The following is a 41408-nucleotide window of genomic DNA, read 5'->3' as shown; positions in this document are numbered from 1 at the left end:
CGTCAGCGACGTCTTGCCATGATCCACGTGACCGATCGTGCCGATGTTGCAGTGCGGCTTCGAGCGGTTGAACTTCTCTTTGGCCATCGTTCTCTCTCAGTCGGTCAAGCGCCCCGCACGGGCCGCGAAAAAAGCCGCCGTGGGATAGGGGGTTTCTCCTACTTCTGCAAGAGCCACCCGCGATAGGCCTCGGCGAACTTGCGCACGAGGCCGGCCCCCGGATCGTTGCCGGACGACGCCTCCATCGCCGAGGCGACCGGGCTCGACAGCCCGCCCAGCAAGGGAATGGCGACATTAAGGTCCGGAGAATCAAGCAGCGTCACGCCGTGCTGGTCCACTAGCAGCACCCGCCCGGACAGGGTTGCGACCTGGTCGGTGAAGATGCGCCGCGCCACCGAGGGCACGTCGAAGCGTCGGAGGTCCACCACGATTTTCACCGGCTTCTGCCCGGTGAGAATGGATGCCGTCGCGGACGGCATCTCCTGCTGGAACAGGCTCGACGCACGCGCGAGCGCGAAGCTGGCCATGGCCGGCTCCTCGCGGATGGGGCGTGTCTTGATCCGGTTGATCGTGTCCTGGTCGAGAGCGTGGGCGGCCAGATAGGCTTCCTCCTCCGCCGGCCATGAGCCGAACGCCTGCGCGCCTTTCACCTCGACGCCGGCAAGGCGGAACTGGCCGAGGTCGGCCAGCGAAATGGAGGGCGCGGGCAGCGACGCGCACGCGGCGAGGATGACGAGCAGGATCGGCCAGATCAGGAATTGCAGGCGCACGGACTTCCCCCGGAGGTAGGCGGGCGGGAAGCTGCCTCAAAGAGAGCACAAGCGGAAGTGGAAACTTGCCGCAAGGACATATGCCGGAAGTGGAGTGGAGCGGGTGAAGGGAATCGAACCCTCGTATTCAGCTTGGAAGGCTGCTGCTCTACCATTGAGCTACACCCGCGCGCCGCGAGCCTTAACACAGCCCTCCGGCGGGCGGAAGACGGGGGCGATCAGGCTGGGGACAAGTCCCGATGGCGATGGCCGCGCCTTCGGGCGGAGGGACAGTTGCAACCGCCCCCTGCTTCGGCCCGGCATCGACGCGGGGAGGCTGGGAAAGGCTTTCGCACGTCTCCAAGCGGTTCTGCATAGATGCCCGGGCTTGTCCCGTGCATGACGGGGCGATTGCTGATGCGCCCTTCTGAACTTGCAGACGGGCTCCCAGAAGCCGGGCGCAGGGCCAAGGCGGCCGTGCCGCTTTCGTGGCTCGGAATTGTGAAATCCGCTACGGCCAAAGGCGTGAGACCAGGCTTTCGCCGCTCTCGTCTCGGCCCGCACGACGGGTGGTGGAGGGGGTTGGATTTGAACCAACGTAGGCAGAGCCAACGGATTTACAGTCCGTCCCCTTTAACCACTCGGGCACCCCTCCATCGACGCCCGTCGCACCGGTTCTTCCCAGCTCGAGGCCGGGAAGCTCTTGCCAAGCTGGTGATCCGAGGATTTCCCAGCAACGCGAAGCCGGCGACGAGCACGCTCAAATCACCGTCCGAGGATCGGGGTTATGTGAAAGCTGTGCGCTGAAGTCAACCGGAAATGATGCCGGTGCACACGGCCTGTGGACGGCGCGCCGGCGGTGCTCCGCCACAGCCGGCCCGATCGCTGCCGACCGGAGCCCGCCGCACCGCGCAGCCCGCATCCCGGCGCCGGATCCCCGCGTGACGCCCCTTGCGCCGGACGGCGGGGTCTGACAAAGCCTCCTCATGTCCGACCGTCCGCCCCGCGAACCCCGCCGCCCCGGCTCCCGACCGCCCTTCACGAGCCGCCCCGGCGCGCCCGGTGCCCCACGCTGGGCCAAGGGTGGCAGCGGCGGTGGCGGCAAGGCCGGGGGCAAGCCGCCGTCGTGGGCGGGGGCGGACGACGTGGCCCTGCTCTATGGCTGGCACACGGTGGCGGAGGCCATCGGCAATCCGAAGCGCCGCTTCCGGCGCCTGCGCGCCACCGAGAATGCAATCCACCGCCTCGCGGAAGAAGGCCTGACCCCGCCCATCGCGCCCGAAATCGTGCGGCCGGGCGACATCGACAAGCTGCTCGGCGCCGACGCGGTGCACCAGGGCCTGCTCGCCGAGGTGGACCACCTGCCCTCCCCGCGCCTCAAGGACATCGCCAAGACCGATCTGGTGCTGGTGCTGGACCAGATCACCGACCCGCATAACGTGGGTGCCATCGTCCGCTCGGCGGCGGCGTTCGCGGTCAGCGCCATCGTCACCACCGCCCGCCACAGCCCGGCCGCCACCGGCGTCCTCGCCAAGAGCGCGTCGGGCGGGCTGGAGCATGTGCCCTTCTGCCTCGTGACCAACCTGGCGCGCGCGCTCACCGAGCTGAAAGAGAACGGCATGCTGGTGGTCGGCCTCGACAGCGAGGGCCCCGCCGACCTGGAAGACACGCCCATGCGAGCGCCACTGGCTTTGGTGCTGGGCGCCGAGGGCAAGGGCCTGCGCCAGCTCACCCGCGAGACCTGCGACGTCCTCGCGCGCATCGACCTGCCGGGGGCCATCAAGAGCCTCAACGTGTCCAACGCCGCCGCCCTCTCGCTGGGCATGGCGCGGCGGGTGATGAAGCGCGCCTGAGCGCCCCGCCTGCAGGTGCGGGGAAGCAGGTGCGGGGAAGCAGGGAAGTTGTTTTTGCATTGCCGCAAAAAGACTTCGCCACCGCACCTAAGACCATTGACCAATCGTAACTGCGCGACACCTTCGTCATGGTATCGACATGGCGCATTGTGCGCCGTGAGTATGCACCGGACAACCTGCACCGCAAGCTGACCGGCCTTTGCTACTTCTTGGTTCAAGTAAGCCTGCCGGAACACATCCGCACGTCAGAGGCGGAAGCGGCGGGCCGACGGAGAAACGCCAAAGGACCCCGTGGCACCTTGCGGCTGAAACGCGGCTTCTGGAGTCCAGAGGTCGCGATTGCTTCATCGAGCAGGTGAATGCCCCGTGGGCCAACCCCGCCGCATCCCGTGCGCGCGGATGTTTTGCGTTGTGCCGGCACGGCCCGCCTTCCGACAGATCGTGTTCAGTTCGACATCCGCCCCCGGGCGGAGCCCTGATGCGACGGGAGGGACTTTTCCATGAGCGTGACGACTGCAGGGGCGGCCGCCAAGCCGCGTCCCATGAGCCGGGAGGAGAAGAAGGTCATCTTCGCTTCCTCCCTCGGTACCGTATTCGAGTGGTACGATTTCTATCTGTACGGCTCGCTGGCGGCCATCATCGGCGCCCAGTTCTTCAATGTGGCGGGCGCCGACGGCAAGCCCATGTTCGACCAGGCGACGCGCGACATCTTCGCGTTGCTGGCCTTTGCTGCCGGCTTCCTGGTGCGGCCGTTCGGCGCCATCGTGTTCGGGCGCATCGGCGATCTCGTCGGCCGCAAATATACCTTCCTCGTCACCATCCTCATCATGGGCCTGTCGACCTTCATCGTCGGCATCCTGCCCTCCTCCACCCAGATCGGCATCCTCGCCCCGATCGTCCTCATCGGCCTGCGCCTGCTCCAGGGCCTGGCGCTGGGCGGCGAGTACGGCGGCGCGGCGACCTATGTGGCGGAGCATGCCCCCCACGGGCGGCGCGGCTTCTACACCTCGTGGATCCAGACCACCGCGACGCTGGGACTGTTCCTGTCGCTGATCATCATCCTGGTCACCCGCACCCTGGTGGGCGAGCCGGCGTTCGCGGCCTGGGGCTGGCGCATTCCGTTCCTGGTGTCCATCGCCCTGCTCGGCATCTCGGTGTGGATCCGGCTCCAGCTCTCCGAATCGCCCACCTTCAAGAAGATGAAGGAGGAGGGCACCACCTCCAAGGCGCCGCTTTCGGAAGCCTTCGGCGCTTGGGGCAACCTGAAAGTCGTCCTGATCGCCCTGTTCGGCCTCGTCGCGGGCCAGGGCGTGGTCTGGTACACGGGCCAGTTCTATGCCCTGTTCTTCCTGCAATCGATCCTGAAGGTGGACGGCTACACCTCCAACCTGCTGATCGCCTGGTCGCTGGTGTTCGGCACCGGCTTCTTCGTGTTCTTCGGCTGGCTGTCGGACAAGATCGGCCGCAAGCCCATCATCCTCGCCGGCTGCCTGATCGCCGCCGCGAGCTACTTCCCGCTGTTCAACATGATCACCTCCTACGCCAACCCGGCGCTGGAGAAGGCCATCCAGAACGTGCGGGTGACGGTGGTGTCCGACCCGGCCAATTGCGGCAGCCTGTTCAACCCGGTGGGCACCCGCGTCTATACCGCGCCGTGCGACATGGCCCGCGACTTCCTGGCGAAGTCCTCGGTGAAATACTCCACCGAGCCCGGCCCCGCCGGCGCGCCGGTGCAGTTGAAGGTGAACGACGTGGTGGTGCCCTACGGCCCGGACTTCAACAAGTCTGCCGCCGCGGCGCTGCAGGCGGCGGGCTATCCCACCGCCGCCACGAACAAGGACATCATCAAGATGGCCCATCCGTTCGACATCTTCCAGGCGCGCACGGCGGCGGTGATCGGCCTGCTGTTCATCCTGGTGCTGTTCGTGACCATGGTGTACGGCCCCATCGCGGCAGCGCTGGTGGAGTTGTTCCCGGCCCGCATCCGCTACACCTCCATGTCGCTGCCCTACCACATCGGCAACGGCTGGTTCGGCGGCCTTCTGCCGGCCACCGCCTTCGCCATGGTGGCGGCCACCGGCGATATCTACTACGGCCTCTGGTACCCGATCGTGATCGCCCTGATGACCTTTATCATCGGCCTCCTGTTCGTGCCCGAGACCAAGGACCGCAACATCGACCATTGGCACTGACGCCGGCGCGCGGTTCCCCCGCGCCGCGTCCGGCCCGGCAGGACGGCCCCGCCCCCAAGGCGGGGCCGTTCCTTTTGGGGACTGGTTTGGGGGCGCTTGTCGCACGGCAGCAGCGCTGCTAGATCAGAACGACGGCGCCGGATTAGCACAGCGGTAGTGCAGCGGTTTTGTAAACCGAAGGTCGGGGGTTCGATCCCCTCATCCGGCACCACTTTTCCGTGCGATTTGGCATTGAACGGCGACATGCGCGCGAAGCTCCCAGTCGGCGCAAGGACGGTGCTTGCTTAGAACGCGAACCGACGCCACCGCATCCCCCAGCGCGCCAGAGCGCAACTCGCTGGCGCCGACGCCGGGCATGTGCCTGGCGAGATGGACGGACGACGGGCCTTCAACCCGTTTCGCCGCGCGGCGGCTATCGCGACGGGCTCGGTTTCAGGCCCCGATGCCGCCCGGTCGGCCATTGCGGATGATCACGATGGGCTTGTGCTGACCTTCGACATTGACGATGAGCTGACGGATCGTCCAGCGCTTGCCTTCGCGGGTCGCTTGGGAGATCACATTCGCTGATCCCCTCTCACCATGGATCGGAATGCTGTAGTTCGCGAAGCCGGTGCCGTCGTTGTTGACGGTGACCTGGCCAAAAATCCAGAAGCTATCTTGGATGTCCGGACCAAGCGCCCTGGTGACCTCCTGATCCGACTGGACGGCTTTCATGGTCAGCGCATATGCATCCGCGCTCTTGAGGATGCGCGGCAAGCTGGCGACCAGCGTCCCGCTGCCTCCGAGCACAACCATCCAGACGATCAGGCCGGCGATCCCCCAGGCGCGCTGGGTGCGGCGAAATTGGTCGACGCTACGCCAGGCGCGATTGCGCCACGCCCAGCGGCTGCCCCTCAGGCCGAGCACGATCATCATGATGATATTGACGAGGGGGATGAGGGCGAGCAGCGCGATCCAGGTCGAATTGCCGACACCCCAGATCCAATTGAGGAAGAACGCACCCCAGTTCCAGCGGTCAAGTTCGGCCGGGACGTCGGCAGGGTCGTTCAGCGCTTCGTTCGTCATCGATGGAATCTCCTCACCTCACGATTGCGTGTTAGGTGTGGAGAGGGCAAGCCTGAGTTGAACTCACCGGAGCCTCGGTGCCGCGCCACGTGATCGCACCGGCCCCCTGGACCAGCGCCCGGCTCGTGCAACGTCGCCGGAGAAAAGGGCACGTGTCCGCCAGGCCGGTCCCCTGCCGAGCCCGTCGCCACTACGGCTTCAGGGCCTGCGCCAGCTCCCGAACGCCCGCGCGCAGGGCCTTCCCGGTGGGGCCGGTCGGAAGACCATCGACCATGTGGATCGCGTCAGGCACCTTGAAGCGCTCGGTCCGCTCCCTGCACCAGTCGCGAAGCTCGTCGGCGGATGCGGCATGCCCCGGCTTGAGGACCACGGCGACATGGAGGGCCTCGCCGAGCCGCGGGTCCGGGACGCCCGCACAGAGCACCTCGGCCACGGCAGGGTGCGCCGACAGCATCAGCTCGATCTCGGCCGGAGCGATCTTGTTGCCACCGCGCGAGATGATCTCCTTGATGCGGCCGACGATCTCAACGAATCCGTCAGGGCGTTGGCGCGCCACGTCGCCGGTGCGGAAATAGCCATCGGCGAACGCGGCCTCGGTCAGGTCCGGATTGTCCAGATACCCCAGCATGCCGAATGGCGAGCGAACCTGCAGCTCGCCCTGTGGTGCGTCCGCCGGTGCCGTGACGGGGGCAGCGTCATCGATGGCGAGGCGGTAGGTGACGCCCCGGGTCGGCACGCCGATGGAGCCGCGGCCGGGCGCGGCATCGCGTGGCAGGAGGCAGAAGTCGCAGGACCCCGTCTCGGTCAGGCCATAGAGGTCGAAGACGCCGGCACTGGGCAACTGGTGGGAGATCTGGCCGGACAAGTGCGTGCCGAGCGCCTCGCCACCGGTGAGAATGGCGCGCAGCGTCGGCGCCTCCAGCTCTCCCTCGCCGAACATGGTCCGCAGCATGGAGGGTACCGTGGCCAGCACCGTCGCGCCCTGGAGCCGCCGGCGCAGCGTGGCAGGCGAGAACTTGCCCACCAGCGCCAACCGCGCTCCCGCCCGGAGCGACAGCAGCGCCACCCACAGGCCGAAGATGAAAATGAGCTGCAGCGGCAGGACAACCGTGTCCAGCGGCGTCAGCCGCAGGAGCTCCTGCAGCGCGTCGAGCTTCGCCGCCAGGCGATCGTGGCCGAGCACGACGCCCTTCGGCTTGCCGGTGGAGCCGGATGTGAACACCACCAGCGCCGCGCCCCGCAGCAGCGGCCGCTCCGGCGGCGGAACATCGGCCAGGGTGACCAGCTCGCCATCCGACAGGAGGAAACGGGGCCGGACCTGGTCCAGCATCACCGCGCGCGTCGTCTCGGCGGCGGCGGCGTGGAGGGGAACCACCACGCCCCCCGCCTGCCAGACACCGAACAGCGCGGCAAGGTCCGCCGCGCGGTTGGCGACGCTCACCACCACCGGCTCGTCGGGCCGGATCCCGGCGGCCCCCAGGCGCGCGGCAAGGGCGGCGGCGGCCGATGCCAGGGCCGCCGTGCCCGAGGTGGTGCTGTCGTCCTCGACTTCGCCTGATGCCGTTGACAGGATGTCGAAGAGCGCGCCGGGCCGGGTCTGCGAGGGCATCGTGGTCCCCTCAGACGTCGCGGGCGGGGAAGCGGGCATCGCGCCAGGCGATGGCCGCCTTCAACCCGTCGCGCCGGGCGACCTCGAAGAAGGCGATCTTGTCGGGCGAGCCGGCCCCCTCGATGGCAAGATCGATCTCCAGCGCGCTTTCCAGCGCCTGCAGCATACCCTGCGTCTCCAGTGCCCGGTTGAGCGCGCGCTTGGTCTCCTTCACCAGACCCGGATCGATGGCCCCGATGTGCCGGGCGATGCGCAGGGCCTCGGCGTCCAGCCCGTCGCCATCGACGACGCGGTTGACCATGCCGATCTCGGCGGCGCGCCGGGCCGGCACCCGGTCCTCGCCCAGCAGGATGATCTCCTTGGCGATCTTGGGACCGACGATCCAGGGCAGCAGCATCACCACGATGCCGGCGCCGAACTTCAGTTCCGGCTCGCCGAAGAAGGCATCCTCGGTGGCGATGGTCATGTCGCAGGCGAGGGCCAGTTCACAGGCACCGGCGAGGCACGGGCCGCGCACCGCGGCGATGGTGGGCTTGGGGCAATGCCAGAACCGCATCACCGTGTCGAAATCCTTGCGCAGCAGCGGGCGCCAGGCATCCACGCCCGCCGGGCGCGCCTCCATCTGCGCCTTGAGGTCGAAGCCGGAGGAGAAGGCGTGGCCGGCTCCGCGCACGATCACCGCCTTCACGCCCGCATCGGCCTCGGCCACGTCCATGGCGGCATTGATCTCGCCCAGCATGTCCTGGTCGAGGGCATTGGTGCGCTCGGGCCGGTTGAGGGTGATGCGGGCGACGCCATGGAGCGTCTCGTAGAGGATCTTGGAATAGGTCATGGGTGCCTCGTCGGGAAACGTCAGCGGCGGCCGCCCGCCATGGCCGCAGCCTCGGGCCGCAGCCTCAGGCGGAGCATGGCGATGACGCCGAGGAAGGGGCCGATGGCGAGCAGGCAGAAGGCGTAGCGCCAGCCGAGCAGATCCACCGCGTAGGGCAGCAGATGGATGCTCGCCAGAGTGATGAGGAAGCCGACGCAGGTCTGAACCGTGAGCATGGTGCCCACCAGGCTGCGGTCGGACAATTCGGTGACGGCGGCGGAGAATTGCGCGGAATCGGCGATCACGCTCACGCCCCAGACCAGGGCGACGGGCAGCAGCAGCCAGGGGGAGGCGCCGAAGAGCAGGCCGATGACCGCCGCGCACAGGCCGCTCACGGCCATGGACAGGGCCGTCACGAAGGTCCGGCCCAGACGGTCCGCCGCGAATCCGCCGCCGAGCGCGCCCAGCGCGCCGATGGCCACCACCGCGAAGGTGGCGAGGCGAGGGTCGAAGGGCGGGGCATCGCCATAGCGCAGGGCGAAGCTCGCGGCGAAGAAGGCGCCGATCCACGCCCACATGGCGTAGAGCTCCCACATGTGGCCGAAATAGCCGAGGTTGGCGAGCCGCAGCGCCGGCCGGCGGACGGCATCGAGGGCATTGGACAGGCGCAGGGGCGGAGCCTTGGCCTGGTTGGGCCCCAGTTGCGCGAAGCGGATCAGGACCGCGGCGACGAGCGCGCTCGTCGCCGCGCCCGCAACGGGCGCCCGCCAGTCGAGCCCGCCGATGGCGGCCATGGCGTGCGGCGACGCCGAGCCCAGCGTCAGGGCCGCCACCAGCATCCCGATGAGCAGGCCGAGGTCGCCCCGCGCCCAGGTGGCGGCAAGCTTCATTCCCACCGGATAGACACCCGCCATGCACATGCCTGTGACGAAGCGCAGGATCGCCACCGCCGGGTGAGTGGGCTCGAACAGCAGGATGGCGCCGTTGGCCAATGCGGCGACGAGGGCGGACGCCGAGAACAGGGTTCTCAGGTCCGCCCGGTCGGCCAGCGACAGCAGGGCGCTCAGAAGGGTGCCGGCGACGAAGCCCGCCTGCACGGAACTGGTGAGCAGGGCCTCCTGGAACGGCGACAGGTCCCATTGCGCCCGGATGGCGCCGAGGGAAGCGGTCGTGGCGAACCAGGTCGCCATGGCCGCGACCTCGGCGATCACCAGGATCGCCAGGGAGAAGGCCTTGCCCTTCAGCCGGATGACGGGCTGCACCGGCGCGTTCACCTCAGCCGGCCTTCTTCAGCATGGGGCAGGTCTCCGGCGACATGGGTCGGAACGCCTCGTTGCCGGGGATGGTGGCGATGAGCTTGAGATAGTCGTAGGGCACCTTGGACTCCTCCGGCGTCTTCACCTGCCACAGGAACATGTCGTGAATGGTGCGGCCGTCGGCGCGAATCTCGCCCTTGCCGAACAGCGGGTCGTCCGTGGGCATGGCCTTCATCTGCGCCACCACGGCGGCTCCATCGTGCGCCTTGGCCTTGTCCATGGCGGCGATGGCCTTCATCCAGTGCAGGGTGGAGGCATAGGTGCCGGCCTGGTTCATGGTGGGCATGCGGCCAGCGTTGCGGGCGCCAAAGGCCTTGCCGAAGGCGCGGGTGCCGTCGTTGAGGTTCCAGTAGAAGGCGTTTGTCAGCATCAGGCCCTGCGCCGTCTTGAGGCCGAGGGAGTGGATGTCCGACAGGAAGATGAGCAGGCTCACCAGCTTCTGCTTCTGGCTGAGGCCGAACTCGGCCGCCTGCTTAACCGAATTGATGGTGTCGCCACCGGAATTGGCCAGCGCCACCACCTTTGCCCCGCTGCCCTGGGCCTGCAGGATGAAGGAGGAGAAGTCCGAGGTCTGGAACGGCGCCAGCGCACGACCCATCACCTGGCCGCCATTGGCCTTCACCACCTCGGCGGCGTCGCGCTCCAGGGCGTGGCCGAAGGCATAGTCGGCGGTGAGGAAGTACCAGGACGTGCCGCCCTGCTTGATCATGGCGCGGGCCGTGCCGTTGGCCAGCGCCCAGGTGTCGTAGGTCCAGTGGACCGTGTTGGGCGTGCAGGCCTTGCCGGTGAGGTCGGAGCTGCCGGCGCTGGCGACAAGGAACACCTTGTTCTTGTCGCGGCTGATGTCGGCGACGGCGAGCGCGACCGACGAGGTGGGCACGTCGACGATGGCGTCCACCTTGTCGAGGTCGAACCAGCGCCGGGCAATGGATGAGCCCACGTCCGCCTTGTTCTGGTGATCGGCCGAGACGACCTCCACCTTGAAGCCGTGCTTCTCGGGCTTGAAATCCTCCACCGCCATCTGCGCCGCTGTGACGGAACCGGGCCCGGCAATGTCCGAATAGAGGCTCGACTGGTCGTTGAGCACGCCGATACGGAAGGTGGGAAGATCCTCCGCATGGGCTGCGACCACGCATGACAGCATGGTCGCCGCGGCAAGGGCAGCGCGCATTTTTCTCTCCCTGGCATTGTTTGGCCGCGGCGTCTTCGTCCGCGATCGGTCAAACTGAAAGCGCCCAATCCCCTATTTGTCAAACAAATAATTTTTAGGTTGATTTGACCGCCCACATCTGAGACCAAGAAGGTGAGACAGGGAGTGCGGGCAAACCAGATGGAACCGACCTACGGCCAGATTGTCACCACCAGCGCCGCCAGCCAGATCGCGGACCAGCTTCAGCAGGCGATCGTGGACGGCCGCCTCAAGGTGGATGAGCGCCTGCCGACTGAAGAGGAGCTGGCCGCCCAGTTCGGCGTGTCGCGCCCCACTGTGCGCGAGGCGCTGAAGCGGCTGGCGGCACGCCACCTCATCCGTTCGCGTCGCGGCCCGACCGGCGGCACCTTCGTCACCGGGCCGTCGCCCGAGGACCTGGCGGCCAGCCTCGGCACCTCGGTCACGCTCATGGTGGCGAGCGGCGGCATCACGCTTGAGGAGATGGCCACGGCCCGGCTGGAGATGGAGGCGGTGTGCTGCCGCCTCGCCGCGCAGAACCGCACCGACGCGCATCTCGCGGCGCTGGAGGCGGAGATCGCCCTGCAGAAGACCGCCGCCGTCTCCGACCAGGATTTCTGCGCCTCCGATGTGCGGTTCCATCGCGCGGTGGTGGACGCCGCAGGCAACGCGCTGCTGCGCTTCCTCATGAACGCGGTGGTGGAAGCCCTGATGCCGGTGAGCAACATGATCATCTTCCGGGTCCGCGACCGGAAGGAGATCGTCGGCCACCACGAGCGCATGCTGGCGGCCCTGAGGGAGCGGGACGGCGAAGCCGCCGTCGAGGCCCTCGGCGGGCTCGTCCACTACATCCGCGCGCAATATGCGAAGGCCGACGAGGCCCGCAAAGCCCCTCGCCGCTGAGCCCTTACGCCGACAACTGCATCGGCTGTTTCACAGACAAGACCACAGGGAAACGTCGCATGAGCAACGAAACGTTTCGCGCCCTCATGGCGCGAAAGACAGAGGCTGGCCAGTCCATCGCCATCGAAACCATCACCGAAGCAGATCTGCCCGAGGCGGATGTGACGGTTGATGTGGAATATTCTTCGTTCAACTATAAGGACGGGCTCGCCCTCAAGGGCCTCAGCCGCATCCTGCGTGCCCTGCCCATGGTGCCGGGCATCGACTTTGCCGGCACCGTCCGCTCCAGCGACTCTCCCGATTTCCAGCCCGGCGACAAGGTCGTTCTCACCGGCTGGGGCGTGGGCGAAAACTGGTCCGGCGGCTTTGCGCAACGGGCGCGCGTGAAGGGCGAATGGCTGGTGAAGCTGCCCGAGGGGCTCTCCAGCCGCCAGGCCATGGCGATCGGCACCGCAGGCCTCACCGCCATGCTCTGCGTGGATGCCTTGGAACGCTACGGCATTGCCGCCGGCGGCAACGTGCTGGTGACGGGCGCGGCGGGTGGTGTAGGCAGCGTCGCGGTGCGCCTGCTCTCGCGGCTCGGCTACAAGGTCAGCGCCCTTACCGGCCGCCGCAGCGAGGAAGACTTCCTCAAGAGCATCGGCGCCACCGACATCGTCGACCGCGACACCTACGCGGCAGCCGGCAAGCCCCTGCAGGGCGAGCGCTGGCACGGGGCGGTCGACACGGTCGGCGGGCCGATCCTTGCCAACGTGCTTGCCTCCACCGTCTATGGCGGCGCGGTGGCCGCCTGCGGCCTCGCCGCATCGACAGACCTGCCGACCACGGTCTTCCCCTTCATCCTGCGGAACGTGGCGCTCCTCGGGGTCGATTCCGTGAATTGTCCGACGCCGCGGCGCGCGCACGCGTGGGCACGCCTTGCGGAACTGCTCGAGCCCGGCGACCTCGATCTGGTGACGCAGGAAGTCGGCCTCGACGACCTCCCCAAGCTTGCCGACGACATCATTGCCGGCCGCGTCCGAGGCCGGACGGTGGTTCGCACCTAGGACTGCTTGGCTCCATCGACCCGAAAGACCAAGGGAATGCGGCGCTGGGCACCGCGTCGCATTCCCTCCGGCCCCTCGGCGCGCGCGCACCGATGGACGTGGTGCCTTTCGGTTGGTTCTCCTCCGCGCGGAACAGGCACGCCCACGCCGGACCGGTGCCCTGGAAGACGGTGGCGCCCTCCCCGGCCTCGACCCCCACCCGATTTTTCCTGAGCGGGGCTGGGCCGCTTTGGCAGCAGAGCCGCCCCATGGGCTCGGTCCTGCGCCTGCCCTGCCCGCTCTTCACCGGCATGCCGGGCAGGACCCGCCGTCCTCGGTCGCGACAAATCGCACCACGCAGCCCTTGCGCCATGACACCGTCATCATCATCTACCATCCATGTGGATGGTGGGAGGATGGTGAAATGACCAACAAGGTGCAGGAGCTGCGTCCAAGGCAGGCGGAGAGCGAGAAGATCACCATCAACCTCGGCTATGTGGACCTGGGCCAGGTCGACCTGCTGGTGCGCGAGGGGTTCTATTCCAACCGGACCGATTTCATCCGCACCGCCATCCGCAACCAGATCGACCGCCACGACGAAGCCCTCAAGAAATCACTGGCGCGACATCAAATGGACCTCGGCCTGCGGCGCTATAGCCGCGCCGATCTCGAGGCCGCGCAGAAGGCCGGTGAGATGCTGCATATCCAGGTCCTGGGAATGGCCGTGATCGCCGAGGACGTCTCCGCGGAGCTGGCGCGCTCGACCATCGCCTCGCTTCAGGTGCTCGGCGCCTTGCAGGCCGGCCCGGCGGTGAAGGCCGCCCTGGCCGATCGTATCCTCTGACTTTTGAAACCACCTGTGCTGGACGCCACCGGCCTCCCCCTGCGCGCCCCCGCGCTTCGCCGAATTGAACCGACAGGAGTCTCGCCACATGGCCAGACGATCCAAGATCGACGTTTTGGAAGCCACCCGCCTCACCCGTCAGGGCCGGCTTGAAGAAGCCATGGCCGTGCTGCGCGGGGACGTCGATACGCCCCACGACGCAGACACGCCGCCTGAAGCGGATGGCAAGGCATTCGTAGACCTGGTGCCGCCCTCGGCGGCAACCGGAAGCGCCTGGACGACACCGTCCGCCGCCGCGCCGGCGGCCACGGCGCATCGCAGCGAGACCGGCTCGGCTGCCGTCCCGTGGCTGGACGGGCTGCTCGATATGGTGCTGAACCGGACCGCGACGAGCGGGCATGAAGCCCCGACCCACACCCCGGCCCCAACCGCGCGCGGTGGCGTGGCGGAACCCGCGCCCCAGAAAGCGCGTCTCCATATGCCGTCCGGCAAAAGCTTCGAGGAGCGCACCTTTGCCAACGAGGCCGGGCGCCGAACCTACAAGCTTTATGTGCCCGGCCGCTTCGACGGCCAGCCGCTGCCCCTCCTGGTGATGCTGCACGGCTGCACCCAGTCGCCCGATGATTTCGCCACCGGCACCCGGATGAACGAGCTCGCGGAAGAGCACGGCTTTTTCGTCGCCTACCCGGCCCAGAGCCACGACGCCAATGCCTCCGGATGCTGGAACTGGTTCAATGCGGGCGATCAGCGGCGAGACCGGGGCGAACCGTCCCTGATCGCCGGCATCACCCGCCAGATCATGGACGATTTCCCGGTCGATCCCGATCGGGTGTTCGCCGCCGGCCTGTCCGCCGGAGGCGCCACGGCGGCGATCATGGGGGCAACCTATCCCGATCTCTATCGCGCCATCGGCGTGCATTCCGGACTGGCCTGCGGCGCCGCCCGCGACATGTCCTCCGCCTTTTCAGCCATGCGCCAGGGCGGCCATCCAAGCGTCGGGACGGTGGTGCATCGCACCGACGGAAAGATCGTCCCCACCATCGTGTTCCATGGCGACGGCGACAGAACGGTCCATCCCCTGAACGGCGCGCAGGTGGTGGCGCAGGTGGCCGCGCAACTGGCGGCACAGGCGAAGGCCGAGGAGAAACTGGCGGTGACCATCACCTCCGGCCAGACGCCGGAAGGCATCGGCTACACGCGGGAGGTGCAGAGCGACGACACCGGGCGCAGCGTGCTGGAGCACTGGGTGCTCCACGGCGCCGGCCATGCCTGGTCCGGCGGCAGCCCGTCGGGATCCTACACCGAGCCGCGGGGACCGGACGCCAGCCGCGAAATGGTGCGCTTCTTCCTGCAGACCACATCCGTCCCGGGCGGCTGAGCGGCCAGCGAGGCCGCTCGAAAACGCCTCAGCCGCCGATGTCGGGCAGCCAGCTTATGGACATGGCGAACGACTGCGCCCCGCCCGGCGCAATGTGCGCGAGGCCGGGCTTCTCCGCGAAGGGCCGGCCATCCCCCTCCGGCGTGGCGAAGCCGTGCCAGGGCTCGATGCACACGAAAGGCGCGCCCGGCTTCGACCACAGGCCGAGCTGCGGCATGCCCGGAAAGCCAATCTCAAGGCCCGGCGCGCCGGGCACGCCGAAGCGGATGCGGTGCGATCGGACGGTGCGGAAGATCACCGCGTCACGCTCGAACAGGGCGTCGTCGGGCGCGATGATGCCGCTCGCAGCCGGATTAGGCTCGGTGGCCGCCGAGAGCAGGCCCCCCACCGGCCGGTGCACCGGCTCCACCTCCGGCTCATCGAACAGCAAGCGATGGTCGGCCCGGCTGCCGCCATAGGGCAGCGGCCACAGGAAGGCTGGATGGAAGCCGAAGCTCGCCGGCAGGCTGTCCGAGCCCGGATTGCGTACCGTTCCCGTAATGGTGAGGGTGGTGCCGTCGAGCACATAGGCCACGTCCAGCGCGAAGGCGAAGGGATATTGGGCGCGGGTCTCGGCGCTCGGCAGCAGCCGGAATACGGCACGGCCGGGCTCCTCCTCCACCACATCGAACGTGCTGCGCCGGGCAAAGCCATGCTGCTTCATAGGGAAGCGCTGGCCGTCGTGGAGCAGCTCATCGTCCGGCAGGCGGCCGACGATGGGAAACAGCAGCGGCGCACGCCCCGCCCAGAACGCCGCATCGCCATGCCACAGCAGGTCGCGGCCGGCGCCGTCGCGCAGCCGCACCAGCTCAGCGCCGAGGGGGGCGATCTCCGCCGACAGCACGCTGGAACTCAAGCTCACCGACTTGCCCGCCATGCTCATTCGCCCTCCGGATCATGCGCCTTTCGCCTTCGTAGCATCGCAGGGGGGCGAAAGGCATCCCGGTCGCAAGCCTGGCCTGTGGCTTGCTGGACAGCGTCCGGGCCGGTCTTGCGTGGATGCCTGAGCCGGTTGCGCCGCAGGACGGCGGTGGCCTGTCAGCTTCGCTACATTTCGCACCGATCACGCGCATGAAACGGCGTAATCCGCGATGGTCCGCAACTTGCGTGTGGCTGGCCAGACGTTGGTTTCTGCGAAGGCGATCCCCATGGCGTTCACCTCTGTCTGTCCCACGAGTGCCGTGAGTGAGGGGGCCATGGGCCTCTTCCAGGTCGGTCGCAAGAGCGTGCTGTTGGTGTGGCCCACGGGCGGCGAGCTGAAGGCCTATCGCGGACGCTGCCCCCACGCCGACATGCCCTTGACCGACGCTACCTTCAACGGGCAGACCGTCACCTGCCCCATCCATGTGTGGGGCTTCGACGCCACCAGCGGCAAGTGCGTGACCCACCTCGTGCGCAATGCGCTCCACCCCTATGAGGTGCGGGTGGAGGGCGACGAGATCCTGGTGGACGTGGGACCGGTGAAGCCGGCCCGCGCCCCGGCCTGATCGCGCCTGCGCGTCTCGCGTCACGTTTCGCCTCGGACACGCTCGGCAGCGACCGCGCAGCCATCGGCTGGCGCACCGCCGCGCTGCGCCGCGTGGGCACCGTGCAGCGCGTGGGAGCGGGTGACGGGGCGTACCGCCCCATTGCTGCCCTCACCCCTCTCAGGCAAGGCGCGCGCTACTGTCACGCCCTCGCCCGTAAGGGTCGCGCTGCTTCTCCCCTCTCCCTTCCACGCGGGAAAGGGTCAGCGGCAGCATTGGCCCTTCAAGCCCGAGGAACCACCCGACGGACGCGGAGCTTCCCGCGTCCATCAGGCCCTCCCAACCGCACGCCTCAATCCCCACCCAGCGTGATGCGGCCCGTGCTCGCCACCTCGGTCTCACCCACCCGGCGGGCTTCCAGCTGCCTGGCGGACGGGGCCGGCCGCACCATGTGGAAGCGCAGCACCTTGGCCGGGCGTCCCCCGTCCGCCGGAGCACTTACGAGAAGGTCCGCGCCCTCGGTGGTGCTGGTGGTGGCGACGCTCAGGCCGCGCCCGCCGGCGCCGAACGGCTGGAGCGATGCCATCTCGCCGAACGCGACGGCAGGATGGGCGGCGGCGCTGTGGAGATACATCGCCGGGCCGCCATCCAGCGCCGAGCCGCTGGAAAACACCTTCACCGTGCCGCCGTCGAGCTGGCCCACCACGATACGCTCGGCGCCGCCCAGCACCCCGGCCAGCCAGCCGGTGGCGAGCGAGACCCCGCCCTTGTAGTCGTCGCCGAAGGGTGAGAACTCGGCCGAGATCACCGGCTCGAACCGGTCCACATTGCCCCGGCAGATATCGCCAAAGGGCGCGAGGGCGGCCGGGATCGGCGTCGCCGGTGCGGGCGCGGGCGGTGACAGGGCCACCGGCGTCGCGGCGCCGATGGGCGACAGGAGCGGGAAGGCGAACACCTTCACTCGCGCCGGCGCGCCGGGACCGGGCGCGGTCACGATGCTCTGCCGGCCGGTGGCGAAATCCACGAAGCCGGTGCCGAGGGTGACGCCGGAGCGGTCGTCGCCGTAGGGGCTGAAGGAGGAGAACAGCGCCGGCGCCCAGCCCAGCGGCAGCAGGGTGGAGCGGAACACCTTCACTTCGCTGCGCACACCCGGCCCCGAACCGGCGATGATATTGTCGGCCGTCGTGCCGTCGATCTGGGCCACGGCGACGCTGACGCCGCCCGTGGCGCCCGCATCGAACGCCCGGAACCGGGCCAGTTCCCTGGTGAACGGTGCCGCGCCCTGCCCCGCGCCGCCCTTGCCCGCCCCTCCGGAGAACACGGCGACCTCCGGCGCGCGGCCGGCTCCGGCGCCCACCACCAGGTCGTAGACGCCGTCGCCATCCACATCGCCCATGGCGACATTCACCGTGCCCTCGAAGCCGGGAAAGGGCGTGACGGTGGCGAGAAGGCGGTCGCCGTTGTTGTCGAACACGCGGACGCTGGCCGCCCGCCCCGGCCCGCCGGGAATGGCGACCGCGTAGGTGGAGACGGCGGGAATGATGTTCACCAGCGCCATCAGGCCGTTATCCTCATGGTTGAGGCGGTGGCAGTGCATCACGAACAGGCCGGCATAATCCAGGAAGCGGGTGCGGATGGAGAGGGTGCCGGGCTGGATCACGCTCTCCTCCGGGCCGAGGTTCGGCGCCGGCACGTTGACGTTGTCGAGGCCCTGCATCAGCGGGCCGAGGGTCAGATCCACGGTGGGATCGGACATGGCGACGAGCTGGAAGTCGTTCACATGGACGTGGATGGGATGCTCGTCGTTGTTGATGTTGCTGAAGGCCCATTCCTCCACCGAGCCGAGGCGCGGCTGGATCAGCGGCACATTGGGGAAGGCGCCGCTGTCGAAGGCATAGATGAAGGTCTTCGGATCGTCGGTGCTGGCGAGATCATTGAGGAACCCGCCATTGATCAGGATGCGGCGGGTCAGATCCGGCGTCAGCCTGGAGAGATCCTCGAACGGGGCGCCGGGCACCAGTTGTTCGCCCTCCCGGAACACCGTCGTGGTGCCCTTCGTGGTGTCCTTCGTGGTGTCCTTCTTGGTGAGCTGGCCCCCGTCCGGCACCGCCCGCGCCAGCACCTGGGTGGGGAAGAAGAAGAAGCCGTCGAAATAGCTCACCGCCGAAGGCGCCACGCTGAGGGTGCCGAGCACGGCGGGCGGGTTTTCGGTGCCGTTGGCGGTATAGAGGATGCCGGGCGCGTTCTGGGTCCGCGCGCCACCGCCCAGCGGCGGCATCTCCAGCACCAGGTCGCCGGTCTCCGGCATGGTCACGGCGATGGCGAAGCGCGACGCCGGCGGAATGAGGAGGCGCGTGCCGTCCTCGTCGGTCGGATAACGCACCACCGGGCTCGGATTGCCGTCCTGCCCGAGGATGGCGATCTTCGGGTGGCGGCCCGTCGCCGTCTCGGTGAGGCGGACATTCATGTAGGCGATGTCGGAGATGTTGGAGAGCACCCAGATCTCGGTCTGCCCCGGCTTGCTGCGGAGCGTCGGCTGGAACTGCCCGTTCACGGTGAACTGCACGTCGCGCAGATGGTCGGGCTGGGCCGGGTCGGCGGGCACGTTGCCCGCGCTGCCGGCGGCGGCGGTGAAGCTCTGCAGGCTGTTCGGGATGAACTGGAAGCGCCCGCGCATGTTGTTGATCGAGAGCGGCCCGGCGTACCACACGGTGGCGAACTGCGTGCCGGGCCGGGCCTGCGTGAAGTTCACCGGCGCCAGCACCGGGCGATAGGTGCCGGCGGCGAGCGCGCCGGGGGCGGGCGGCTCCAGCGTGCTGACGAATTGTGGCCAGTTGGCATTGTTGAACTGCGGCGCAGGCCCCTGCCGATCGAACACGAAATTATATTGCAGCGCCATGTTGCGGATGGGGATGGCCTGCTGCGTCACCACCGGCAAATTGCCGTCCGCCCGCCCGATGGTGAGCAGGCCCGCCAGGCCGAAATAGACGTGGGCGGCGGTGAGGGTGTGCAAATGCGGGTGGTACCAGTAGGCCCCCTGCGGATGGTCGGCCGGGATGCGGTAGACATAGGTGTTGGCGGTGCCCGCCGGCATATGCAGCAGCACATTGTCCGAATTGCCCCTCGGGCTCACATGCAGGCCGTGGGTATGCAGGTTGATGGGCGATTCCGACAGCGGCGCGGGATCGAGCGGCACGGCAGCGCCCCGCGCGGCATAGTTGGGATCGTAGAAATCGCGGACGGTCAGGTCCTTGAGACCATTCTCCAGATGGATGACCAGGGTCTCGCCCGGCGCCACCTGCAAGGTGGGGGCGGGATAGACATCGCGCGCCGAGGCCGAGCCATCGGAGGCCGTGCCCTGCACCAGCGTGTAGCCGAACAGCAGCGCGTTCTTCACCGGGACGGCCGAGGTGTCGAGCCGGGCGGCGCCCTGGTGCGCGGTGAGCCGCACTTCGAGCACACCGTCCTTGCTGGCGAGGGTCACCGGCTCGCGGAAGGCGGGGGCGGCGCGGCCCTGCGCCGGCGCTCGCGACGGCGTTTGGGCCTGGGCTTGGGCCTGGGCTTGGGCGGCGGCGCCGATGACGCCGAAGGCGAGGAGAAGCCAGCGCGAATGCCGACGTAGGCCGTTGACGGTTCCCATGAGCTTCCCCCGCCGCATTTGTATTTTGTGCGACCATAGCAGCACTTGCGGCCGCGGATGCAATGATGCGCCGTGCGATCGGGGCGATGGGCGGCGATCCGCGCTTCACGGTGGCGTGCGGGGATCCGATCGCGTCGCGCGGTCCCGTTCTTGCTACGCGCGGCATGGATCTCACACGAGACAAGCCGAGCTGGAACCATGACACAGCCCACGCCCCGCCCCGGCCGCACCATCGCCTGTCCGACCTGCGATGCCCTCACCACACTTGCCGCCGGCGAGGATGCCAAGGCCGCCCGCTGCACCGCCTGCGGGGGACCGCTTTTCACCGGCCGGCCCATGGCCCTGACCGCCGCGCGCTTCGATGCCCACACCGGCCAGAGCGACGTGCCGCTGGTGATCGACTTCTGGGCCGACTGGTGCGGGCCGTGCAAGTCCATGGCTCCGGTGTTCGAGGCGCTGGCCGCCGAGTTCGAGCCCCATATCCGCTTCGCCAAGGTGGACACCGACGCCGAGCGGGAGCTCGCTTCCTATTTCCGGATCAGCTCCATCCCCACCCTCAGCTTCATCCATGCCCACCGGGAGGTCGCCCGCGTGGCCGGCGCCATGTTCGCCGGCGATCTGCGCCGCTGGCTCTACGACGCCCTGTCCCAGACCGAGGAGAAGGAGACCGCAGCGCCGGAGCCCGCGCCGGAAACGCCCTGACCCTGGGGCAGGAAGACGGGGTAGACTGGCGCGGGCGCATGAGCGTCGCGCGGTCAGCGGCGCCGTGGGCGATGAATGGCGGCCAATCGGATCCCGGCAGCTCTCGTGTTGCCATTTCCGGCGTTGCCAATATCCTGCCGCTCCGCCCGAGTTATGACATGGTTGAACCCGACATCCTTTTCACCCGCATCCTTGAGTTCATGCAGGGCGGGGCGCTCGCCCTCGACCGGCGGGGGCACGTGCGGGCGTTCAATCCGGCGGCGGAGCGCATGCTCGGCCTGTCGCCGGCGCGGGCCGGCGAGCAGCCGTTCGCGACCATGCTGTTCGACGATCCGGCCAATGACGATTTCGCGCAGGCGTTGCTCGACGCGGTCTACGACGCCGGCACCAGCCACAGCCGCGACATCGCCTATTATCGCGACGGCCAGCTCGCCTGGCTCAACATGATCACCTCGACCCTGTGGTCGCATCGCACCGAGGCCGAGCCCGCCCGCAAGGTGGGGGTGGTGGCGCTGTTCATCGATATCACCGAGCGCAAGGTCGCCACGGAAGAGCTGCGGCGCGCCAACGAGGAACTGGAGCGCCGGGTGCAGGAGCGCACCCGGCAGCTGGCCGAGGCCAATCTGAAGCTGCAGAGCGAGATTGCCGAACGGGTGCGGGCGCAGGAGCGGATCGCCAACCTCGCGGAGCACGACGTGCTCACCGCGCTGCCCAACCGGCGGCGCTTCGAGCGGCGCCTCGCCGCCGCGGTCGAGCAGGGCGAGCCGTTCGCCGTGCTCTATCTCGATCTCGACGGGTTCAAGGCCATCAACGACACCCACGGGCACGACACCGGCGACGGCCTGTTGCAGAACGTGGCCGAGCGGCTGCGGGCCTGCCTGCGCGAGGACGACACGCTGGCGCGGCTCGGCGGCGACGAGTTCGCCGTCATCCTGGCATCCGCCCGCACGGCGGATGAGGTGCGGCCGGTTGCGGAACGGATCATCGACCATGTGGGCGCGCCCTATGGTGCCGATGGCGATCCCGAACTGAAGATCAGCGTCAGCGTCGGCATCGCGCTCTACCCGCAGGCCGGGCGCACCCCGCGCGCGCTGCTCCAGGCGGCGGACCGGGCCATGTACGAAGCCAAGCGCGGCAGCCGCCAGCCGGTCCGCCCGCCGGCACCGGACAGCAAGGAGGTCTAGGCGCATCCGCCGCACGCCAACCGGCCGGCCACGAGCCACGGCGCGGGACACGGCGCGGCGGAACACCGGACCGGTGATCGACAAGAGGATTTTCGCCCGTGCGTGAAGCATGGGCCATAAATGATGCGAGCCGTCCGGAAACAGCGACGCGTCACCTCTTCAGCAACTTCTGCGTCGTCGGGCTGGAAACGCTTGGGAGAACGCTCGAATTTCAGCTGTTCTCAAGAATTTCGGACTGGCTGTGATGAAATTGACATTGTCCATGATCGGAAAGCGTTTCGATCACCCTGCATTGTGCCACGTGACCATGGGCGCAGCCGTCCACCATGCGCTGAAGTTCTGCTTCCAGCGCCTTGAGAGCGGCGATGCGGCTGCGCACGTCGATGAGCCGCGCGCTGGCAATCTCGTCCGCCGCCGCGCACGACTGCTCGGGCCGGTCCTGCAGCGTCAGCAGGGTGCGGATGGCCTCGATCTCGAAGCCCAGCTCGCGCGCATGGCGGATGAAGGCGAGCCGCCGCAGGTGGGTGGCGTCGTAGAGCCGGCGGTTGCCCTCGGTGCGCGGCAGCGCCGGCATCAGGCCGATCTCTTCATAAAAGCGGATGGTGGGCACCTTTACCCCGCTGGCACGCGCCGCAGCGCCGATGGGCAGGAGGTCGGGAAAATTTTCGGATGATGGACCAGACATTGGGGCTTGCTCCTCTAGTGACTAGAGCATCTAGGTTATGCAGGCTGACGCAAAGAAAGGCCGCATCATGACCGCCCCCCTCGTTCAAAGCCGGTTCCGCGTGACCGGAATGGACTGCGCCTCGTGCGCGGCAAAGATCGAGGGCACCACGCTGCGCATCGCCGGCGTCGCGGAAGCGGAGGTCTCGGTGGCGGCCGGCACTCTGGTGATCCGCCACGCCGCGGATGCCGACCTTGCCCCCCTCGCGGGGCGCCTGTCGCCCATGGGCTACGCCCTCGCCCCGCTCGCACCCGGCGGCGTGCAGCGCAAGGCCCACGACCATGGAGAGAGCTGCGCGGGACACGATCATGCTGGCCACGATCATGCCGGCCACGACCACGCGGCTCACGACCACTCCGACCATGACCACTCTGGCCACGACCACGCAGAAGTCGGCGGGCACGACCATGGTGCGGCGCCTGCCGCCGAGGGCCGCTGGTGGTCCACCGGCAAGGCGCGCCTCACCCTCCTGAGCGGCCTCGCTCTGGTGACGGCCTTCGGCGTCGGCACCTTCGTCCCGGCGGCGCAATCCTGGCTCTATCTGGCCGCCATGCTGGTGGGCCTCGTGCCCATCGCCCGCCGCGCCGTCGCGGCGGCGGCCAACGGCATGCCCTTCACCATCGAGATGCTGATGACCATCGCCGCGGCGGGCGCCGTCATCATCGGCGCGACCGAGGAAGCCGCGGCGGTGGTGTTCCTGTTCCTGGTGGGCGAACTGCTGGAGGGCGTCGCCGCCGGCCGGGCCCGCGCCAGCATCCGCGCGCTCACCGCGCTGGTGCCCAAGACCGCACTGGTGGAGCGCAACGGCGCCACCCTCGATGTGCCCGCCGGCAGTCTCAAGGTGGGCGAGGTGATCCTGGTGCGGCCCGGCGACCGGATTTCGGCGGACGGCCTCATCGTCGCCGGCGAGAGCGGCATCGACGAGAGCCCGGTGACCGGCGAAAGCGTGCCGGTGCGCAAGGGGCCTGAGGCTACCGTCTTCGCCGGCACGGTGAACGGGGAGGCGGCGCTGCGGGTGCGCGTCACCGCCACCGCCGAGGACAACACCATCGCCCGGGTGGTGAAGCTGGTGGAGGAGGCGCAGGAAAAGCGCGCGCCCACCGAGCGGCTCATCGATCGTTTCTCGCGCTATTACACGCCCGGCGTGGTGGTGGTGGCGGCGCTGGTGGCGGTCATTCCTCCGCTGCTGTTCGGCGGGGCGTGGGATGCGTGGATCTACAAGGGCCTCGCCATCCTGCTCATCGGCTGCCCCTGCGCGCTGGTGATCTCCACCCCGGCCGCCATCGCCGCCGGCCTCTCCGCCGGGGCCCGGCGCGGGCTGCTGCTGAAGGGCGGCGCCGTGCTGGAGATCGCCGGCAAGATCACCACCGTCTGCTTCGACAAGACCGGCACCCTCACCGCCGGAAAGCCGCAGGTGACGGACGTGATCGCCTTCGCCCAGCCGCAGGCCGAGGTGCTGCGCCTCGCGGCGGCGCTGGAGACCGGTTCGAGCCACCCCCTTGCCAAGGCCATTCTGGACCAAGTGGCCGCCGACGCCATCGCCATTCCCGCGGCAGAAGCCGCGCAGGCGCTGGGCGGCAAGGGCGTGTCGGCGCTGGTGGAGGGGCGCGAGGTGTTCCTCGGCTCGCCCCCGGCCGCAGCCGCGCGCGCGGCTTTGACGGTGGTGCAGGCCGACCAGATCGCGGCGCTGAATGACGCCGGCAAGACCGTGTCGCTGCTGGTGGCGGACGGCGCCATCGCCGGGGCCATCGCCATGCGCGACGAGCCCCGCCCGGACGCCGCCGAGGGCCTTGCCGCCCTAAAGCGGGAGGGCATCCGCACGGTGATGCTCACCGGCGACAACCGGCGCACGGCGGAGGCCATCGGCCGCCAGCTGGGCATCGAGGTGCGGGCCGAGCTGCTGCCGCAGGACAAGCTGCGCATCGTCGGCGAGCTGCAGCGCGAGGGCGCGGTGGTGGCCAAGGTGGGCGATGGCATCAACGACGCCCCGGCGCTGGCCGCCGCCGACATCGGCATCGCCATGGGCGGCGGCACCGACGTGGCGCTGGAGACAGCGGATGCCGCAGCCCTCCACGGCCGGGTGAAGGACGTTGCCTCCATGATTGCCCTGTCCCGGCGCACCATGGGCAACATCCACCAGAACATCGCCATGTCCCTTGGGCTGAAGGCGGTGTTCCTGGTCACCACCATCGCCGGCATCACCGGCCTGTGGCCGGCGATCCTCGCCGACACCGGCGCCACCGTGCTGGTGACCCTGAACGCTTTGCGGCTGCTGCGCGTGCGGCTGGAGTGACGCCCCTGCGGGCGGCGCTATCTGGCGCCGTCCGCAGGACGGTAGCGCAACGCCTCCACCAGCACCGCGAACGCGGCAGAGGGCTGGCGGCGGCTGGGAAAATAAAGGTGGTAGCCCGCAAACGCCGGGCACCAGTCCTCAAGCACCCGCACCAGCCGCCCGTCGGCGATCTCGGCCGCGACCTGGTCTTCCATCACGAAGCCAAGCCCGAAGCCCGCCGTGGCGGCGCGGACGATCATGGCGATATTATCGAAGGCGAGCTGCCCCTCGACCCGCACGCGGATTTCGCGTCCGTCCCGCTCCAGCTCCCAGGCATAGAGCGCGCCGGAGCTGAGGAGGCGCAGGTTGATGCAATTGTGCTCGGCGAGGTCCTGCGGCGTCCTGGGGATGGGGTGCGCCGCGAAATAGGCCGGCGCCCCGACCACGGCCATGCGCAGGTCCGGCCCGATGCGTACCGCCACCATATCCTTGGCCAGTGCCTCTCCCAGCCGCACGCCGGCATCGAAACGCCCGGCCACGATATCGGTGAAGCTGGAATCGATGCTCAGCTCCACATGGATGTCCGGATGGTCCGGCAGCAGGCGTTCCAGCGCCGGCCAGATCACGGTGCGGGCGGCATGTTCGGCGGTGGTGATGCGGATGGTGCCCGCCGGCCTCGACCGCAGCTCGGCCAGCGCGGTCAGCTCGGAACCGATGCTCTCTAGCGCCGGCCGGAGCGTCCCGAGCAGCCGCTCGCCCGCCTGCGTGGGCGCCACATTGCGGGTGGTCCGCGTCAAGAGCCGCACCCCCACCCGCGCCTCAAGCCGGCGGATGGTGTGGCTCAGCGCCGACTGGGAGGTGCCCAGCCTTGCGGCGGCGCGGGTGAAGCTGCGCTCCTCGGCCACCGCGAGGAAGGCATTGAGGTCGACCAGATCCTCGCGCTGCATTCATGAATCCAGAACATGAGTTCATGCCGATTTTACCGTCTAATCCATGGATGGACCACGCCCTATTTTCACGGACGCACCGGGCACCCGTTCCCGAGCCCCCCGGACGAGCCAAATGGACGAGCCCACTGGAGACGACCATGAAAACACGCATGCTGGGCAAGAACGGACTTGAGGTTTCAGCCTTGGGCTTCGGCTGCATGGGCCTCAACTTCAGCTATGGCCACGCACTGGACAGGAATGATGCCATCGCCCTCATTCGGCAGGCGGTGGAACGGGGCGTGACGTTTTTCGACACCGCCGAAATCTACGGCCCCTTCACCAATGAAGAGATCGTCGGCGCGGCGCTGGCGCCGGTGCGCGAGCGGGTGGTGATCGCCACCAAGTTCGGATTCGCCATCGATCCCAAGACCGGCAAGCAGACCGGAATGGACAGCCGCCCCGAGCACATCCGCGCGGTCTGCGATGCCTCCCTCAAGCGGCTGGGGGTGGAGGTCATCGACCTGTTCTACCAGCACCGCGTGGACCCCAACGTCCCCATCGAGGACGTGGCCGGCGCCGTGAAGGACCTGATCGCGGAAGGCAAGGTGAAGCATTTCGGTCTCTCCGAACCCGGTGCGCAGACGGTGCGCCGCGCCCATGCGGTGCAGCCTGTCACGGCGCTGCAGAACGAATATTCCCTGTGGACGCGCGGGCCGGAGACGAATGGCATCCTTGAGGCGTGCGAGGAGCTGGGCATCGGCCTTGTCGCCTACAGCCCCCTCGGCAAGGGCTTCCTTACCGGGGCCATGGGCCGGGACACCAAGCTCGCCGACGGGGACTTCCGCAGCATCCTGCCGCGCTTCACGCCGCAGGCCATGGAAAAGAACCAGGCGCTGGTGGACCTGCTGAAGCGCATCGCCGCCCGCAAACAGGCCACGCCCGCCCAGGTCGCACTGGCCTGGCTTCTGGCGCAAAAACCCTGGATCGTGCCCATCCCCGGCACCACCAAGCTCAACCGGCTGGAGGAGAACCTGGGCGCGGCCGACATCACGCTGTCCGCCACCGACCTCGCCGAGATCGAACAGGCGGCGGCCGGGATCCATGTGGAAGGCGAACGCTATCCCGAGCAGCTCATGGCCACCATCGGCCGCTGAGCGGCCCGACCCATTGCGCGCGGGTCCCAACAAAAACCGGAGAACACCAGCATGTCCGACAATATCGCAGGCAAGGTCGTCGTCATCACCGGCGCCAGCAGCGGCCTCGGCGCGGCGACCGCCCGGCATCTTGCCGCCGCGGGGGCGAAACTCGTGCTCGGCGCGCGCCGGCTCGACCGCCTCCAAGCACTGGCCACGGAACTCGATCTCGGTGCGGCTGCCGCCGTCGAGACCGACGTCACCGACCCGGCGCAGGTCAAGCACCTGGTGGACGCGGCGGTGGCGACGCACGGGCGCATCGACGTGCTGCTCAACAATGCCGGCCTGATGCCGCAATCGCTGCTCGAACGCGGCCGGGTGGACGAGTGGGACCGGATGATCGACGTGAACATCAAGGGCGTGCTCTACGGCATCGCCGCCGCCCTGCCCCACATGAAGGCGCAGAAGGGCGGCCACATCATCAATGTCTCGTCGGTGGCGGGGCACAAGGTGCGTCCGGGCAGCTCCGTCTATGCCGCCACCAAGGCCGCCGTGCGCATGCTCTCCGAAGGGCTGCGCCAGGAGGTGAAGCCCTTCAACATCCGCACCACCATCATCTCGCCCGGCGCGGTGGAGAGCGAGCTGCCGCAGAGCGTGACCGAGCCGGACACGGCCAAGGCCATCGCCGACTTCTACGCCGCCTATGCCATCCCGGCCGACAGCTTCGCCCGGGTGGTGGCCTTCGCCATCAGCCAGCCCGAGGAGGTGGACATCAACGAGATCCTGTTCCGCCCGACCGCGCAGGAGCTGTGACACCGGGGGGCCGGCACGGGAAGCGGGTCTGCTCCGCCCTCTTCCCGCACATGCCATCGGCCCCGGTCTTTGACCGGTGCCGAGAGAGTCACGCTCAAGCGCCGCGCGGGCTGACCAAAGGCCCTTGAGCCAAGCTCACGGGCTTTGGCATCAGTCCTGCTGCCGCGTGCCATCCAGCCCCAGCACCTGTTCCAGCCGGTCCAGCGCATGGAGCACCGCCCCCATATCGACCGGCCCCAGCGCCGCGCGCAGGCGGTCCTCGAAGGCGCTCATGTCCGGCACGATGGCGCGGTAGGTGGTGGTGCCCAACGGGGTGAGGCTCAGGAATTCCTCGCGCCGGTCCGCCGGATTTTCCGCCCGCGACAGCCAGCGCCGCTCCTCCAGCCCCTGCACCGCCCGGCTCACCTTGGTCTTGTGCAGCCGGGCATGGCGGCCCACCTCCCGCGCCGTGCTGCGGGGCAATTGGGCCAGTGTCGCCAGCACCCGCCATTCGGGGATGGTGAGGCCGAACTTGCGGCCATAGACCTCCCGCAACTGCTCCGACACCGCGGCGGCCACGCGGTTGAGCCGGTAAGGGAGGAAACGTTCGAGGTCGAGGGTGCTCATGGCTTGTTAGTTACATTTTCAACTGTCATGGTCGCAACCAAATTCGGGAGCTTGCCATGAACAGTCTGCCCCACCCCCACCTTCAGGGCGCGCCGCTGCGCCACAGCGCGCTCGTGCCCGGCTACATGTCCGGCTTCGGCAATTCGTTCGAGACCGAGGCGCTGGAAGGCACCTTGCCCATCGGCCGCAACTCGCCGCAGAAGATCAATTACGGGCTCTATGCCGAGCAGCTCTCCGGCTCGCCCTTCACCGCGCCGCAGGCGGTGAACGAGCGCTCCTGGCTCTACCGCATCCGGCCCACGGTGAAGCATTCCGGTCGCTACCGCCGCGTGGACAAGGGCTTGATCCGCACCGCGCCCATGGCCCGCGACGAGAGCGAGTTGACGCTCGGCCAGTACCGCTGGAGCGCGCTGCCGCTACCGCAGGACAAGCGCACCTTCGTCTCCGGCCTTGCCACCCTGACCACGGCGGGGGACGCCGACGGCCAGAGCGGCATGGCGGCCCACATGGCCTTCGTCACGGCGTCCATGGAGAACGACTATTTCTTCAACGCGGACGGCGAATTGCTGGTGGTGGCGCAGCAGGGGGCGCTGCGCTTTCGCACCGAATTCGGCGTCATCAACATCGCGCCCGGCGAGATCTGCGTGATCCCGCGCGGCGTGATCTTCAAGGTGGAGCTGATCGACGGGCCGGCCCGCGCCTATGTCTGCGAGAATTACGGCGCCACCTTCACCCTGCCGGACCGTGGCCCCATCGGCGCCAATTGCCTTGCCAACCCGCGCGATTTCCTCACCCCCGTCGCCGCCTACGAGGACCGGGAGCTGCCCTCGCAGCTGTTCGTGAAGTGGGGCGGCGAATTGTTCGTCACCGACATCGGCCAGTCGCCCCTCGACGTGGTGGCCTGGCACGGCAATTACGCGCCGTACAAATATGACCTGCGCACCTTCTCGCCCGTCGGCGCGCTGATGTTCGACCATCCGGACCCGTCCATCTTCACCGTGCTCACCTCGCCGTCGGGCACGCCGGGCACGGCCAACATCGATTTCGTCATCTTCCCCGAGCGCTGGATGGTGGCGGAGAATACGTTCCGCCCGCCGTGGTACCACCGTAACATCATGTCCGAATTCATGGGGCTCATCTTCGGCGTCTACGACGCCAAGCCCGAGGGCTTCGAGCCCGGCGGCTTCTCCCTGCACAACCTCATGCTGCCCCACGGGCCGGACGAGCAGGCCTTCGAGCACGCCTCCACCGGCGAGCTGAAGCCGGTGAAGCTGGAGAATACGCTGGCCTTCATGTTCGAGACCCGCGTGGCCCAGCGCGTCACCGCCTATGCCGCCGGCGTGCCGCAGCTCCAGGCCGATTATGTGGACTGCTGGGCCGGCCTGAAGAAGCGCTTCGACCCAACCCGCAAGGATGCGTGGTGAGGTGAGGGTCTTCCCCGTCTGACTTTGCCTCCGCGCCGGCGCCGCATCCCGGCGCCGGCCCTTCCTTGCCCCTGCCCGGACCGCTCCCATGATCGACGCGACCCACGATCCCGCCCGCACCAGCTGGGTGGCCTCGGCCAACGGCCATTCCGATTTCCCCATCCAGAACCTGCCCTTCGGCATCTTCAGCCCGCCCGGCGGGCAACCGCGCGGGGGCGTCGCCATCGGCGACGACATCCTCGATCTCGCCGTGGCGCTGGAGCTGGGCCTGTTCGAGGGTATCGCCAAGGCGGCGGCGCAGGCGGCAGCAGGGTCGACCCTCAACGCCTTCTTCGCCCTCGGGGCGGCGCCGCGCGCCGCGTTGCGCGCGCGCCTCGTCCAACTGCTGGATGCCCATGGCGCGGAGCGCTCCAACGTGGAGCCCCACGCCGGCCGGCTGCTGCACCGCGCCGCGGACTGCACGCTGCACCTGCCCGCCGCCATCGGCGACTATACGGATTTCTACGCCGGCATCTCCCACGCCACCAATGTGGGCAAGCTGTTCCGGCCGGATAACCCATTGCTGCCCAACTATAAATACGTGCCCATCGGCTATCATGGGCGGGCCTCCTCCATCCGGCCCTCGGGCTTCGACGTGCGCCGGCCCAACGGCCAGCGCAAGCGGGCCGACGAGGCGGAGCCGACCTTCGGCCCCTCCCGCAACCTCGACTACGAGCTGGAGCTGGGCATCTTCGTCGGGCCGGGCAACGCCCTCGGCGAGCCGGTCTCCATCCACGCCGCGGGCGAGCACATCGCCGGCTTCTGCCTGCTCAACGATTGGTCGGCCCGCGACATCCAGGGCTGGGAATACCAGCCACTCGGCCCGTTCCTCGCCAAGAACTTCCTCACCACCGTGTCGCCCTGGGTGGTGACGCCGGAAGCGCTGGCCCCCTTCCGCATCCCCCAGCCCGCGCGGCCGCAGGGCGATCCCGCGCCCCTGCCCTATCTGCTCGATGCTGCCGACCAGGCGCTGGGCGCGCTCGACATCACCCTGGAGGTACTCATCGAGACGCCGGGGCTGAAGGCGAAGGGCCTGCCGCCCCATCGCCTGTCGCGCGGCTCATCAAGCGACCTCTACTGGACCGCCGCCCAGTTCGTCGCGCACCACACCTGCGGCGGCTGCAACCTGTCGCCCGGCGACCTCATGGGCACCGGCACCATCTCCGGCCCCACGCCGGACAGCTTCGGTAGCCTTTTGGAACTGTCGCAGGGCGGCAAAGCGCCGCTCACCCTCGCCTCGGGCGAAGAGCGGCGCTTTCTGGAGGATGGCGACACCGTGATCATCACCGGCCGCGCCGCGCGCGAGGGCTTCGTCTCCATCGGCTTCGGCGCCTGCCGTGGCACCATCCTGCCGGCGCTCGGGTGAGCGCCGTGCGGCTCTATACCTATTGGCGCTCCACCTCGGCCTACCGGGTGCGCATCGCGCTCGCCCTGAAGGGCATCGCGGCGGAGCAGGTACCGGTGCATCTGGTGCGCAATGGTGGGGAGCAGCATGCCCCGGCCTATGCCGCCCTCAACCCGCAGCAGCGCCTGCCGACCCTGGTGCTGGACGACGGCACCGTGCTCACGCAATCCCCGGCCATCCTCGAATATCTGGAGGAGGCCTATCCGGCCCCGCCCCTGCTGCCGGCCTCGGCGGTGGCGCGGGCGAAGGTGCGCGCGGTGTCAGCGCTCATCGGCTGCGACATCCACCCCCTCAACAATGTGTCGCCCCTCACCATGCTGCGCCGCGAGCTGAAGCAGGACGAGGCCGCCGTCTCCGCCTGGATCGCCCGCTGGATCACGGACGGCTTTGCCGCCGTGGAACAAATGATCGGCGAGGAGGGCTATTGCTTCGGCCACGCGCCCGGCCTTGCCGACCTCTATCTGATCCCGCAGCTCTATTCCGCCCGCCGCTTCAATGTTCCGCTGGCGGCGTTCCCTCGCATCCTGCGGGTGGAGGCTCTTGCGGCGACCCATCCTGCCTTCATGGCTGCCCATCCCGCCCGGCAGGCGGATGCGGAAGGGTAGGCGCCCGGCTTATCCCCGCCGGCGAGTTGCCATCGCGGCAACGCCTCTCTAGTGTCCCGCGCGCCTGCGGCGCTGCCGCCCGGCCGGCCCACGAACGGGACGACCGGGCCGCACAGCCGCCGGAAATGGCCCAGCGAGCACATGATGATTGATCCCGCCCTTCCCGCCCACATGCGGCCCGACCGTTCCTTCCAGGCCCTGCTGCTGACCCTTCAGCGCTTCTGGGCGGACCAGGGCTGCGTGGTCCTCCAGCCCTACGACATGGAAGTGGGCGCCGGCACCTTCCATCCCGCCACCACCTTGCGGGCGCTGGGCCCGAAGCCCTGGAAGGCGGCCTATGTGCAGCCCTCCCGCCGCCCCAAGGACGGCCGCTATGGCGAGAACCCCAACCGGCTGCAGCATTATTACCAGTTCCAGGTGATCCTGAAGCCGTCGCCCGACAACCTCCAGGAGCTGTACCTCAAGTCGCTCCAGGCCATCGGCGTGGATCTCGGTCTGCACGACGTGCGCTTCGTGGAGGACGACTGGGAGAGCCCGACGCTGGGCGCCTGGGGCCTCGGCTGGGAATGCTGGTGCGACGGCATGGAGGTGTCGCAGTTCACCTACTTCCAGCAGGTGGCCGGCATCGAGTGCGCCCCCGTCTCCGGCGAGCTGACCTACGGGCTGGAGCGCCTCGCCATGTATGTGCAGGGGGTCGAGAACGTCTACGACCTCAATTTCAACGGCCGCGAGGGGGCTGAGAAGATCAGCTACGGCGACGTGTTCCACCAGGCCGAACAGGAATATTCCCGGCACAATTTCGAGGCCGCGGACACCGAGATGCTGCTGGAGCAGTTCCGCATGGCTGAGAAGGCCTGCCACAAGTACCTCGCCTTCGGCGACAAGGGCGAACGCCACGAAATGGCGCTGCCGGCCTACGACCAGTGCATCAAGGCCTCCCACGTCTTCAACCTGCTCGACGCGCGCGGCGTGATCTCGGTGACCGAGCGGCAGAGCTACATCCTGCGGGTGCGCGAGCTGGCCAAGGCCTGCGGCGCCGCCTGGCTCAAGACGGCGGCCGGCGGGGCGGCCTGAGCGCCCCTCCCCCGCTTCCGGCCCCCTTCATCGCCTTGCGCGACCCAGATTGATCAAGACTGATCCCATGCCCGACCTTCTCATTGAACTCTTCTCCGAGGAAATCCCCGCCCGCATGCAGGCCCAGGCGGCCGACGGGCTGAAGAAGCTCGTCACCGACGCGCTGGTGGAGCGGGGCCTGCTCTATGAGGGCGCGAAGGCCTTCGTGACCCCGCGCCGGCTGGCGCTGGCTGTGCACGGCCTGCCCGGCCGGCAGGCGGACCAGCGCGAGGAGAAGAAGGGCCCGCGCGTGGGCGCGCCGGAAGGGGCCATCGCCGGCTTCCTGAAATCGGCGGGGCTTTCGTCCCTCGATCAGGCCACCGTGCAGAGCGACCCCAAGAAGGGCGACTTCTATGTCGCCGTGGTGGAAAAGCCCGGCCGTCCCACCCCGGAGGTGATCGCCGAGATCATCCCCGCCATCATCCGCAGCTTCCCCTGGCCGAAATCCATGCGCTGGGGCTCGGGAAGCCTGCGCTGGGTGCGGCCGCTGCATTCCATCGTTGCCACCTTCGGGGCGGAAGGGGACGAGCCGGAGGTGGTGCGCTTCGAGGTGGACGGCATCGTCTCCTCCAACATCACCTACGGCCACCGTTTCCTTGCCCCCGCGCCGATCACGGTGAAGCGGCTGGATGACTGGATGGCCAAGCTGGAGGCCACAAAAGTGGTGGTCGACCGCGACCGCCGCAAGGACATCATCCTCAACGATGCCAAGGACCTGGCGCTCGCCAACGGGCTTGAGCTGGTGGAGGACGAGGGCCTCCTGGACGAAGTGGCGGGGCTGGTGGAATGGCCCGTGGTACTCATGGGATCGTTCGAGGAGCGCTTCCTCGACATCCCGGACGAGGTGATCCGCGCCACCATCCGCGCCAACCAGAAGTGCTTCGTGCTGAAAAACCCGGCCACCGGGCGCCTCGCCAACCGCTTCCTGCTGATCTCGAATCTGGTGGCGAGCGACGGCGGCGCGGCCATCGTCGCCGGCAACGAGCGCGTCATCCGCGCCCGCCTGTCGGACGCGAAATTCTTCTGGGATACGGACCGGGTGAACGGGCTGGAAAGCCGGATGCCCCGGTTCCAGTCCATCACCTTCCACGAGAAGCTGGGCTCGCAGGCCGAGCGCATCGAGCGCATCCGCCGCCTCGCGGTGGAGATCGCGCCGAAGGTGGGCGCCGAGCCGGCGCTGGCCGAGGACGCGGCGCTGTTCTGCAAGGCGGACCTGCTCACCGAGGTGGTGGGTGAGTTCCCCGAGCTTCAGGGCCTCATGGGCCGCTATTACGCGCAGGGCGAGGGGCTGGCTCCGGAAGTCGCCGCCGCCTGCGAGGAGCATTACAAGCCGCAAGGCCCCGGCGACCGTGTGCCCACCGCGCCGGTCTCCATCGCCGTGGCGCTGGCCGACAAGATCGACACGCTCGTGGGCTTCTGGGCTATTGATGAGAAGCCGACCGGGAGCAAGGACCCCTACGCGCTGCGCCGCGCAGCGCTGGGGGTGATCCGGATTGTGCTGGAGAATGGGCTGCGGCTGCGGCTCAACGAGATTCTTGAGAGATCTGCTGCTCCTGTCGTAACGAAGCTTGCAGATAAGTTTTTTCAGCTAAACGAGGATGGCTCATCGCCATCCGATCACTTTGATCCAAATACTCTCCCTGCCGGTGCATGGGATGAGTACTGTGCGGCCCGCTTCGCTGAAATCTCCGACCTCCTCTCCTTCTTCGCCGACCGCCTGAAAGTCCACCTGCGCGAGCATGGCGCGCGCCATGATCTCGTGGATGCGGTCTTCGCCCTCGAAGGCCAGGACGACCTGTTCCTGCTGGTGGAGCGCATGACGGCGCTGGCCCGCTTCCTCGACACCGAGGACGGCAGGACGCTTTTGGCTGGCTATCGTCGCGCGGTGAACATCCTGCGCATCGAGGAGAAGAAGGACGGCCGCGCCTTCGCCGGCCCCACCAATGCCGCCCTGCTGAAGGAGCCGGCCGAGGAGCGCCTCGCCGATGCCATCGAGCAGGTGAAGCGCCGCGTCGCCACCGCCGTGGCCGCCGAGGACTTCGAGACCGCCATGACCGCGCTCGCGGACCTGCGCGCCCCCGTGGATGCCTTCTTCGACGCGGTCACGGTGAATGATCAAGACCCTGCCCTGCGCGAGAACCGCCTGAAGCTGCTGGATGAAATCCGCGCCGCCACCCGCGGCATCGCCGATTTCGACCGCATCGGCGGCTGACGCTCCGCACCCGCGCCCCGGCCCCAGCCGCTCAACAAAAAGCCCCGGAGCAGCGCTCCGGGGCTTTTCTCATCGGCGATGACAGACGGCTCAGCCGCGGGTGCGGGCGCGCACCATGAAGTCGTCATAGGTGAACTCGACGATCTGCCACCACAGATAGGCGTTGTTGCGGAACGCCTTCATGTCTTCGTAGATCTTCTTGAAGTCTTCGTTCTTGGCGGCGATCTCATCATAAAGCTGGTGCGAGGCCTTGTAGGCCGCGTCCATCACGTCGTTGGGGTAGCGGCGCAGCTGGGTGCCGGCCTTCACCAGGCTCTGCACCGCGATGGGGTTCTTGGCGTCGTAGCTCGCCAGCATGCTCTCGTTGGCCTGCGCCATGGCAGTGGTGAGCGCCGCGCGATAGTTCTTCGGCAGCTCGGCCAGCTTCTCCTGGTTGACGAAGAAGTTCAGCGCCGCCGAGCCCTCCCACCAGCCGGGGAAATAATAATACTGCGCCACCTTGTAGAGGCCGAGGCGCTCGTCGTCATAGGGGCCCACCCATTCGGCGGCGTCGATGGTGCCCTTCTCCAGCGCCGGATAGATGTCGCCGCCGGCGAGCTGCTGCGGCACCACGCCGAGCTTGGCCAGCACCTGCCCGCCGATGCCGGCGATGCGCATCTTGAGGCCCTGCAGGTCGGCCACGGTCTTGATTTCCTTGCGGAACCAGCCGCCCATCTGGCCGCCGGTGTTGCCGCCCGGGAACATCACCACGCCGTACTTCTTGTAGAACTCGTTCATCAGGGTCAGGCCGTTCCCGAACAGGAACCAGGCGTTGATCTGGCGGGCGTTGAGGCCGAACGGCACGGCGGTACCGAAGCCGAAGGTGGGGTCCTTGCCCACATAATAATAGGACGCCGAGTGGCTCATCTCGACGGTCTTGTTCTGGGTGGCGTCCAGCGCCTGCAGGCCGGGGACGATCTCGCCCGCCGCGAACACCTGGATCTGGAACTTGCCGTCGGTGATCTCGGCCACCTGCTTCGCCATCAGCTCGGCGGCGCCATAGATGGTGTCCAGCGACTTGGGGAAGGAGGAGGCGCAGCGCCATTTCACTTCCGGCGCCGACTGGGCGATGGCCGGCATGGCGACAGCTGCGGACGCGGCAACGCCCGCACCGGCGGCGGTCAGGAAATCACGGCGTTTCATGGATGGCTCCCTAGACTTCTTGGCGGCTCAGCCTCTCGCAAGGGCCGGCATACCGCTGTTCTAGAGCACCCCGTCACCTGCTGGCAACGCACGCCGGCCCGATCGCAGCCCACCTTATCCTAAAGTCACAGAAGCTTGGCCGCGCGTTCCCCCTCGCGGCCCCCCACAGCCAGGCTCCGCCCGGCCGTGGGGGGCGTCGCCTCACTCGATGACGATGCGCGGGGCCTGCTTGCTGGATGAGGTGACGCGATCCAGCGCCGCCTTCACCCCCTGCGCCACGTGGCGATAGGCGGCGGTCTGCGGGCTCTCCGGATCCGAGATCACGATGGGCAGGCCGGCGTCGGACATCTCGCGGATGCGCATGTGCAGCGGGATCTCGCCCAGGAAGGGCACGCCCATCTTGTCCGCCTCGGCGTGCGCGCCGCCATGGCCGAAGATGTCGGAGCGGCCGCCGCAATGGGGGCAGATGAAGTGCGACATGTTCTCCACCACGCCGAGGATGGGAATGTTCACCTTCTCGAACATGGCGACCCCGCGCCGCGCATCGATGAGGGCGAGGTCCTGCGGGGTGGAGACGATGACCGCGCCGGCCAGATTCACCTGCTGGGCCATGGTGAGCTGGGCATCGCCGGTGCCGGGGGGCATGTCCACCACCAGCACGTCGAGCGGGCCCCACTTCACTTCCTTCAGCATCTGCGAGATGGCGGACATGACCATGGGCCCGCGCCAGATCATCGGCGTGTCTTCCTCCACCAGGAAGCCGATGGACATCAGCTGGAGGCCGAAATTCTCCAGCGGGATCATGGTTTTTCCGTCCGCCGTGGTCTCCGGCTTCTGGGCCACGCCGCTAAGGCGCGGCACCGAGGGGCCGTAGATGTCGGCGTCGAGCAGGCCCACCTTCAGGCCAAGGTCGCGCAGGGCGAGGGCGAGGTTGATGGAGGTGGTGGACTTGCCCACGCCGCCCTTGCCCGAGGCCACCGCGATGATGGAGGCAACGCCCGGCACCGAGATTCCGCGCGGGGCCGGCGCGCCATGGGAGTGGCCGTGGCCATGCCCGTGGGCCGCCTGGGGCGCGGGGGCGGGCGGGGCCATCTTGCGCTCGGCGGTGAGGGTCACCAGCGCCGAGACCACGCCGGGAACGGCCTTCACCGCATCCTCGGCGGCGGCGCGCACGCCTTCCCAGGCGCGGGCCTGGGCCGGGTCCACATTGATGGACAGATAGACCTTGCCGGAGGTGACCACCACGCCGGAGAGGGCGGGCGACACCGAGAGGGCGACGCCCTCCGGGGTGCGCACCGAGGCGAGGGTGGAGCGGACCAGGTCTTCGCTGAGTTCGGCTGTATTGCTCATGGTCTCAACTCTGTTGCCGGTCTCCCGCGCCGTCGACGTTCCGGGGGCAGGCGCGCGGGCCCGGTGTGTGAAAAAGGGAAGTCGCCAATTGAGTCGCATGACATCTCTGAACTGCAAAGCCCGACATATGAGCGCTGATGAAAGGTTGGGCAAGGGAGGGGACACCTCTCCTCGCGCCGCCGCTGCCACAGCGCCCTTGCGACGCATCCATCTGCGGGACGATCGAGGCTCGGAAAGATTGGGTTCACTCACATCGTGGATGATCCAGCCCTCACCGAAAACGACATTTCTTGTGAACTCTGCGCCTGTCAAATTAAATGGTATTGTAACTTCCTCTTCTGACATCCAGAAAAATAAATCACATACCAGATCAATAACGCATTCAAATTCAATCAGATCCAATTTTATTCTCGCATTAGGATGCGTATTATCTAAATTATATTTGTCAATATATCCGAAATAAACGACCACAATATCGAATTCATGACGACTGATAAATTTCGATTTCCAGGATCCATAAAGGAGTGGCCTATTGGGAATTTGCACGCTGAAGGCCTCGGCACCCCCATCAGCAGTGCGGACCGACCCAGCGTATGCAATGCTCCCATAGTGGAACTCCAACACAGGGAACGGGTCCATCTGATCCTCCAATCGCCGTGTCAGAGCCCGTTTGGACCTTCAAAAGCATAACCGCAATCGCACCCGTCATGCCCGGGCTTGTCCCGGGCATCCACGCCGAACCGCCTGGAACAATGTACGAGACTCATTCCCAGCCCAGCCGCGTGGACGGCCGGGACAAGCCCGGCCATGACGATGATAAAGCGCGGGAGAGGTGTGGCGATGGGGGCAGGCCCGCGCCACCACACACGGCCGTGCAAATTGGAAGCACCGCAGCCCCCACCCTGCCCTCCCCCGCACGCGGGAGAGGGTTCTGCAGCGCTCCCGGTCGCATAGCGGTTTTTCCACCAGCCCTCGCCTGTCCCAACGCCCCCTACCCACCCCGCCCCAGCGCGCGGGCGATGTCGGCCTGAAGCTGCGGCAGCAGGTCGGCTTCGAAGAAGGGGTTGCGCTTGAGCCAGCCGGTGTTGCGCCAGGAGGGATGCGGCAGGGTATAGACCGCCACCGGATGCGCCAGCGCCATGCCGGCCGCGCGCACCTCCCGCCAGTGGTGCACGGTCTGGGTCAGGCTCGCCTTCAGGTGGGCGCGAAGGCCGAGCCGCGCCAGATGATAGGCCTGCGCCGGGCGGCCCACCGCCAGGATCAGCCGGAACGCCGGCAGCGTGGCGAACAGGGTGTCGTGCCAGGTGGCCGCGCATTCGCGCCGGGGCGGCAGGTCGCCGCCGGCCGCATCCTGCCCGGGAAAGCAGAAGCCCATGGGGGCGATGGCGATGCGGGACGCATCGTAGAACTCATCGTCGCTCACCCCCATCCATTGACGCAGCCGGTCGCCCGAGGCGTCAGTGAAGGGCCGGCCGCTGGCATGCACCTTGGTGCCCGGCGCCTGGCTCGCCACCAGGATAGCCGCCGTGTCCGACACCCACAGCACCGGGCGGGGTTCGTGAGGCAGCGGGGCGCCGCGCGGCGCCTCCACGCACACCCGGCAGGCGCGGATGCGCGCCACCAAAGCGTCGAGGGCGGGATCAGATGTCGAGTTCGAGCCCATCCTCGGCCACGATGAAATGGGTGGGGTCCACCTCCCCCCGGCGCGCCCACATGGCGTCACCCATGTGGGTGAGCAGGATGCGCCGGGCGCCGAGGTCCGCGCGCCGCTCAGCGATGGTGCGGTAGGCGAGATGGCCGTAGGGCTCGCCCTCGAAGGCGAAGCTCTCGCAGATGAAGAGGTCCGCCCCCCGGGCAATGGGCAGCAGTGCGTCGGTCCATTGGGTATCGCCGGAGAAGGCGAGGGTGTGGGTGCCGTCCTCCAGCCGCAGGGCGGTGGAGGGCGCTCCAGAGGGATGGACCACCGCGGCGGTGGTCAGGGTCAGGGGGCCATGACGGGTAGTGGAGCCGGGCTCCACCTCGGTCACGCTCCAGGCGAATCGCCAGTCGATCTCCCCCATGCCGGGGAACAGCACCTCCATGGCCGCCGTCAGCCGCGCCCGGGTTCCGGGCGGGCCGACGATGGACAGCGGCCGTTCCCGCAGATGGACGAACTGGCCATCCAGCAGGAGGAATGGAATACCACCGAAGTGATCTCCATGAAGGTGGCTGATGAACACCGTGTCGATGTCCGCCGAACCCATATTGAACCTGTTGAAGTTCACGAGGGCGCTGGCACCGAAATCGAGGGTGGCCTTGACCGCCTGTGAGGCCACCAGGAAGCAGCTGTTGCCACGCCCGCCGGAGCCGAACGCGTCGCCGCAGCCGACCACCTTTAGCTTCATGATTTCAAGCCTTTGCGCTCGGCCGGGCCGAGACGGCCGCATGCCAGCGGGCAAGGTTTTCATGGGTGGGCGCGAGTGCCACGCGGATCACCCGCATGAAATCCACAGCCACCAACAACGTAATGTCCGCCACGGTGAAACGGTCGCCCGCGATATAGTCGCGACCGGCCAGGGCATCGTTGAAAAAGTCGAGTGCGGCCAAGACCTTGGACTTATTCGCCTCGCCCCACTCCGGCACCTGCGGCACTTCCATGGCGGCCATGCCGGGATTGAGGTGTCGGAGCACCATCATGATGGGATAAAGCAGGTCCAGCTCCACCCGCCGCTGCCACATTTCCACCAGCCCCTGCTCCGTCGGCGTTAGGCCGAACAGGTTGGGCTCGGGCTGCATCGCCTCGAAATAGCGACAGATTGCAATGGTTTCGCAGATGACGGTGCCGTCATCCAGCTCCAGCACAGGCACGCGCTGGCGCGGATTGAGGCGGGTGAAGTCGTCCGACTTCTGCTCCAGCTTGCCGAGGTCCACCTGCACTGTGGGAACGGAAATACCCTTTTCCGCCAGGAAGATGCGGACGCGGCGCGGATTCGGCGCGCGACTTGTATCGTAAAGCTTCATGTCCCTGGCGCCTCCAGCCTCGCCTTGTTTTGACAAGCGAAAGACCATGCCTGTCCCGGCCACGCAAGGGCTCCGGCGCAGTGGCAAAAAGCCAAGTCATGCGGCGGCAGCAGCCCTCCACACCCCTCAGGACCCGCGCGGATGAGCGGCGCGCCATTCCACCGGCGGCTGGAAGCTGGCGCCCCAGATGCCCCGCCCCGCCGCCCGCGCCTCAGCCTCCGCCCCGGCATAGGCGCGGCCGAGATAGGCCACCGCAAGGCCTTGCTGCACCATGTGTTCCGACAGATCCACACCGCCGGCCCGGCACACGGCCAAAGGCCGGCCATACTTGTCGCGCCGGGATGCAGCACAGGTCACCGGCCCGGCCCGCAGCGCCTCCTGGAGCACACGCCGGGCCGCCTCGCCGCAGGCCCAGGTCCGCCCCGCCCGCATGCACTCCTGCCTCAGCTCCGGCGCATCGATGCCACTGAGCCGCACACGGGTGCCGGCGAGGTCCAGCGTGTCGCCATCCACAGCAAATGCATGCCCTTCCAGTATTTCCTCCCGGCTGAGCAGGTCCGCCAGAAGCCACAGCGCGCCGAGGATCAGCGCCGCCATCACAAGGTCCTTGATGCGCATGCGGAGGCCCTGAAAGGTTAAGGGGCCGGACTTTCGGCG

The 41408-nt window shown here is 68.1% G+C and carries 35 protein-coding genes and 3 tRNA genes; 18 read left to right on the top strand and 20 right to left on the bottom strand.

The features are described from left to right. The 4 genes from V5F66_RS09740 to V5F66_RS09725 form a co-directional block, all read right to left on the bottom strand. A partial coding sequence (locus tag V5F66_RS09740; RefSeq protein WP_394093758.1) for a GTP-binding protein occupies positions 1-87 on the bottom strand: 87 nt, incomplete at its 3' end. Positions 88-158: 71 nt separating this feature from the next. Then, on the bottom strand, positions 159-770 hold the full coding sequence (locus tag V5F66_RS09735; RefSeq protein ID WP_394053925.1) for a hypothetical protein: 612 nt from the start codon (positions 768-770) through the stop codon (positions 159-161). Between the two features lie 95 nt (positions 771-865). Then, positions 866-939: transfer RNA gene (locus tag V5F66_RS09730), tRNA-Gly, on the bottom strand. Between the two features lie 380 nt (positions 940-1319). Next, a tRNA-Tyr gene (locus V5F66_RS09725) sits at positions 1320-1404 on the bottom strand. Positions 1405-1735: 331 nt separating this feature from the next. Here V5F66_RS09725 and rlmB point away from each other — a divergent pair. The 3 genes from rlmB (at position 1736) to V5F66_RS09710 (ending at position 5005) form a co-directional block, all read left to right on the top strand. Continuing rightward, a complete protein-coding gene (gene rlmB / locus V5F66_RS09720) occupies positions 1736-2602 on the top strand; it encodes a 23S rRNA (guanosine(2251)-2'-O)-methyltransferase RlmB (protein WP_012115330.1) in 867 nt (288 codons plus the stop codon). Positions 2603-3102: 500 nt separating this feature from the next. Further along, positions 3103-4794: an MFS transporter gene (locus V5F66_RS09715; RefSeq protein ID WP_012115329.1), complete on the top strand. Its 1692-nt coding sequence runs from the start codon at positions 3103-3105 to the stop codon at positions 4792-4794. A gap of 136 nt (positions 4795-4930) precedes the next feature. Further along, a tRNA-Thr gene (locus V5F66_RS09710) sits at positions 4931-5005 on the top strand. Between the two features lie 221 nt (positions 5006-5226). On the opposite strand, the gene V5F66_RS09705 is transcribed toward V5F66_RS09710, so the two are convergent. The 5 genes from V5F66_RS09705 to V5F66_RS09685 all read right to left on the bottom strand — a co-directional run bounded on the left by V5F66_RS09705 (position 5227) and on the right by V5F66_RS09685 (position 10766). Further along, the gene (locus V5F66_RS09705; RefSeq protein ID WP_394093747.1) at positions 5227-5859 is read right to left on the bottom strand and encodes a cytochrome c oxidase assembly factor Coa1 family protein; all 633 of its coding nucleotides are present in this window, start codon (positions 5857-5859) and stop codon (positions 5227-5229) included. 190 nt (positions 5860-6049) lie between these two features. Then, positions 6050-7468, bottom strand: a complete 1419-nt coding sequence (locus tag V5F66_RS09700; protein ID WP_394093746.1) for a class I adenylate-forming enzyme family protein — start codon at positions 7466-7468, stop codon at positions 6050-6052. Positions 7469-7478: 10 nt separating this feature from the next. Further along, positions 7479-8300, bottom strand: a complete 822-nt coding sequence (locus tag V5F66_RS09695; protein WP_394093745.1) for an enoyl-CoA hydratase/isomerase family protein — start codon at positions 8298-8300, stop codon at positions 7479-7481. Between the two features lie 20 nt (positions 8301-8320). Continuing rightward, a complete protein-coding gene (locus V5F66_RS09690; protein WP_394093744.1) occupies positions 8321-9553 on the bottom strand; it encodes an MFS transporter in 1233 nt (410 codons plus the stop codon). A gap of 1 nt (position 9554) precedes the next feature. Then, complete coding sequence (locus V5F66_RS09685; protein WP_012115324.1) at positions 9555-10766, bottom strand: ABC transporter substrate-binding protein; 1212 nt, start codon at positions 10764-10766, stop codon at positions 9555-9557. A gap of 159 nt (positions 10767-10925) precedes the next feature. Between V5F66_RS09685 and V5F66_RS09680 the strand changes: the two genes are divergently transcribed. From V5F66_RS09680 to V5F66_RS09665, 4 genes are all read left to right on the top strand, one after another. Next, positions 10926-11666, top strand: coding sequence for a FadR/GntR family transcriptional regulator (locus V5F66_RS09680; protein ID WP_393998886.1), 741 nt, complete (start codon positions 10926-10928; stop codon positions 11664-11666). Positions 11667-11725: 59 nt separating this feature from the next. Beyond that, positions 11726-12712 carry an acrylyl-CoA reductase (NADPH) gene (acuI, locus tag V5F66_RS09675; RefSeq protein WP_394093743.1) on the top strand — a complete coding sequence of 329 codons (987 nt, stop codon included), beginning with the start codon at positions 11726-11728 and terminating at the stop codon, positions 12710-12712. Between the two features lie 403 nt (positions 12713-13115). After that, entirely contained in the window at positions 13116-13535 is a 420-nt protein-coding gene (locus V5F66_RS09670; protein ID WP_393999255.1) for a CopG family transcriptional regulator, read from the top strand. Between the two features lie 88 nt (positions 13536-13623). Beyond that, positions 13624-14913, top strand: a complete 1290-nt coding sequence (locus V5F66_RS09665; RefSeq protein WP_394093742.1) for an extracellular catalytic domain type 1 short-chain-length polyhydroxyalkanoate depolymerase — start codon at positions 13624-13626, stop codon at positions 14911-14913. A 28-nt stretch (positions 14914-14941) separates the two neighbouring features. Here V5F66_RS09665 and V5F66_RS09660 read toward each other — a convergent pair whose 3' ends face one another. Continuing rightward, positions 14942-15829, bottom strand: coding sequence for an aldose 1-epimerase family protein (locus tag V5F66_RS09660; protein WP_394093741.1), 888 nt, complete (start codon positions 15827-15829; stop codon positions 14942-14944). A 271-nt stretch (positions 15830-16100) separates the two neighbouring features. Here V5F66_RS09660 and V5F66_RS09655 point away from each other — a divergent pair, with 271 nt between their 5' ends. Beyond that, entirely contained in the window at positions 16101-16439 is a 339-nt protein-coding gene (locus V5F66_RS09655) for a Rieske (2Fe-2S) protein (protein ID WP_041575739.1), read from the top strand. Positions 16440-16770: 331 nt separating this feature from the next. Here the strand turns inward: V5F66_RS09655 and V5F66_RS09650 are convergent, their stop codons facing one another. Then, a complete protein-coding gene (locus tag V5F66_RS09650) occupies positions 16771-20058 on the bottom strand; it encodes a multicopper oxidase domain-containing protein (protein ID WP_394093740.1) in 3288 nt (1095 codons plus the stop codon). Between the two features lie 198 nt (positions 20059-20256). On the opposite strand from V5F66_RS09650, the gene trxC reads away from it, so the two are divergent. Both trxC and V5F66_RS09640 read left to right on the top strand, forming a co-directional pair. Beyond that, complete coding sequence (gene trxC, locus V5F66_RS09645; RefSeq protein ID WP_049775973.1) at positions 20257-20760, top strand: thioredoxin TrxC; 504 nt, start codon at positions 20257-20259, stop codon at positions 20758-20760. Positions 20761-20918: 158 nt separating this feature from the next. Then, on the top strand, positions 20919-21944 hold the full coding sequence (locus tag V5F66_RS09640; RefSeq protein ID WP_049775972.1) for a diguanylate cyclase domain-containing protein: 1026 nt from the start codon (positions 20919-20921) through the stop codon (positions 21942-21944). Between the two features lie 211 nt (positions 21945-22155). Here V5F66_RS09640 and V5F66_RS09635 read toward each other — a convergent pair whose 3' ends face one another. Further along, positions 22156-22629, bottom strand: coding sequence for a MerR family transcriptional regulator (locus V5F66_RS09635; protein ID WP_394093739.1), 474 nt, complete (start codon positions 22627-22629; stop codon positions 22156-22158). A gap of 67 nt (positions 22630-22696) precedes the next feature. Between V5F66_RS09635 and V5F66_RS09630 the strand changes: the two genes are divergently transcribed. Next, positions 22697-24961, top strand: coding sequence for a heavy metal translocating P-type ATPase (locus V5F66_RS09630; RefSeq protein WP_394093738.1), 2265 nt, complete (start codon positions 22697-22699; stop codon positions 24959-24961). A 17-nt stretch (positions 24962-24978) separates the two neighbouring features. Here the strand turns inward: V5F66_RS09630 and V5F66_RS09625 are convergent, their stop codons facing one another. Beyond that, positions 24979-25887: a LysR family transcriptional regulator gene (locus V5F66_RS09625; RefSeq protein ID WP_393998894.1), complete on the bottom strand. Its 909-nt coding sequence runs from the start codon at positions 25885-25887 to the stop codon at positions 24979-24981. Between the two features lie 140 nt (positions 25888-26027). Between V5F66_RS09625 and V5F66_RS09620 the strand changes: the two genes are divergently transcribed. Both V5F66_RS09620 and V5F66_RS09615 read left to right on the top strand, forming a co-directional pair. Then, complete coding sequence (locus tag V5F66_RS09620) at positions 26028-27023, top strand: aldo/keto reductase (protein ID WP_394093737.1); 996 nt, start codon at positions 26028-26030, stop codon at positions 27021-27023. Positions 27024-27074: 51 nt separating this feature from the next. Further along, positions 27075-27815: an SDR family oxidoreductase gene (locus V5F66_RS09615; RefSeq protein WP_394093736.1), complete on the top strand. Its 741-nt coding sequence runs from the start codon at positions 27075-27077 to the stop codon at positions 27813-27815. Positions 27816-27965: 150 nt separating this feature from the next. Here V5F66_RS09615 and V5F66_RS09610 read toward each other — a convergent pair whose 3' ends face one another. After that, positions 27966-28421 (bottom strand): MarR family winged helix-turn-helix transcriptional regulator, encoded by a 456-nt coding sequence (locus V5F66_RS09610; RefSeq protein WP_394093735.1) that lies wholly within the window; start codon positions 28419-28421, stop codon positions 27966-27968. A gap of 56 nt (positions 28422-28477) precedes the next feature. Between V5F66_RS09610 and hmgA the strand changes: the two genes are divergently transcribed. The 5 genes from hmgA to glyS all read left to right on the top strand — a co-directional run bounded on the left by hmgA (position 28478) and on the right by glyS (position 35219). Continuing rightward, positions 28478-29845 carry a homogentisate 1,2-dioxygenase gene (hmgA, locus tag V5F66_RS09605; protein ID WP_394093734.1) on the top strand — a complete coding sequence of 456 codons (1368 nt, stop codon included), beginning with the start codon at positions 28478-28480 and terminating at the stop codon, positions 29843-29845. An 88-nt stretch (positions 29846-29933) separates the two neighbouring features. Beyond that, positions 29934-31250, top strand: coding sequence for a fumarylacetoacetase (gene fahA, locus V5F66_RS09600; RefSeq protein ID WP_394093733.1), 1317 nt, complete (start codon positions 29934-29936; stop codon positions 31248-31250). A gap of 5 nt (positions 31251-31255) precedes the next feature. Continuing rightward, complete coding sequence (gene maiA, locus V5F66_RS09595; protein ID WP_394093732.1) at positions 31256-31894, top strand: maleylacetoacetate isomerase; 639 nt, start codon at positions 31256-31258, stop codon at positions 31892-31894. A 147-nt stretch (positions 31895-32041) separates the two neighbouring features. Further along, positions 32042-32968, top strand: a complete 927-nt coding sequence (locus tag V5F66_RS09590; protein ID WP_393999256.1) for a glycine--tRNA ligase subunit alpha — start codon at positions 32042-32044, stop codon at positions 32966-32968. Between the two features lie 67 nt (positions 32969-33035). Next, complete coding sequence (glyS, locus tag V5F66_RS09585; RefSeq protein ID WP_394093731.1) at positions 33036-35219, top strand: glycine--tRNA ligase subunit beta; 2184 nt, start codon at positions 33036-33038, stop codon at positions 35217-35219. Positions 35220-35309: 90 nt separating this feature from the next. Here the strand turns inward: glyS and V5F66_RS09580 are convergent, their stop codons facing one another. The 6 genes from V5F66_RS09580 to V5F66_RS09555 form a co-directional block, all read right to left on the bottom strand. Beyond that, positions 35310-36401 carry a TRAP transporter substrate-binding protein gene (locus V5F66_RS09580; RefSeq protein ID WP_012115304.1) on the bottom strand — a complete coding sequence of 364 codons (1092 nt, stop codon included), beginning with the start codon at positions 36399-36401 and terminating at the stop codon, positions 35310-35312. 201 nt (positions 36402-36602) lie between these two features. Further along, the gene (gene apbC, locus V5F66_RS09575; RefSeq protein ID WP_041575734.1) at positions 36603-37751 is read right to left on the bottom strand and encodes an iron-sulfur cluster carrier protein ApbC; all 1149 of its coding nucleotides are present in this window, start codon (positions 37749-37751) and stop codon (positions 36603-36605) included. A gap of 991 nt (positions 37752-38742) precedes the next feature. After that, positions 38743-39414, bottom strand: a complete 672-nt coding sequence (locus V5F66_RS09570; protein WP_394093730.1) for a uracil-DNA glycosylase family protein — start codon at positions 39412-39414, stop codon at positions 38743-38745. Next, a complete protein-coding gene (locus tag V5F66_RS09565) occupies positions 39392-40135 on the bottom strand; it encodes an MBL fold metallo-hydrolase (protein ID WP_394093729.1) in 744 nt (247 codons plus the stop codon). The genes V5F66_RS09570 and V5F66_RS09565 overlap by 23 nt, the downstream gene beginning before the upstream one ends. 4 nt (positions 40136-40139) lie before the next feature. After that, positions 40140-40751: a glutathione S-transferase family protein gene (locus V5F66_RS09560; protein WP_394093757.1), complete on the bottom strand. Its 612-nt coding sequence runs from the start codon at positions 40749-40751 to the stop codon at positions 40140-40142. A 126-nt stretch (positions 40752-40877) separates the two neighbouring features. Then, positions 40878-41369, bottom strand: coding sequence for a thermonuclease family protein (locus V5F66_RS09555; protein ID WP_394093728.1), 492 nt, complete (start codon positions 41367-41369; stop codon positions 40878-40880). Positions 41370-41408: the final 39 nt, after the last annotated feature.

This window comes from Xanthobacter versatilis (assembly GCF_043193975.1).
Taxonomy (GTDB): domain Bacteria; phylum Pseudomonadota; class Alphaproteobacteria; order Rhizobiales; family Xanthobacteraceae; genus Xanthobacter; species Xanthobacter autotrophicus_E.
The sequence above is the reverse complement of the archived record's forward strand: the minus strand, read 5'-3'. Positions and strand labels throughout refer to the sequence as shown.

Bases quoted from the DNA above. Each gene is read 5' to 3' on its own strand.
- rlmB (WP_012115330.1), top strand. From the start codon at position 1,736: ATGTCCGACCGTCCGCCCCGCGAACCCCGCCGCCCCGGCTCCCGACCG.
- V5F66_RS09715 (WP_012115329.1), top strand. From the start codon at position 3,103: ATGAGCGTGACGACTGCAGGGGCGGCCGCCAAGCCGCGTCCCATGAGC.
- V5F66_RS09705 (WP_394093747.1), bottom strand. From the start codon at position 5,859: ATGACGAACGAAGCGCTGAACGACCCTGCCGACGTCCCGGCCGAACTT.
- V5F66_RS09700 (WP_394093746.1), bottom strand. From the start codon at position 7,468: ATGCCCTCGCAGACCCGGCCCGGCGCGCTCTTCGACATCCTGTCAACG.
- V5F66_RS09695 (WP_394093745.1), bottom strand. From the start codon at position 8,300: ATGACCTATTCCAAGATCCTCTACGAGACGCTCCATGGCGTCGCCCGC.
- V5F66_RS09685 (WP_012115324.1), bottom strand. From the start codon at position 10,766: ATGCGCGCTGCCCTTGCCGCGGCGACCATGCTGTCATGCGTGGTCGCA.
- V5F66_RS09680 (WP_393998886.1), top strand. From the start codon at position 10,926: ATGGAACCGACCTACGGCCAGATTGTCACCACCAGCGCCGCCAGCCAG.
- acuI (WP_394093743.1), top strand. From the start codon at position 11,726: ATGAGCAACGAAACGTTTCGCGCCCTCATGGCGCGAAAGACAGAGGCT.
- V5F66_RS09670 (WP_393999255.1), top strand. From the start codon at position 13,116: ATGACCAACAAGGTGCAGGAGCTGCGTCCAAGGCAGGCGGAGAGCGAG.
- V5F66_RS09665 (WP_394093742.1), top strand. From the start codon at position 13,624: ATGGCCAGACGATCCAAGATCGACGTTTTGGAAGCCACCCGCCTCACC.
- V5F66_RS09660 (WP_394093741.1), bottom strand. From the start codon at position 15,829: ATGGCGGGCAAGTCGGTGAGCTTGAGTTCCAGCGTGCTGTCGGCGGAG.
- V5F66_RS09655 (WP_041575739.1), top strand. From the start codon at position 16,101: ATGGCGTTCACCTCTGTCTGTCCCACGAGTGCCGTGAGTGAGGGGGCC.
- V5F66_RS09650 (WP_394093740.1), bottom strand. From the start codon at position 20,058: ATGGGAACCGTCAACGGCCTACGTCGGCATTCGCGCTGGCTTCTCCTC.
- trxC (WP_049775973.1), top strand. From the start codon at position 20,257: ATGACACAGCCCACGCCCCGCCCCGGCCGCACCATCGCCTGTCCGACC.
- V5F66_RS09640 (WP_049775972.1), top strand. From the start codon at position 20,919: ATGGTTGAACCCGACATCCTTTTCACCCGCATCCTTGAGTTCATGCAG.
- V5F66_RS09635 (WP_394093739.1), bottom strand. From the start codon at position 22,629: ATGTCTGGTCCATCATCCGAAAATTTTCCCGACCTCCTGCCCATCGGC.
- V5F66_RS09630 (WP_394093738.1), top strand. From the start codon at position 22,697: ATGACCGCCCCCCTCGTTCAAAGCCGGTTCCGCGTGACCGGAATGGAC.
- V5F66_RS09625 (WP_393998894.1), bottom strand. From the start codon at position 25,887: ATGCAGCGCGAGGATCTGGTCGACCTCAATGCCTTCCTCGCGGTGGCC.
- V5F66_RS09620 (WP_394093737.1), top strand. From the start codon at position 26,028: ATGAAAACACGCATGCTGGGCAAGAACGGACTTGAGGTTTCAGCCTTG.
- V5F66_RS09615 (WP_394093736.1), top strand. From the start codon at position 27,075: ATGTCCGACAATATCGCAGGCAAGGTCGTCGTCATCACCGGCGCCAGC.
- V5F66_RS09610 (WP_394093735.1), bottom strand. From the start codon at position 28,421: ATGAGCACCCTCGACCTCGAACGTTTCCTCCCTTACCGGCTCAACCGC.
- hmgA (WP_394093734.1), top strand. From the start codon at position 28,478: ATGAACAGTCTGCCCCACCCCCACCTTCAGGGCGCGCCGCTGCGCCAC.
- fahA (WP_394093733.1), top strand. From the start codon at position 29,934: ATGATCGACGCGACCCACGATCCCGCCCGCACCAGCTGGGTGGCCTCG.
- glyS (WP_394093731.1), top strand. From the start codon at position 33,036: ATGCCCGACCTTCTCATTGAACTCTTCTCCGAGGAAATCCCCGCCCGC.
- V5F66_RS09580 (WP_012115304.1), bottom strand. From the start codon at position 36,401: ATGAAACGCCGTGATTTCCTGACCGCCGCCGGTGCGGGCGTTGCCGCG.
- apbC (WP_041575734.1), bottom strand. From the start codon at position 37,751: ATGAGCAATACAGCCGAACTCAGCGAAGACCTGGTCCGCTCCACCCTC.
- V5F66_RS09570 (WP_394093730.1), bottom strand. From the start codon at position 39,414: ATGGGCTCGAACTCGACATCTGATCCCGCCCTCGACGCTTTGGTGGCG.
- V5F66_RS09565 (WP_394093729.1), bottom strand. From the start codon at position 40,135: ATGAAGCTAAAGGTGGTCGGCTGCGGCGACGCGTTCGGCTCCGGCGGG.
- V5F66_RS09560 (WP_394093757.1), bottom strand. From the start codon at position 40,751: ATGAAGCTTTACGATACAAGTCGCGCGCCGAATCCGCGCCGCGTCCGC.
- V5F66_RS09555 (WP_394093728.1), bottom strand. From the start codon at position 41,369: ATGCGCATCAAGGACCTTGTGATGGCGGCGCTGATCCTCGGCGCGCTG.